The sequence below is a fragment of the Pseudoduganella sp. HUAS MS19 genome, from assembly GCF_053615455.1.
On sequence record NZ_CM132133.1, the window covers coordinates 229,055 to 284,105 of the forward strand.

56 protein-coding genes and 1 tRNA gene (2 of these 57 cut by a window edge) are annotated in these 55,051 nt (G+C 63.0%); 33 read left to right on the forward strand and 24 right to left on the reverse strand.

Annotation, left to right across the window (positions count from 1 at the left end; translation table 11 throughout):
- On the forward strand, nucleotides 1-206 hold the final stretch of the coding sequence (locus ACWBU6_RS00995; protein WP_452647035.1) for a UbiX family flavin prenyltransferase. Its footprint begins 376 nt before the window's first position; 206 of the gene's 582 nt are visible here — the last part of the coding sequence; the start codon falls outside the window, past its left edge; it ends in the stop codon at nucleotides 204-206.
- A gap of 209 nt (nucleotides 207-415) precedes the next feature.
- On the opposite strand, the gene ACWBU6_RS01000 is transcribed toward ACWBU6_RS00995, so the two are convergent.
- Together ACWBU6_RS01000 and ACWBU6_RS01005 are read right to left on the reverse strand one after the other, a co-directional pair.
- Nucleotides 416-631: a hypothetical protein gene (locus ACWBU6_RS01000; protein WP_452647036.1), complete on the reverse strand. Its 216-nt coding sequence runs from the start codon at nucleotides 629-631 to the stop codon at nucleotides 416-418.
- A gap of 484 nt (nucleotides 632-1,115) precedes the next feature.
- On the reverse strand, nucleotides 1,116-2,162 hold the full coding sequence (locus tag ACWBU6_RS01005) for an MBL fold metallo-hydrolase (RefSeq protein ID WP_452647037.1): 1,047 nt from the start codon (nucleotides 2,160-2,162) through the stop codon (nucleotides 1,116-1,118).
- A gap of 48 nt (nucleotides 2,163-2,210) precedes the next feature.
- Between ACWBU6_RS01005 and ACWBU6_RS01010 the strand changes: the two genes are divergently transcribed.
- The 10 genes from ACWBU6_RS01010 to ACWBU6_RS01055 all read left to right on the forward strand — a co-directional run bounded on the left by ACWBU6_RS01010 (nucleotide 2,211) and on the right by ACWBU6_RS01055 (nucleotide 11,695).
- A complete protein-coding gene (locus ACWBU6_RS01010; protein WP_452647038.1) occupies nucleotides 2,211-2,612 on the forward strand; it encodes a MerR family transcriptional regulator in 402 nt (133 codons plus the stop codon).
- 66 nt (nucleotides 2,613-2,678) lie between these two features.
- Nucleotides 2,679-3,863 carry an isovaleryl-CoA dehydrogenase gene (locus ACWBU6_RS01015; protein ID WP_452647039.1) on the forward strand — a complete coding sequence of 395 codons (1,185 nt, stop codon included), beginning with the start codon at nucleotides 2,679-2,681 and terminating at the stop codon, nucleotides 3,861-3,863.
- 23 nt (nucleotides 3,864-3,886) lie between these two features.
- Entirely contained in the window at nucleotides 3,887-5,710 is a 1,824-nt protein-coding gene (gene aceK, locus ACWBU6_RS01020) for a bifunctional isocitrate dehydrogenase kinase/phosphatase (protein WP_452647040.1), read from the forward strand.
- Nucleotides 5,703-6,902, forward strand: coding sequence for an acetyl-CoA C-acyltransferase (locus tag ACWBU6_RS01025; protein WP_452647041.1), 1,200 nt, complete (start codon nucleotides 5,703-5,705; stop codon nucleotides 6,900-6,902). The genes aceK and ACWBU6_RS01025 overlap by 8 nt, the downstream gene beginning before the upstream one ends.
- A gap of 5 nt (nucleotides 6,903-6,907) precedes the next feature.
- Nucleotides 6,908-7,576 (forward strand): SDR family oxidoreductase, encoded by a 669-nt coding sequence (locus tag ACWBU6_RS01030; RefSeq protein WP_452647042.1) that lies wholly within the window; start codon nucleotides 6,908-6,910, stop codon nucleotides 7,574-7,576.
- 72 nt (nucleotides 7,577-7,648) lie between these two features.
- Nucleotides 7,649-8,776 carry an acyl-CoA dehydrogenase family protein gene (locus ACWBU6_RS01035; RefSeq protein WP_452647043.1) on the forward strand — a complete coding sequence of 376 codons (1,128 nt, stop codon included), beginning with the start codon at nucleotides 7,649-7,651 and terminating at the stop codon, nucleotides 8,774-8,776.
- Nucleotides 8,777-8,996: 220 nt separating this feature from the next.
- Nucleotides 8,997-9,380 carry a hypothetical protein gene (locus ACWBU6_RS01040; protein WP_452647044.1) on the forward strand — a complete coding sequence of 128 codons (384 nt, stop codon included), beginning with the start codon at nucleotides 8,997-8,999 and terminating at the stop codon, nucleotides 9,378-9,380.
- A gap of 2 nt (nucleotides 9,381-9,382) precedes the next feature.
- On the forward strand, nucleotides 9,383-10,393 hold the full coding sequence (locus ACWBU6_RS01045) for a DUF6402 family protein (RefSeq protein WP_452647045.1): 1,011 nt from the start codon (nucleotides 9,383-9,385) through the stop codon (nucleotides 10,391-10,393).
- Nucleotides 10,393-10,902, forward strand: a complete 510-nt coding sequence (locus ACWBU6_RS01050; protein ID WP_452647046.1) for a hypothetical protein — start codon at nucleotides 10,393-10,395, stop codon at nucleotides 10,900-10,902. Before ACWBU6_RS01045 ends, ACWBU6_RS01050 begins: the two co-directional genes overlap by 1 nt.
- Nucleotides 10,903-11,014: 112 nt before the next feature.
- Complete coding sequence (locus ACWBU6_RS01055; RefSeq protein WP_452647047.1) at nucleotides 11,015-11,695, forward strand: response regulator; 681 nt, start codon at nucleotides 11,015-11,017, stop codon at nucleotides 11,693-11,695.
- 6 nt (nucleotides 11,696-11,701) lie between these two features.
- On the opposite strand, the gene ACWBU6_RS01060 is transcribed toward ACWBU6_RS01055, so the two are convergent.
- Both ACWBU6_RS01060 and ACWBU6_RS01065 read right to left on the reverse strand, forming a co-directional pair.
- Nucleotides 11,702-12,397, reverse strand: coding sequence for a hypothetical protein (locus ACWBU6_RS01060; RefSeq protein WP_452647048.1), 696 nt, complete (start codon nucleotides 12,395-12,397; stop codon nucleotides 11,702-11,704).
- Nucleotides 12,397-13,272 (reverse strand): MipA/OmpV family protein, encoded by an 876-nt coding sequence (locus ACWBU6_RS01065; protein ID WP_452647049.1) that lies wholly within the window; start codon nucleotides 13,270-13,272, stop codon nucleotides 12,397-12,399. Before ACWBU6_RS01065 ends, ACWBU6_RS01060 begins: the two co-directional genes overlap by 1 nt.
- Nucleotides 13,273-13,496: 224 nt before the next feature.
- Here ACWBU6_RS01065 and ACWBU6_RS01070 point away from each other — a divergent pair, with 224 nt between their 5' ends.
- Nucleotides 13,497-14,801, forward strand: a complete 1,305-nt coding sequence (locus tag ACWBU6_RS01070; protein WP_452647050.1) for an ATP-binding protein — start codon at nucleotides 13,497-13,499, stop codon at nucleotides 14,799-14,801.
- Here the strand turns inward: ACWBU6_RS01070 and ACWBU6_RS01075 are convergent.
- From ACWBU6_RS01075 to ACWBU6_RS01090, 4 genes are all read right to left on the reverse strand, one after another.
- Nucleotides 14,798-15,709: a YihY/virulence factor BrkB family protein gene (locus tag ACWBU6_RS01075; RefSeq protein ID WP_452647051.1), complete on the reverse strand. Its 912-nt coding sequence runs from the start codon at nucleotides 15,707-15,709 to the stop codon at nucleotides 14,798-14,800. The two genes, ACWBU6_RS01070 and ACWBU6_RS01075, sit on opposite strands and share 4 nt — an antisense overlap.
- 117 nt (nucleotides 15,710-15,826) lie before the next feature.
- Entirely contained in the window at nucleotides 15,827-16,789 is a 963-nt protein-coding gene (locus tag ACWBU6_RS01080; RefSeq protein ID WP_452647052.1) for a S66 peptidase family protein, read from the reverse strand.
- Between the two features lie 106 nt (nucleotides 16,790-16,895).
- Complete coding sequence (locus ACWBU6_RS01085; RefSeq protein ID WP_452647053.1) at nucleotides 16,896-19,652, reverse strand: TonB-dependent receptor; 2,757 nt, start codon at nucleotides 19,650-19,652, stop codon at nucleotides 16,896-16,898.
- A 99-nt stretch (nucleotides 19,653-19,751) separates the two neighbouring features.
- Nucleotides 19,752-21,410 (reverse strand): ABC transporter substrate-binding protein, encoded by a 1,659-nt coding sequence (locus ACWBU6_RS01090; RefSeq protein ID WP_452647054.1) that lies wholly within the window; start codon nucleotides 21,408-21,410, stop codon nucleotides 19,752-19,754.
- Nucleotides 21,411-21,543: 133 nt separating this feature from the next.
- Here ACWBU6_RS01090 and ACWBU6_RS01095 point away from each other — a divergent pair, with 133 nt between their 5' ends.
- The 3 genes from ACWBU6_RS01095 to ACWBU6_RS01105 are packed head-to-tail and all read left to right on the forward strand — an operon-like array spanning nucleotide 21,544 to nucleotide 24,822.
- Entirely contained in the window at nucleotides 21,544-22,782 is a 1,239-nt protein-coding gene (locus ACWBU6_RS01095; protein WP_452647055.1) for a nucleoside recognition domain-containing protein, read from the forward strand.
- A 10-nt stretch (nucleotides 22,783-22,792) separates the two neighbouring features.
- On the forward strand, nucleotides 22,793-24,307 hold the full coding sequence (dacB, locus tag ACWBU6_RS01100; protein WP_452647056.1) for a D-alanyl-D-alanine carboxypeptidase/D-alanyl-D-alanine endopeptidase: 1,515 nt from the start codon (nucleotides 22,793-22,795) through the stop codon (nucleotides 24,305-24,307).
- Entirely contained in the window at nucleotides 24,307-24,822 is a 516-nt protein-coding gene (locus ACWBU6_RS01105; protein ID WP_452647057.1) for a DUF2939 domain-containing protein, read from the forward strand. Before dacB ends, ACWBU6_RS01105 begins: the two co-directional genes overlap by 1 nt.
- On the opposite strand, the gene ACWBU6_RS01110 is transcribed toward ACWBU6_RS01105, so the two are convergent.
- From ACWBU6_RS01110 to ACWBU6_RS01150, 9 genes are all read right to left on the reverse strand, one after another.
- Nucleotides 24,817-25,284, reverse strand: a complete 468-nt coding sequence (locus ACWBU6_RS01110; RefSeq protein ID WP_452647058.1) for a hypothetical protein — start codon at nucleotides 25,282-25,284, stop codon at nucleotides 24,817-24,819. The genes ACWBU6_RS01105 and ACWBU6_RS01110 overlap by 6 nt on opposite strands.
- Nucleotides 25,285-25,297: 13 nt before the next feature.
- A complete protein-coding gene (locus ACWBU6_RS01115) occupies nucleotides 25,298-25,909 on the reverse strand; it encodes a M15 family metallopeptidase (protein ID WP_452647059.1) in 612 nt (203 codons plus the stop codon).
- A complete protein-coding gene (locus ACWBU6_RS01120) occupies nucleotides 25,906-26,811 on the reverse strand; it encodes a LysR family transcriptional regulator (RefSeq protein ID WP_452647060.1) in 906 nt (301 codons plus the stop codon). Before ACWBU6_RS01120 ends, ACWBU6_RS01115 begins: the two co-directional genes overlap by 4 nt.
- A gap of 88 nt (nucleotides 26,812-26,899) precedes the next feature.
- On the reverse strand, nucleotides 26,900-27,691 hold the full coding sequence (locus tag ACWBU6_RS01125) for an N-acetylmuramoyl-L-alanine amidase (RefSeq protein WP_452647061.1): 792 nt from the start codon (nucleotides 27,689-27,691) through the stop codon (nucleotides 26,900-26,902).
- 7 nt (nucleotides 27,692-27,698) lie between these two features.
- The gene (locus ACWBU6_RS01130; RefSeq protein WP_452647062.1) at nucleotides 27,699-28,616 is read right to left on the reverse strand and encodes an N-acetylglucosamine kinase; all 918 of its coding nucleotides are present in this window, start codon (nucleotides 28,614-28,616) and stop codon (nucleotides 27,699-27,701) included.
- A 70-nt stretch (nucleotides 28,617-28,686) separates the two neighbouring features.
- Nucleotides 28,687-30,351, reverse strand: a complete 1,665-nt coding sequence (locus ACWBU6_RS01135) for a glycoside hydrolase family 10 protein (RefSeq protein WP_452647063.1) — start codon at nucleotides 30,349-30,351, stop codon at nucleotides 28,687-28,689.
- Nucleotides 30,352-30,387: 36 nt separating this feature from the next.
- Complete coding sequence (locus tag ACWBU6_RS01140) at nucleotides 30,388-31,653, reverse strand: MFS transporter (RefSeq protein WP_452647064.1); 1,266 nt, start codon at nucleotides 31,651-31,653, stop codon at nucleotides 30,388-30,390.
- 40 nt (nucleotides 31,654-31,693) lie between these two features.
- Nucleotides 31,694-32,575 carry an N-acetylmuramic acid 6-phosphate etherase gene (gene murQ, locus ACWBU6_RS01145; RefSeq protein WP_452647065.1) on the reverse strand — a complete coding sequence of 294 codons (882 nt, stop codon included), beginning with the start codon at nucleotides 32,573-32,575 and terminating at the stop codon, nucleotides 31,694-31,696.
- A gap of 67 nt (nucleotides 32,576-32,642) precedes the next feature.
- Nucleotides 32,643-33,383, reverse strand: a complete 741-nt coding sequence (locus ACWBU6_RS01150; RefSeq protein WP_452647066.1) for a GntR family transcriptional regulator — start codon at nucleotides 33,381-33,383, stop codon at nucleotides 32,643-32,645.
- A 161-nt stretch (nucleotides 33,384-33,544) separates the two neighbouring features.
- Here ACWBU6_RS01150 and ACWBU6_RS01155 point away from each other — a divergent pair, with 161 nt between their 5' ends.
- Together ACWBU6_RS01155 and ACWBU6_RS01160 are read left to right on the forward strand one after the other, a co-directional pair.
- A complete protein-coding gene (locus tag ACWBU6_RS01155; protein ID WP_452647067.1) occupies nucleotides 33,545-34,840 on the forward strand; it encodes a serine hydrolase domain-containing protein in 1,296 nt (431 codons plus the stop codon).
- A gap of 74 nt (nucleotides 34,841-34,914) precedes the next feature.
- The gene (locus ACWBU6_RS01160; RefSeq protein ID WP_452647068.1) at nucleotides 34,915-36,168 is read left to right on the forward strand and encodes a D-amino acid dehydrogenase; all 1,254 of its coding nucleotides are present in this window, start codon (nucleotides 34,915-34,917) and stop codon (nucleotides 36,166-36,168) included.
- Here ACWBU6_RS01160 and ACWBU6_RS01165 read toward each other — a convergent pair.
- From ACWBU6_RS01165 to ACWBU6_RS01175, 3 genes are read right to left on the reverse strand one after another with little or no spacing between them, the layout of a single operon-like run.
- Complete coding sequence (locus tag ACWBU6_RS01165) at nucleotides 36,156-36,614, reverse strand: DUF6714 family protein (protein ID WP_452647069.1); 459 nt, start codon at nucleotides 36,612-36,614, stop codon at nucleotides 36,156-36,158. The two genes, ACWBU6_RS01160 and ACWBU6_RS01165, sit on opposite strands and share 13 nt — an antisense overlap.
- Nucleotides 36,604-37,149: an RNA 2'-phosphotransferase gene (locus ACWBU6_RS01170; RefSeq protein WP_452647070.1), complete on the reverse strand. Its 546-nt coding sequence runs from the start codon at nucleotides 37,147-37,149 to the stop codon at nucleotides 36,604-36,606. Before ACWBU6_RS01170 ends, ACWBU6_RS01165 begins: the two co-directional genes overlap by 11 nt.
- Before the next feature lie 38 nt (nucleotides 37,150-37,187).
- Nucleotides 37,188-37,595: a PEP-CTERM sorting domain-containing protein gene (locus ACWBU6_RS01175; protein WP_452647071.1), complete on the reverse strand. Its 408-nt coding sequence runs from the start codon at nucleotides 37,593-37,595 to the stop codon at nucleotides 37,188-37,190.
- A gap of 204 nt (nucleotides 37,596-37,799) precedes the next feature.
- Between ACWBU6_RS01175 and ACWBU6_RS01180 the strand changes: the two genes are divergently transcribed.
- From ACWBU6_RS01180 to ACWBU6_RS01225, 10 genes are read left to right on the forward strand one after another with little or no spacing between them, the layout of a single operon-like run.
- Entirely contained in the window at nucleotides 37,800-38,228 is a 429-nt protein-coding gene (locus tag ACWBU6_RS01180) for a YchJ family protein (RefSeq protein WP_452649638.1), read from the forward strand.
- A complete protein-coding gene (locus ACWBU6_RS01185; RefSeq protein ID WP_452649639.1) occupies nucleotides 38,225-39,853 on the forward strand; it encodes a carboxyl transferase domain-containing protein in 1,629 nt (542 codons plus the stop codon). Before ACWBU6_RS01180 ends, ACWBU6_RS01185 begins: the two co-directional genes overlap by 4 nt.
- Before the next feature lie 13 nt (nucleotides 39,854-39,866).
- Nucleotides 39,867-40,652 (forward strand): enoyl-CoA hydratase/isomerase family protein, encoded by a 786-nt coding sequence (locus tag ACWBU6_RS01190; RefSeq protein WP_452647072.1) that lies wholly within the window; start codon nucleotides 39,867-39,869, stop codon nucleotides 40,650-40,652.
- A 12-nt stretch (nucleotides 40,653-40,664) separates the two neighbouring features.
- The gene (bioA, locus tag ACWBU6_RS01195) at nucleotides 40,665-41,993 is read left to right on the forward strand and encodes an adenosylmethionine--8-amino-7-oxononanoate transaminase (protein WP_452647073.1); all 1,329 of its coding nucleotides are present in this window, start codon (nucleotides 40,665-40,667) and stop codon (nucleotides 41,991-41,993) included.
- Nucleotides 41,994-41,995: 2 nt separating this feature from the next.
- Nucleotides 41,996-43,180 carry an 8-amino-7-oxononanoate synthase gene (gene bioF / locus ACWBU6_RS01200; RefSeq protein WP_452647074.1) on the forward strand — a complete coding sequence of 395 codons (1,185 nt, stop codon included), beginning with the start codon at nucleotides 41,996-41,998 and terminating at the stop codon, nucleotides 43,178-43,180.
- A 1-nt stretch (nucleotide 43,181) separates the two neighbouring features.
- Nucleotides 43,182-43,949 carry a dethiobiotin synthase gene (gene bioD, locus ACWBU6_RS01205; protein WP_452647075.1) on the forward strand — a complete coding sequence of 256 codons (768 nt, stop codon included), beginning with the start codon at nucleotides 43,182-43,184 and terminating at the stop codon, nucleotides 43,947-43,949.
- 12 nt (nucleotides 43,950-43,961) lie between these two features.
- Nucleotides 43,962-45,002, forward strand: coding sequence for a biotin synthase BioB (gene bioB / locus ACWBU6_RS01210; RefSeq protein WP_452647076.1), 1,041 nt, complete (start codon nucleotides 43,962-43,964; stop codon nucleotides 45,000-45,002).
- A gap of 30 nt (nucleotides 45,003-45,032) precedes the next feature.
- Complete coding sequence (locus ACWBU6_RS01215; RefSeq protein ID WP_452647077.1) at nucleotides 45,033-47,063, forward strand: acetyl/propionyl/methylcrotonyl-CoA carboxylase subunit alpha; 2,031 nt, start codon at nucleotides 45,033-45,035, stop codon at nucleotides 47,061-47,063.
- 11 nt (nucleotides 47,064-47,074) lie between these two features.
- On the forward strand, nucleotides 47,075-48,007 hold the full coding sequence (locus ACWBU6_RS01220) for a 2-hydroxyacid dehydrogenase (protein WP_452647078.1): 933 nt from the start codon (nucleotides 47,075-47,077) through the stop codon (nucleotides 48,005-48,007).
- Nucleotide 48,008: 1 nt separating this feature from the next.
- The gene (locus ACWBU6_RS01225; RefSeq protein ID WP_452647079.1) at nucleotides 48,009-48,917 is read left to right on the forward strand and encodes a hydroxymethylglutaryl-CoA lyase; all 909 of its coding nucleotides are present in this window, start codon (nucleotides 48,009-48,011) and stop codon (nucleotides 48,915-48,917) included.
- Here ACWBU6_RS01225 and ACWBU6_RS01230 read toward each other — a convergent pair whose 3' ends face one another.
- A complete protein-coding gene (locus ACWBU6_RS01230) occupies nucleotides 48,918-49,619 on the reverse strand; it encodes a CPCC family cysteine-rich protein (protein ID WP_452647080.1) in 702 nt (233 codons plus the stop codon).
- A gap of 62 nt (nucleotides 49,620-49,681) precedes the next feature.
- Nucleotides 49,682-49,758: transfer RNA gene (locus tag ACWBU6_RS01235), tRNA-Pro, on the reverse strand.
- Nucleotides 49,759-49,887: 129 nt separating this feature from the next.
- Here ACWBU6_RS01235 and ACWBU6_RS01240 point away from each other — a divergent pair.
- Nucleotides 49,888-50,373, forward strand: a complete 486-nt coding sequence (locus ACWBU6_RS01240) for a hypothetical protein (RefSeq protein ID WP_452647081.1) — start codon at nucleotides 49,888-49,890, stop codon at nucleotides 50,371-50,373.
- Nucleotides 50,374-50,428: 55 nt separating this feature from the next.
- On the opposite strand, the gene rsmI is transcribed toward ACWBU6_RS01240, so the two are convergent.
- Nucleotides 50,429-51,331, reverse strand: coding sequence for a 16S rRNA (cytidine(1402)-2'-O)-methyltransferase (gene rsmI / locus ACWBU6_RS01245; RefSeq protein ID WP_452647082.1), 903 nt, complete (start codon nucleotides 51,329-51,331; stop codon nucleotides 50,429-50,431).
- Nucleotides 51,332-51,455: 124 nt separating this feature from the next.
- On the opposite strand from rsmI, the gene ACWBU6_RS01250 reads away from it, so the two are divergent.
- The 5 genes from ACWBU6_RS01250 to ACWBU6_RS01270 are packed head-to-tail and all read left to right on the forward strand — an operon-like array spanning nucleotide 51,456 to nucleotide 54,811.
- Nucleotides 51,456-52,646 (forward strand): penicillin-binding protein activator, encoded by a 1,191-nt coding sequence (locus ACWBU6_RS01250; RefSeq protein WP_452647083.1) that lies wholly within the window; start codon nucleotides 51,456-51,458, stop codon nucleotides 52,644-52,646.
- A 9-nt stretch (nucleotides 52,647-52,655) separates the two neighbouring features.
- Nucleotides 52,656-53,012 (forward strand): YraN family protein, encoded by a 357-nt coding sequence (locus ACWBU6_RS01255; RefSeq protein ID WP_452647084.1) that lies wholly within the window; start codon nucleotides 52,656-52,658, stop codon nucleotides 53,010-53,012.
- Between the two features lie 58 nt (nucleotides 53,013-53,070).
- Nucleotides 53,071-53,667: a phosphoheptose isomerase gene (locus ACWBU6_RS01260; RefSeq protein ID WP_055939195.1), complete on the forward strand. Its 597-nt coding sequence runs from the start codon at nucleotides 53,071-53,073 to the stop codon at nucleotides 53,665-53,667.
- Complete coding sequence (locus ACWBU6_RS01265) at nucleotides 53,660-54,289, forward strand: BON domain-containing protein (protein ID WP_452647085.1); 630 nt, start codon at nucleotides 53,660-53,662, stop codon at nucleotides 54,287-54,289. Before ACWBU6_RS01260 ends, ACWBU6_RS01265 begins: the two co-directional genes overlap by 8 nt.
- A 9-nt stretch (nucleotides 54,290-54,298) precedes the next feature.
- On the forward strand, nucleotides 54,299-54,811 hold the full coding sequence (locus ACWBU6_RS01270; RefSeq protein WP_452647086.1) for a TlpA disulfide reductase family protein: 513 nt from the start codon (nucleotides 54,299-54,301) through the stop codon (nucleotides 54,809-54,811).
- 12 nt (nucleotides 54,812-54,823) lie between these two features.
- Here the strand turns inward: ACWBU6_RS01270 and ACWBU6_RS01275 are convergent, their stop codons facing one another.
- Nucleotides 54,824-55,051 carry the 3' portion of a PaaI family thioesterase gene (locus tag ACWBU6_RS01275; RefSeq protein ID WP_452647087.1) on the reverse strand. 189 nt of this gene lie beyond the right edge of the window, so only the last 228 of its 417 coding nucleotides appear in the window; the start codon falls outside the window, past its right edge; it ends in the stop codon at nucleotides 54,824-54,826.

Here is a 55,051-nt window from a genome sequence, read left to right on the forward strand (position 1 = left end):
TGCGCGAAACACCTTTCAATCTTGCGCACCTGCGCAATATGACCGCCGTCACCGAAATGGGCGGCATTATCTTCCCGCCATTGCCAGCTTTCTACCACCAGCCGGCAACCATTGATGAAATGGTGGACCACACCGTGGCGCGCGTCATCGACTTATTCGGCATATGTCACAATCTGGCCCCTCGCTGGAATGGCATGACCCCCTGAAAACATGCGCCTTCGCGGGCCAGTGTATCAAGTTTGTTACAAAGTGGTATGGTCGTTTGTGACATGGCAGGACGCCATGCCGGCAGTATCAAAAACATCATTCTGATACATCGGGAAGACGCGCCGGGAGCCGGCGCGCTAAGTGAAACCCTGAGCTAAATTTGCAAGCTTTTTGCCCTGTTTTGCGCAGGACAAATGGTGTCTTTCTGTTACTTTTGGTAGTTGACCCGCACCAGCATGCGAATAAATTCGCGCGCAATTTGCTTGTGGTGATCGTCCAGCCGTTGCAAATCAGCGATCAATTTCACGTCGGCCGACTCGAAGCGGGCCAGGTTGCTGCCGTTCGTGTCCCCATTATGGTGCTCGATTTCGGCACCGCCAAAGCGCAGCCATTCCGCAGGAACGCCCAGCCACTGCGCAATCATGCGCAGCTTTTCCTGGGTCGGAATTGCCTCGCCAACCAGCCATTTCCGGGCCGCGTGGACCGTAATCGGCCTGCCCTCAAACCTGATATTGAACTCCCTCGCCAGCCTGGTCGGGCTGTCCGGCGAGTAGTGGGCATTTTTTAAAGCCTGCTGGAGTCGCTGGCTAAAGCTTTCACGTTCGTTTGAAGAATTCATAGTTGCACTATTTCATGTCACAACATGAATGTCAGTCTCTAGAACCATCAGACCAATTGTGACAATTGTAGATAACAACAATTAACAATTAGCACTACAGACTGTTCGATTTCCCGCTCTGCTGGCCCGAATTTCTTTCGGCCAAACCGCATATAAGTAGCAGAATCTACTTGTCAGGACGACAAGCAATCGATTACAACTTTAGAAATAAAGTTGACTGGCGACTACAAACCTAGGGGGCTGTCTTTGTTGTCGACCGGTCGGCTGGTATTACAGACCGACGGTAACTTTATGCGCCTTTTATGAATTTGATGATGCCGTCATTTCCGGTAACCTGGCGCACGTTACCATCCCGCCACAGCTTGTGAAGATGCGCCAGCGCTTCCCCCAGCGCGAAGCTGAGCTGGTGGGCATCCAGCGGACGGCGGAACATGAGTGGTACTACCTCGGCCGCGGAGCGCGGCTGGCCGGCACAGGCGGCCAGCACCTCGGCCAGGCGCGCATCGTGGTGATCGCGCAGCTGCTGGATGCGGGTGTGCAGGCCGCGGAACGGGCGGCCATGCGAGGGCAGCACCAGCACGTCCTCCGGCAAGCCGGCGAAACGCTGCAGCGAGTCGAGGTATTGCTGCAAGGGGTTGGCTGCCGGCTCGACGGCAAACACCGAGATATTGGTGGAAATGCGCGGCAGGACCATATCGCCGGAAACCAGCACCTTGCGCTGCTCGCAGTACAAGGCGGCGTGCTCGGGGGAGTGGCCAAACCCGGTGATGACGCGCCAGCTGCAGCCGCCGGCGGTGAAGGACTGGCCATCCTGCAGGCGTACATAGGAGGCCGGCACCGACGGCACCAGCGACGGGTAGTAGCTCTTTCGCGAACGCATTTTCTCCAGCATGTCGGGATCGGCCAGGCCGTGGCGCTCGAAATGCGGTACCGCGGACGGGCCATCCACGCCCGGCAAGCCTGCCGACATCATGCGCGCAAAGGCGTATTCGCCGGTCGTCATCCAGAGCGGGATGCCAAAGCGCTGGCACAGCCAATCCGCCAGCCCGACATGGTCAGGATGACAGTGAGTGGCCACTACGCGCTGCAGCGGCTGGCCCGACAGCGGCCCGGCCAGCACGGCATTCCAGGCCTCCTTGCTGGCATCCAGCGCCACCCCGCAATCGACCGCGGTCCAGCCGCCGGCTTCGCGCAGCAGCCACAGGTTGATGTGGTCCAGGGCAAAGGGCAAGGGCAGCCGCATCCACGCCACGCCGGGCGCGACTTCGAGCACGCTGCCGCTGGCCGGCAGGGTGTCGCCAAATGGATAGTCAAGCTGGGATTCGAGCGGGTTCATGGCGTACAATAGATTGACGTTACGTAAACGGAAGATCCATTGTAAGCCATGCCGACCTACACCATCACCGAACTGGCCCGCGAGTTCGACATCACCCCGCGCGCCATCCGTTTCTATGAGGATCAGGGCCTGTTGAGCCCCTCGCGCGAAGGCGCCGGCGGCCGCAACCGCGTGTATACGCCACGCGACCGCACCCGTCTCAAGCTGACCCTGCGCGGCAAGCGCATCGGCCTGTCGCTGAGCGAGATCAAGAGCCTGGTCGACATGTACGAGTCGCCCAAGGACACCGAAGCCCAGATGAACCGCTTCCTGGGCGTATTGTCGCAGCACCGCGAGACGCTGGAACAACAGCGCGAAGACATTGAAATGTCGCTGCAAGAGATTGCCACCCATGAGGAAGAGTGCAAGCGCCTGCTGGCGGCTCTTGCCGAAAAGCAAACAGCTGGTTGACGTTTACGTTAACGTCACTCAAGCGTATCATTTGCGCTTCAATACCCAACACCAATAGAGGAAGACATGCTCCATCTCCCAGGCCTGACCTTTGATCACGGCGAAGACATCGCCGCCCTGCGCGAAGCGGTTCAGCAGTTCGCCGCCGCCGAAATCGCCCCGCGCGCTGCTGAAATCGACCGTACCGACCAGTTCCCGATGGACCTGTGGAAGAAGATGGGCGAACTGGGCTTGCTGGGCATTACGGTCGGCGAAGAATACGGCGGCTCCAACATGGGCTACCTGGCCCATATCATCGCGATGGAAGAGATTTCGCGCGCTTCGGCCTCGGTCGGCCTGTCCTACGGCGCCCACTCCAACCTGTGCGTCAACCAGATCAAACGCAACGGCACCGAAGAACAGAAGAAGAAATACCTGCCGAAGCTGATTTCGGGCGAGCACGTCGGTGCGCTGGCCATGTCCGAGCCGAACGCCGGTTCCGACGTGGTGTCGATGAAGCTGCGCGCCGACTGCAAGGGCGACCGCTGGGTGCTGAACGGCACCAAGATGTGGATCACCAACGGCCCGGACGCCGACACCCTGGTGGTGTACGCCAAGAACGACCTGGAAGCCGGCCCGCGCGGCATGACCGCCTTCCTGATCGAGAAGGGCTTCAAGGGCTTTTCGATCGCCCAGAAGCTGGACAAGCTGGGCATGCGCGGCTCGCACACCGGCGAGCTGGTCTTCGAAGACTGCGAAGTGCCGGCCGAGAACGTGCTGGGCGGCCTGGGCAAGGGCGTCAACGTGCTGATGTCCGGCCTGGACTTCGAGCGCACCGTGCTGTCCGGCGGCCCGCTGGGCATCATGTCGGCCTGTATGGATGCCGTGGTGCCATACATCCACGACCGCAAGCAGTTCGGCCAGCCGATCGGCGAATTCCAGCTGATGCAGGGCAAGCTGGCGGACATGTACTCCACCATGATGGCCTGCCGCGCCTACGTCTACGCCGTGGGCCAGGCCTGCGACCGCGCCACCTCGCCCGAGCAGGTACGGGCACTGCGCAAGGATGCCGCCGGCGCCATCCTGTACTCGGCCGAGAAGGCAACCTGGATGGCCGGCGAAGCGATCCAGACCCTGGGCGGCAACGGCTACATCAACGAGTACCCGGTCGGCCGCCTGTGGCGCGACGCCAAGCTGTACGAGATCGGCGCCGGCACCAGCGAGATCCGCCGCATGCTGATCGGCCGCGAACTGTTCGCCGAAACCAAGTAAGCGGGCACCGCCGCAAGGCCGCCATGATCCACGCCGCCTTCCCCAAGCTGCTGTCGTCGCAAATCGCGTTCGACATCGCGCGCACCATCCGCGAGGGGTTCGACAAGCACTACCGCCTGTTCCGGCAGGCGGCGCAGGCGGCCAAGCGGCATTTCGAGCAGGGCGACTGGGCGGTGGCCCAGGTCGCCGCGCGCGAACGGATCGACTTTTACGACAAGCGCGTGCAGGAATGCGTGCAGATGCTGGAGGACGAGTACGACCCGTCCGAGCTGACCGATGAAGTGTGGCGCGAACTCAAGCTGCATTACATCGGCATGCTGTCCGGCCACAAGCAGCCGGAGCTGGCGGAAACCTTCTTCAACTCCGTCTGCTGCAACATCCTGCACCGCTCATACTTCCACAACGAGTTCATTTTCGTGCGCCCGGTCGTCTCGACCGAGTACATCGACACTGAAGAAGTGGCGCCGACCTACCGCGTGTACTACCCGGGCAAGGATGGCCTGACTTTCACGCTCAAGCGCATCGTCACCAACTTCCAGCTGAATACTGCGTTCGCCAACCTGTCGCGCGACGTGGCGCTGGTGGAAGAGCGGCTGTCCGACCTGTTTGGCGAGCTGGAACCGAATGCGCAGATCCAGGTCCTTTCGAGCCTGTTTTTCCGCAACAAGGGCGCTTACATCGTCGGCCGCGCCATCAACGGCAGCCGCGAGCTGCCTTTTGTGGTCCCCATTCTTCACAATAAGAACAGGCAGCTGGTGCTGGATGCCGTGCTGACCGAGCAGCAGGACATCGTGCTGCTGTTCTCTTTCACGCGCGCCTACTTCCTGGTCGACATGGAAGTACCGTCGGCCTATGTGCAGTTCCTGCGCAACCTGCTGCCGCTCAAGCCGCGCAGCGAGATCTACACCATCCTCGGCCTGCAGAAGCAGGGCAAGAACGCCTTCTACCGCGACTACCTGCAGCACCTGAAGCACTCGTCCGACCTGTTCGCGATCGCACCCGGCATACGCGGCCTGGTGATGCTGGTGTTTGCGCTGCCGTCCTTCCCATATGTGTTCAAGGTGATCAAGGACTTTTACCCGCCGCCCAAGGAAACCACGCGGGAACAGATCAAGTCCAAATACCTCCTGGTGAAGCACCACGACCGCGTAGGCCGCATGGCCGACACGCTTGAGTACTCCAACGTCGCCTTCCCGCGCAACCGCTTCAGCGAAGAGCTGGTGATGGAACTGAAACACTTCGCCCCATCGCTGATCGAAGAAGAAGGCGACCAGCTGGTGATCAAGCACCTGTACATCGAGCGCCGCATGGTGCCGCTGAACATGTTCCTGTCGCACGCCGACGAAGTGGGCGACGAGGCCGCGCTGGAACACGGCATCCTCGAATACGGCAACGCCATCAAGGACCTGGTGGCGGCCAACATCTTCCCGGGCGACATGCTGTACAAGAATTTCGGCGTCACCCGTCACAAGCGTGTCGTTTTCTACGACTACGATGAAATTGAGTACATCACGGACTGCAACTTCCGTGTCATTCCGGCGCCGCGTAACGAGGAGGATGAAATGTCCGCCGAGCCGTGGTACCCGATCGGCAAGCACGACGTGTTTCCCGAGCAGTTCGACAAGTTCTTGCTCGGCAACGCGAAAATCCGAAAATACTTTATGAAGCACCACGCCGACCTGCTCTCGCCTCACTGGTGGGCCAGGAAAAAAGAGCTGATCGCCAGTGGTGTCATCGAGGACGTGTTCCCGTATCCCCAGCACGTCCGTTTCCGCAACCGAGACTCGCTGCCCGAGGCAGCGAAGCAAGCAACACCATCCCTTTTGGAGACCTTTGAAAATGAATGACCCAATCGTAATCGTCGGCGCCGCCCGTACCCCAATGGGCGCCTTCCAGAGCGACTTCGCCAGCCTGAGCGCCAATGACCTGGGCGCAGTGGCCATCAAAGCCGCCGTCGAACGCGCAGGCATCAAGCCGGAAGCCGTCGAACACGTCTACTTCGGCAACTGCCTGATGGCAGGCCAGGGCCAGGCGCCAGCACGCCAGGCATCGATCAAGGCCGGCCTGCCGGTTTCCGCCGGCGCCGTGACCCTGTCCAAGATGTGCGGTTCCGCCATGCAGGCAGCGATCTTCGCCTACGATGCACTGGCAGCCGGCAGCGCGGAAGTGATCGTGGCAGGCGGCATGGAATCCATGACCAATGCCCCTTACCTGATTCCCAAGGCACGCGGCGGCTACCGCATCGGCCACGGCATGATGTTCGACCACATGATGTACGACGGCCTGGAAGACGCCTACACCCGCGACGCCAAGACCGGCCAGGGCCGCTCCATGGGCACTTTCGCCGAGCAGTGCTCCGCCGCCTACAAGTTCAGCCGCGAAGCGCAGGACAACTTCGCCATCGAATCCGTCAAGCGTGCGCAGGCTGCGCAGGCATCCGGCGCCTTCAATTGGGAAATCGCCCCGGTAACCGTGTCCGGCCGCGCCGGCGACGTGGTGATCGACAAGGATGAAGGCCCGCTGAAAGCCAAGATCGAAAAGATCCCGGCGCTGAAGCCAGCCTTCGCCAAGGACGGCACCATCACCGCCGCATCGTCCTCCTCGATCAACGACGGCGCCGCTGCCCTGGTCATGATGCGCGAATCCACCGCCAAAAAGCTGGGCGCCACCGTGATCGCCAAGGTCACCGGCCACGCCACCAACTCCCTGGTGCCGGAACAGTTCACCACCGCCCCGGTGGGCGCGATCCAGAAGCTGCTGGCCAAGACCGGCTGGAAAGCCAGCGACGTTGACTTGTTCGAAATCAACGAAGCCTTCGCCGCCGTGCCAATGGCAGCGATGCACGACCTGGATATCCCGCACAGCAAGGTCAACGTGCACGGCGGCGCCTGCGCCCTGGGCCACCCGATCGGCGCCACCGGCGCGCGCATCATCACCACCCTGATCGGCGCACTGAAAGCCAAGGGCGGCAAGAAGGGCGTGGCGGCACTGTGCATCGGCGGCGGCGAAGCCACTGCCATGGGCATCGAGCTGGTGTAAGCACGATGGCGCTGGCACTCGTGATCGGCGCCTCGCGCGGCATCGGCCTGGAACTGGTTCGCCAGTACCTGGCCGATGGCTGGCGCGTAATCGCCACGGCCCGCAGGAAGGAAGATGTCGCCATGCTGGCCGGCATGGGTGCCGAAGCCCATAAGCTGGACGTCACGAACGTGGAAGCCGTGGCCGGCATGGGCTGGAAACTGGACGGCGAAGAGCTGGACGTCGCCATCCTGAACGCCGGCGTCTACGGACCGCGCACCGACGGCTTCCCGATGCAGGCGGACTTCGACGCCGTCATGCACATCAACGTACTGGGTGCGATGCGGCTGCTGCCGATCATCGCACCGCTGGTATGCGCCGGGCGCGGCAAGCTGGCCGTGATGTCCTCGCGCATGGGTTCCCTCAGCGAGCGCCAGGGTTCCGGCGGCTCGCTGTACCGCGCCAGCAAGGCGGCGCTGAACTCCGTGCTGGTCGACACCGCCCACCAGTTCGGCCCGCAAGGCGCCACTTGCGTCGCCCTGCACCCGGGCTGGGTGCGCACCGACATGGGCGGCGCCGGCGCCGCGCTGTCGGCCGAAGAAAGCGTGCGCGGACTGCGCCAGGTGCTGGCCGAACTGCCGGCATCCGAACAAGCCGTCTACCGAGACTACGACGGTTCACCGATAGGCTGGTAACAGCCGAGCCCGTGGCAACCCTGGGGTCAGACCCCACGGTTGCCACGGCCCCAGCCGTAGAGAAAGATAACAATGATCCTCAACGAACAACACGAAATGATCCGCGACGCGCTGCGTGCGTTTTCGCAGGAACGCCTGGCACCTCACGCAGCGCGCTGGGACAAGGAGCATCACTTCCCGAAAGACGAGCTCAAAGAGCTGGCCGCGCTGGGCGCCTTCGGCGTCGCCGTGCCGGAAGAACTGGGCGGCGCGGGCCTCGATTACGTTTCGCTGGCGCTGGTGCTGGAAGAAATCGCCGCCGGCGATGGCGGCACCTCCACCGTCATTTCCGTGAACAATTGCCCGGTGTGCAGCATCGGCATGATGTACGCAAACGAGCAGCAGAAGCAGCAATGGCTGCGTCCGCTGGCGCAAGGCGAGATGCTGGGCGCCTTCGCCCTGACCGAGCCACATACCGGCAGCGATGCCGCCGCCCTGCGCAGCACGGCCATCCGCGACGGCGATGACTACCTCATCAACGGCACCAAGCAGTTCATTACCTCCGGCAAACATGCCGACGTGGCAATCGTGTTTGCGGTGACCGACAAGGCCGCCGGCAAGAAGGGCATCAGCGCCTTCTGGGTGCCGACCAATACGCCGGGCTACATCGTGGCCGGCATCGAGCACAAAATGGGCCAGCACTCCTCCGACACGGCGCAGATCCTGTTCGAAAACTGCCGCGTACCGGCAGCGAACATGATCGGCGAAGCGGGCCAGGGCTACAAGATCGCCCTGTCCGGCCTGGAAGGCGGCCGCATCGGCATCGCTTCGCAATCGGTCGGCATGGCGCGCTCCGCATTTGAAGCAGCCCTGAAGTATGCGCGCGAACGCGAATCCTTCGGCAAGCCGATCTTCGAGCACCAGTCGGTACAGTTCAAGCTGTCGGAAATGGCGATGCAGCTGGAAGCCGCACGCCAGCTGATCTGGCATGCCGCATCGCTGAAGGACGCCGGCCAGCCATGCCTGAAAGAGGCGGCAATGGCCAAGCTGTTCGCCTCCGAGATGGCGGAACGCGTCTGCTCCGACGCGATCCAGATCCACGGTGGCTATGGCTACACGGCCGACTTCCCGGTAGAGCGCATCTACCGCGACGTGCGCGTGTGCCAGATCTACGAAGGCACCAGCGATATCCAGAAGCTGCTGATCGCCCGCGCGCTGTAAGGCGGCCCGAGCGAGCCAGCGGCGTCCTAGCACACGAACGAAAATCTGCTCCGTCAATGACAAGTTTCAATCGAGCTCATCCTGTTGATACTTTTGAAATAGAATCTCGGATTTCGGTGCTCTCAAGAAACAGATATGGCAATTCTCGGATGGATCAGACTGGGCGATAAGGCATCGTGCGGCGGCAGCGTGGTAGAAGGTGAGCAGACCAGCTTCAGTCATGGCAAGCCCTACACCTTCCACGGCGCCCGCGACGACTGGCGGATGCCCCCTGCTCTCTACCCTGAACGGTATTGATGGGGTAGAAAACCAGTCCGGACAGGAGTCCCATGCCGCGTTTGTGCCGGACGGCCAGGGCAACTGGCGCGGAATGAACCCGCCGCCTTGCCAGCATGAACAGGGCTACGACGAATATTTCGTGCTCCTGGATGAAAAGAGCGGCACGCCTGCCCGCAACCGCTATTACCGGATCACGCTCGCCACCGGGGCCGCCATTGAAGGCTACACCGATGCCGAGGGCCGCACCGAATATGCGGTCACGGACAAGAGCATGCCATTGAAGATCGAGATCGGTCACCAGCATGAAATTCAGGTTGGGGAATAGCCGTGTCGATCGCTGATATTGCAATCCAGTCCGTCGCCAACTCAAAGACCAGCCCCACGCAGAATAAGCAGGGCAAAGTGTGCTATGCCGATGTGTTCAGGCTGACGGACCTGCCAGCCATCATGGACAGCAAGCAGTGGCCGGTATCTGCCGCATTGATGCGCAAGTGGTTCTCATCTCCAGCACACACCATGAGCAGCGCGGAGAAGCAAGGCAAAACAGATGCGCGCGCTTACCCCGCCAACCTGGTCGATACCGGCACGGTCAAGATGAGCTGGGCGCTATCTTTTCCCCGTATCAAAAACCGCTACGAGCAAATCTTCGGTAGCACAGGCCTGTTCAGCTCCAAGCCAGCTGTTTATGAATCGGCTGCGGCACGGAAGGAATTGATCAAGAAGCTCATCAAGGCAGGCAAATTCGGCCTGAGCAGAGAGGCATACGGGGAACTCGGCGCTTCGGTGCTTGAGGTGAGCGATCTCTGGCAGTTTCAATTCCATAAGATCGGCGGCAGGGAATACAATGCCGCCACTTACGGCGAGGCAGCGGCGCGCGAACTATTCCAGAGCGATCCAGGACTGGATGATATGTGGGGCGCGCTGGCTGATACCCTGTTCAAAATAGCGGCAGCCGGTTTCGTAACGCCCAAGTTGAAAGAGTTTGATACTGGCCTCCAGTGTGGCTTCCAGGCAGAGTATTACGAAGTTTCGATTGATACGATCGGCGTCTACCTGCGCGACACCTATGATTTCAATGGCGACCAGTACCTGGGACACTGGAGCAAGTCTTCCGCCCCTTACATCCGCTTGTTTGCAATGGGTGCATCGCGCGGTTCTTGCCCTAACGATTACGTCGAAGTCAGCAACCAACACTTCCGTAGCCACCGTCAAGTGGCCAACAAAGGCGGAGATCTCCTCATTTTCAGCGACGTAGTGCAAACACGACTGAAAAAGCCATTCACCTTCCGGCCCCGAGGAATTACGACGTATTTCTGGCGAAAAGAATTGATAAAGTGATGAAATTGCTGAAGCGCCCCCTGTTCATACTGGCCATCGTGGCAGTCGTGGTCATCATCCTTCGATTAAACGTAAGCTGGATCCGGCCTGCTTATCCGCCGGGGGCGATCCTCACTAATCCCGCCGGGACTTGTGCCCTGGTTGAATATCAATTCAAAGGCGGCGAGCGATGGAACTGGCTCGATCCATATTCCTTGTTCGTCATGGCCGACGGCGATGCTTTCTACCTCGTCAAGAATATCGGCAGCGGAAAAGTGCTACGGGATTCGAGCGCGACAATTCCATCGATCCCCGCCATTTCCCTGGGCCTGGCGGGGATGGGCAATTCTGTCTTCTATTGGAGCCAGGATGGTACTGTCGCAGCATTTCCCGGCGGCGAAGGGCCATATCATGAATGGACCGGAATCGATGAATGCGCAGGAACCCAGCGCCAGCCGAATCTTTCCAGCCTCGACTGCGCAGCCGACAACAAAACAGCGGCCTGCACGGCGTTACGTGCAAGACTTTGAAACCTGGACCGAAAGACGATTCGTCACCGAATGTACTAAATTGTCCAATTTTGTTGAGGTCTGATCCAGACAGGCATAGCTCCGATAAAATGTCCGCCACAAGGAGATAGTCATGGTTCATGTGATGTTGGTAGAAGACGATGAGCGCCTGGCCGAACTGGTCACGGAGTACCTGGCAGGCTACGAGTTCAAGGTCGACGTAGTGCCGCGCGGCGACGAGGCGCTGCCGCGCTTCAAGGCGGCCAATCCCGACGTCGTGGTGCTGGACCTGATGCTGCCGGGCATGGATGGCATGAAGGTCAGCCAGCAAATCCGCGAAATCAGCGACGTGCCGATCCTGATCATGACCGCGCGCGAAGATTCCTACGACGAGGTGTCGCTACTGGAACAGGGTGCGGACGATTTCATCAACAAGCCGGTGCAGCCGCGCGTGCTGCTGGCGCGCCTGCGCGCCCTGCTGCGCCGCCGCCAGGGCAAGGCGGAAGTGGACCATCTGAGCTTCGGCCAGTTGAGCATTGCCACCAGCGACCGCTCGGTCACCTGGCGCGGCCAGCCCTGCCCGCTGTCGAATACGGAATACAAACTGCTGCTGGTACTGGCGGAATCGGCCGGCACGGTGCTCTCGCGCGATGCGCTGCTGAAGACCATGCGCGGCATTGAATTCGACGGCCTGGACCGCTCGATCGACAACTCGATCTCGAAACTGCGCCGCAAATTCGACGATACGGATGGGGAGAAGATCAAGACCGTCTGGGGCGAGGGTTACCTGTTCTCGCCGTCGGCCTGGAATTAAGTCCGCCTATTCGAACAGCGGGGCGATCGCCAGCGGGGTATTCTGGCTGACGACCTGGCCCTGCGCCGACCAGTCGGCAAAGCGGTAGGTGGCGGTGCGATAAGTGCCGAGCGTTTCGCCATCGAAGGCAGGTCCATCCACTACCGGCAGGGGCGCTTCCCGCAACCCATACTTCGCCTGCACCAACGCATCGGCGCGATTCCCGAACACAAAACGAACACCGCTGCATTTCTTCGAGCCGTACGAAGAATCGATGTAGCGCTGATAGGCCAGCGCCTGCTCGCAGGCCGTACGCAGGTCGGCCGACTCGTAAATGCCATCGTTGCGCGCAATGATCGTGACGCGCGGGGCAAAGCGGTAGCTGGCCATGCGCCGGTTCAGCGCCAGCACAGCGTTGTCGTCATAGGCCGCCTTCAGCAGGGGGAACACGGCACGGCCGGTGGCATCCAGCGGCAGGTTAAGCTGGGTGTTCTTGCCGGTCAGGGTCAGGTGCAGCCCCTCCAGCTGCGCCGCAGGATCGCGCGGGCTGACTTCGTAATGGATTTGCAGGAAATTCTTCGGCTTGCCGTATTTGGCGAACACCACCATCTGCTTGTAGGCGTCGCGATAGCTGACCCACTCCTCCTGCGCCTGGACGGCGCAGGTCACCAGCGCCAGGCAGACAGCCGGCAGCGTGGTGCGGAAGAAGGTCAAGGTCTTCATCAGAATCGGTAAGCCAGGGCGGTGGAAACGGAATAGTTGGTGGCGCGCTCGACCAGCGGGCTGTTTTTTGCATCGCCGACCAGGCGGTTGACGGTGGCGCCGGAAGTCAGCATCCAGCTCGGGCCCAGAGCCCAGTTCCAGCGCACGCCGGCACGCACGTCCTGCACGCCAGCGCCGGGACGGTAGGCGCCAGTGGTGCCGGAGCGCTCGGCTTCTTCCTCGGTCACGCCGAACCAGGTTGCGCTATGCGCGCGGTTGGTCACCGAAACGCCGGCCGAGAGCACGACCGTGTGGTGGGGCGCCACATCAACCATCATGTACTGCAAGGCGGTATGCAGGCGCGCGCCATCGCGGTCCCGGCCGCTGCCATAGGTCAGCGTGTTGGTCAGGCGCAGCTTGGGCGAAAGATAATAGTTGAAGAAACCGCCGGCCACGACGCGGCGCTTGATCACGTCCATATCGCGCAGCCGGTTGGAGTCGAACTCCTCGCTCTCATTGAATTCGCCAGGGCGAAAGCTGGTGTGGGCCATGCGCGCACCGGAGCCTTCGGACACGCCGCTGAAACTGAAGGAGACGCCGTCCCGGTCGCGGCGCGGCGACAGCGCCAGCATCGGGCCGAATTCCATCGATGGGGACTGCGACAGGTGCCAGCCAAGGGCGGTGCCGGATACGAAAATGCCATTGCTCCACTGGACCTGGAGCACCGGCAGGGCCAGGGTGCGGTTATCGCTCGCCCCGTCGTAACGGGGCACGGACTGCACGCCAATGCCGATATACATGTCCCGGCTGCCATCCGGCATCGGATTGGTGGCTGGCGTCTGCGCAGCTACCGTGCTGCAGGCGCTGGCAATGGCGAATAACAGGTACTGTCGCATATTGAAGGTCTACGTTTGGGAATGGCGGACATTGTAATTGCAATACCTTCCCAAGCCGCTAAAACGCTCAGCTCCCTATCTCAAATTCGTTGCGAATTCACCCAAGCGGTAGCGTAATCATATGAAAAACGACCGCCGGAATCCGCCGTGAGCTGTACGCTTTTTGTCGCAAATTTGTACGCCGGATTCGCTGCAGGTCCTTGTTTCTTATACAATACGCCTTGATGAATCGCCTGTTCTTCCGTTTTTTCATACTGGTGATGCTGTCCATCAGTGCGGCGGCATTCATCGTCTATTTCGCGATCAACCGGCTGTTCGGCGACCCCCTCGACTCGATTGCGCGGCGCCAGGCGGCGGCCCAGATTTTCCTCCTTGAGCAGTACATCGACCAGGCGCCGGCCGACCAATGGCTGGACCGCCTGAACAAGGTGCGCGAAGTGTCCGGCGTGCGCTTCGAGCTGGTGCCGCTGGGGGACGTGCGCAAGCAGTTATCCGGCATCGACGCGGCCGGCTTCGAGCGCGGCGACGTGGTGCTCGATATCGGGCGCAAGGCGTTTTACCGGCGCGTCGACCTGATTGGCGAGCGCTATATCGGCAGTAATGAAGAAGCGCTGATAGCGCAGGACCTGCCGATCGATATCGGCTTTGCGCTGTCGATGGAAGCGGTGCGCTACCTGATTGTGGCCCTGGTGCTGCTGATACCGATCGCGGTCTGGTCACGTGCTCACTGGCAGGGACTGCAGCAGCTTTCCGATGTGGCGGACCGGTTCGGTGGAGGCGAGCTGGGCGCACGGGCGCATATGGAGCCCAAGGACAGCATCTACCCGCTGGCGGAACGCATCAACCACATGGCCGACCGCATCGAACGCCTGCTCGATTCGCAGCGCAACCTGCTGCATTCGGTGGGACATGAGATACGCACCCCCATCGCACGGCTGGAGTTTGCGCTGGAGCTGCTGCGCGATGCGGCCGCAAACCCGGCGCTGGACAAGCGCATCAACGCCATGGAAGGCGACCTGCGCGAATTGAAAGAGCTGGTCAATGAGCTGCTTGGCATGACCCGCCTGGATGCCGAGGCGCACCTGGAGCGCCGGCCATTCGATCTCGGATCGGCGCTGGCCCATTGCCGCGAGACCCTGCCGCCCTGCGAAGGCATGCTGCTGGAGATGGAGCTTGGCAGCGCCCTGGGCCAGTTCAGCGGCGACCAGCGCCTGCTGGAACGGGCGGTCGGCAACCTGCTGCGCAATGCGCTCAAATACGGCACGCGCTCGGTGCGCCTGGGCGCGACGCGGATTGGCAACGCGGTGCAGGTGGTGGTCGAGGACGATGGTCCCGGCATCCCGCATGCCGAGCGCGAACGCATTTTCGAACCCTTCTACCGGCTGGACCGCAGCCGCGACCGCAATACCGGCGGCTTCGGCCTGGGCCTGTCGATTGCGCGCAAGGCAGTGCAACTGCATGGCGGCACCCTGGTGGCCGGCAGTTCCGCACTGGGCGGGGCGCGCTTCACGATAACCTTGCCCGGCTAGCAGGCGGTCTTGGTTTGCAGGCGGTGCGGCGCCTTGTTCTGCTCCCCGCGGCCCACCCGCTCGAACTCGGATATGACCTGGGCGCCAAACAGCAGCAGGGTAGCGCCGATCTCCAGGCTGAACATGACGACGATGGCGGTGGTCATCGAGCCGTACACCAGGTTCACCTGCGACAGCGTGGTGAAGTACCAGACCAGCACATGGCGCGCGACTTCCCACAGGGCCGTAGCGGTGGCGCCGCCGATCAGGGCATGCGACAGGGACAGGCGGCCGACCGGCATCACCAGGTAGATAGAACTCAGCATCAGCACCTCGCCAGCCAGGCCGAGCATGTAGAGCAGGACGCCTGACAGGCCGTGCAGCGACCATTCGTAGCCGAACAGTTGCACGCTTTCCTCGCCGATGACTTGCAGGCTCCCTGCCACCAGGGTCATCACCAACGCGCCGATGCCAAGGAACAGGATGTAACAGTAGGGCAGGATGGCCGATACCAGGTAATGGCGGCGGCGCACCATGGCGCGATGCAGGAAGATGAAGCACATGGCGTTTTCCAGCACCGAGAAGGCCAGCGAGCTAAAGAACAGCATCACCATTACCAGGGCCCAGCCCACCAGCTCACGATGGTCGAGGAAATGGCCGACCTCGGCCACCACGGCCTGAGACTGGCCGGGAATCAGCCACTCCAGATAGCGGCCGATAATCTGCAGCAATTCCTGCTGCGGAATGACGTGGGAAAGCGCGACCACCACCAGCATCAGCAGCGGAACGATGGACAGCAGCGAGTAATAGGCCACGGCGCCGGCCAGCAGCAGCCCCTGGTTGGCCCGAAAACCCCTCAGGCACTGGAGCGCGAAATCCAGGGGATGCGCCAGCACATAGGCCACCGCCTTGTGCTTGAGTATTCGCATCGCCCCATTCTACGCCGAAGTCGAAATGTCCACCTTGGGGTCAGGAACGGAAGTGGACATTTTAGTATGGAAAATGTCCACTTCCGTTCCTGACCCCAAGGTGGACATTCCAGTGCTTTAGGTAACTGCGGGCTCGAGCAGGGTGAGGGTCTGGCGTTCGGTGTCGAGGCGGGCGCGGACGCCCATCGGGATGGTGAACTGGTCGCGGATGTGGCCGAAACTGTATCCGGTGACGGCCGGCACTTTCAGGGGCTTGAGGTGCTGGTCGGTGGTTTCGTCCAGCGTCAGCGAGATGTCGCTGTCTTGCGGGCCGCAGTTCTCGCAAATGCCCAGCATGACGCCGGCGGCATTGCCGAACTTCCGGTTGAGGTGAAGCTGCATCATCATGCGGTCGATCCGGTAGGGCGCTTCGTTGACCTCTTCCAGGAACAGGATGCCGCCTGTGTAATTGCTGGCGTATTCGGTGCCGACCAGGGCACTGACCAGGCACAGGTTGCCGCCCGTTAGCGGGCCTTCACATACGCCGGGCACAACGGTGCGCAGCGCGTAGTGCGGTTCCGCCTCCGCCTTGCGGCTGTTTTCCAGCGCCATCGGGATGGTGTATTCGTCTTCCGGCTGCATCAGCACGTTCAGCAGGTGCGTCAGCGAATAGTCGGAAAAGGTCGACGATGCCAGCGGGCCGTGGAACGTCACCAGTCCGACCTTTTTCTGGATCGCCAGGTGCAGCGCGGTAATGTCGGAGTAGCCGATCAGGATCTTGGGATTGCGGCGGATCAGCCCATAGTCGAGGTGCTCCAGTAACTGGATGCAGCCGGAACCACCACGAATCGCCCAGATCGCCTTCACGTCGGGATCGGCGAACATGGCGTGCAAGTCTTCCAGCCGTTGCCCGGGGACTCCGCCATAGTTGCCAAACACCGCTTCCAGGTTGCGGCCCAGCTTGACCTGGAAGCCCAGCGATTCGATGTTCTTGATCGCCTTGGCAACCGCTTCGGCATCGGTGTGGCCGCCGGGGGCAAGCAGGGCTACGGTATCGCCTGTCTTCAGGCGTGGCGGCTTGACCAGGGCCGTTTTCTTCATGGTTGGCTTTCGGGAAACAGGACGGCCGCCTGCCGCCACCCCGGGGAGCGCGGCAGCGGCCAGGGCGGCCGCGACGATTCGGCCAAAACTGCGCCGGGTAATCACATCAGTAGAACTTGTACTTCAGGTTGAGCGCCAAGGAGCGGCCACGGCCGTCTGCCACGCGCGGGTCCCAGCCGGCGCCCACTACCTCATCCACATTGTGGGCGGTGAACGGCGGGTCGGTGTCGAACAGGTTGTGGATGCCGGCCGTGATGGTGGCGTTCTTCAAGCCCGTGTATGTAGCTGAGATGCCGAAGACGCTGTAGTGCTTGATCTTCGGGTCGAAACCGGCGGGTGGCGTGCCTTTACCGCCGTTTGGCAACTGGTCGGCGTAGTGCGACGCGAACTTGTTGTTGAACAGTACACTCCAGTCGCCGCGCGAGACCGTCAGGCCGGCATGATGCTTCCAGCGCAAATAGACGTCGCGGGTGGCGAACTGGCCGACTTGTTCGACGAACGGCTGGCCTTCGAACTCGGCGAATTTGAAGGACTGCATCCAGGTGCCGTCCAGGGTGGCGCTGGTCTTGTAGCCGCCTACTTTGCCATCATGGCGCAAGCCAATGTCGAGGCCGCGGGTTTTCAGTCCGGCAGCGTTAATCCAGCCCGCTTCCACATGGTCGATCACACCGGTCTGCGGATTGCGGATGATGTACTCGTTCAGGTACTGCCAGTTCCTCAGCACCACTTGCGGCGTGCGGTTGAGAATGCGGTCCGTGACGTTGATGGCCCAGTAGTCGAACGAGGCGGTAAAGCCGGCGAAGGGCGCCACCACCATGCCCAGCGTACCCTGCTTGGACGTTTCAGGCTTCAGGCGCGGATTGCCGCCGGAGTAGTAGTTCAGGCGCGGAATGGCGCAGAAAGCCGGGTCGCCCGGATGGCTGGCGCAGCCTTCCTGATCGATAACACCATTCGGCAACTCGCCCAGCAGGCGACCCGAGTAGAGCTGGGTGAAGCTCGGCGCCAGGAAGCCTTCCGAGGCGGAGCCGCGGAACATCAGGTTCTGCGATGGCTGCCAGCGGAACGACAGCTTCGGGTTGGTGGTGGAGCCGAAGACCGAATAATGGTCGCGGCGTACGGCCAGTTGCACTTCCAGGTCTTTGATCAACGGGACAATCATCTCGGCGTACACGGCCTTGACATTGCGGCTGACCCGGTTCTGGTTGGCATTGCCGGGCGCCAACAGGATTCTGGTAGCGTCCACGTCCTGCGCGAACTCATAACTCTCCTTGCGCAGGTCGACACCGGCCGCCATCATCACCGCCCCGGCAGGAACTTGGAAGACCTCGCCCGAGAGCGCGCCATCGAGCTGGGTCATGGTGGTTTTGCCGTGCTGCAGGCGGCCGCGGAACTTGGTCGATTCGATCAGGCGCATGGCTTCGTCGGTCTGGCTCTGGCCGGGCAGCAGCCATGGGTTGATCTTGCCGCTGCCGAGGGCCGAGTAGATCTGGCTGGTCCAGCCGTAGCCGTCGACCAGGTCGGTCTTGGTCGTGCTCTGCGCACGCGACAGGCCGACTTTGTAGTCGTATTTGCCGGCCAGCATGCCTTCCAGCCCGACCAGGCCACGCAGGTTTTCGGTGACGTTCTGCTGGGTCCGATTGCCCCATGGGGTCGAGCGCCATTTATAGATGATCGGCTTGGTCTTGTCGTACGTCGGGATGAACTGCGTCATGTCCAGGTAGTACGGCCCGTTGACCGGGTAGGCGGCGCCGTTGGCCAGGCTGGTCGAGATCTGCACCGGGGTCAATTCGGCAGTCGCCCTGGTGCGCGAGCCCAGCAACTCGGCATACAGCTTGTGCTCCGGACCCAGTTGGAAAGTCGCGCGCGATACGGCGTTGCTGCGCTCAACCGGGAAGCTGATCACATAATCGGCGCCGTAGTCGTAGGCGCAGGAATACCGGGTGCGGGCCGGCGCGGTGATGTCCTTCCACAGCTCGGTCTGGTATTGCGACATGCCGGGAATGCCGCCGCAATTGCCCTGGAAGCTCAGCGGGCTGGCTTGCAGGTAAGTGGTGCTGTCGCCGGGGACCATGAAGCCGGTGCCCAGTGCGGTGCCGGCGCCGGTCAGGAAATTGGCGTAGGGGGTACCGGTGGTGTCCGGCGACAGGCCGCGTTCCGGCTGGAAGCCATTGGCAAAATCGCGCTGCCGCGAGGACAGTTTGTCGTCAATGTCATGCGTCACGCTGGCCATCACGTTCCAGCCTTGCTCGGCCAGGCTGCCGACGCCGCCCAGCAGCGAATAGCGGCGCTGCATGCCGCCGCCCGCTTCGGTGGCGTTATAACTGACGCTCGCCTCGACGCCGGTGTAATCGGTGCGCAGGATGAAGTTGACCACGCCGCCAATGGCGTCGGTGCCGTAGATGGCGGACGCGCCATCCTTGAGGATTTCCACGCGCTGGATGGCGCCCAGCGGAATCGAGTTCAGGTCGACTGCCTTGCCGGAGGCGCCGTGGTTGCCGACGCGTCGTCCATTCAGCAGCACCAGGGTTGCGTTCGGGCCCAGGCCGCGCAGGGAAGCGAAGGAGGCGCCACCGGAGACGCGGTCGGCATCGGCGCCAAACACGTTATTGCCGGAAGTCATATTGTCAGCGCCCGTGCCGTTGGCGGAAATGCTGCGCAAGAGGTCTTGGGTATTGGTGATGCCGGCTTTCTGGATGGCGTCGAAGGTGATGACCTGTACCGGGAGGGCACCTTCGGCTGCCACCCGCTTGATGCTGGAACCCGTGATCTCCACACGCTGCATGGGCTGGGCATCTTGTTGTGCCAATGCCGGACTGACTACCCCGATCAGCGCAATCGTGTGCGCCAGCTTCTTAATCTTCACATGCCTCTCCCAGACAGTTTTCTTGCAGAGTAGCGCTATGAAAAACTTGTCATCCAATGAAAATTACTATTGTGTCTATAACCTAATGTAATGCCGTGGTCACATTGCTTTTGGTTCAATGTCCAGATAGCGCCAGTTGGTCAGCTCGACCGGGTGGCGGTTGTAGTTTTTAAGCCACGGTTGCTGGATATCGGCCGAAATCGGGTGGATCAGCAATACCCAAGGGTTATAGGCGTGGATTAACTGGTTCAACTCGCGGTACAGGACGTTGCGTTCCGGACCATCGCTGAGCTGGCGCGCTTTCTCGTAGCGGCTGTTGTAGCCGGGCAGGTTGAAGCGGGCGTAATTGGCACGGCCGCTGTTGGGCCCCCAGAGCAGCTGGAAGAAGTTGTCGCCGTCCGGGAAATCGGCAATCCAGTTGGTTTCGAACATCTGCACCTTGCCGACGCGGCTGGCCTTGATGATCTCGGTCTTCTTGTCGGTCTTGAAGCTGACCCGGATACCCAGGGCATTCAGGTTTTTGCGCCACAGCTCGTCACGCAGGCGGCCCACCATGGTCGGCTCGCTATGCATCACCAGCGCCAGCGGCTGGCCATTGGGCAGGGTGCGAAAACCGTCCTTGCCGAGCTTATAGCCAAAGCGGTCGAGCAAGGCCCTCGCCAGCCTCGGGTTGTAGCTGACCGGGCTGCGGTAGGCCGGGTCGTAGCCCAGCACGTTTGGCGGCAGCGGGCTCTGGGCAGGGATGGCCAAGCCTTTCTTCAGCAGCGAGATGTCCTCCGGGCTGTTATAACCCAGTGCGATGGCGCGGCGCAGGGCGACCTTTTCCTTGCTGTAGCCGCCGATCACCGGGTCGTCCATGTTCATCCACATGTAATAGGTCTGCAGCACCGGGAAGGGAGACAGCACCATGCCGCGCGCCGCCAGGTCCTTTTTCAGCACCGGCTTGGACGAGGTTGGGTCGAGCACCATGTCGCGCATCGATTCGGGCACCTGTTCGATGTAGTCAAACTCGCCGTTCAGGAAGCCCAGCACGCGGGACTGGTACTCCTCCATGATCTTGACTTCGACTTTGTCGACGATCGGCAATCGCTTGCCTTGCCAGACCTGGTGGTAGCCCTTGTTGGCGGCCAGAGTGATCTTGTCGCTGCGCTTCCATTCTTCGATGACGAAGGGGCCGCTGCCCACGGGATGGTTGCCGACCTGGCTGCCGTAGGCGCTGGTCACCTCTTTCGCCACCGCGCCGGTGGCCGGCAGGGCGAAATAGAACAGCAGGCTGGGGTCGGGCTCCTTCAGGGTCAGGCGCAGGGTGTATTTGTCCACGGCACGCAAGTCGGCCAGTTTGCCTTCGAACATGAAGGACCAGGGCGACTTGAGCGCGGGATCGAGTAGGCGCTCGATAGCGAATTGATAATCATCCGCCGTAACTTCGCGCTTCTTTCCCTTAAAGGCAGGATCGTCGCTGAAGAACATGCCTGGCTTCAGGTGAAAGGTCCAGACCTTGCCGCTGGCGTCGCTGGTCGGCATTTCGCGCAGGCTGCTGGGGACCAGCTTGACCGGGCGCGCCTCGTAGTCATAACGCAGCATCGGCTCGAACAGGTTTTCCAGGAGGCTCAGGCTGGCCAGGTCGGAGGCGACGGCGGGGTCGAGCCCGGTTTCGCCCGTCGACAGGAAGGCGTGCAGGACTTTGTCGGCAGCCAGCGCCGCCGGAGCGGCAGCGGCCAGGGTCAGGGCGGCGGCGAAAGCGCGAAGGTTTTTCATGCGGCGGAGCATATGCCAGTGTGTGGCGATACGCCAGCTTATAACTTTTTTATATGTGCGCAGCGCATACTTTCATCCGCTGGCCCTATACTTTCGCTGCAAAATCGGTCATCCCACTACAAGAAGTACGTCCATGTCCCTTAATTACATCTGGTCCGGGTTTTTCCTCGTAGGCTTCGCCGCCGCCATCATCCAATGGCTGTTCCTGGGCGATACGGAAATCTTCAAGAAGATCATCGACGGCACGTTCGAATCCGCCAAGATGGGCGTGATGGATATCGCGCTGCCGCTGGCCGGGGTCATGACCTTGTGGCTAGGGATCATGAACGTGGGCGAAAAGGCCGGGGCCATCGGCTGGCTGGCGAAAATCATCTCCCCATTCTTCTCGCGCATCTTCCCGGAGGTGCCGAAAGACCATCCGGCCACCGGCCACATGGTAATGAACTTTTCGGCCAACCTGCTGGGCCTCGACAACGCCGCCACCCCGTTCGGCCTGAAGGCGATGGAAAGCCTGCAGACCCTGAACCCGAACAAGGACACGGCCAGCAACGCCCAGATCATGTTCCTGGTGCTGCACACCTCCGGCCTGACCCTGATTCCGCTGGCGATCATGGCGCAGCGCGCCATTCTCGGCGCCGCCGATCCCTCCGATATTTTCATTCCCTGCCTGATCGCCACCTACGCCGCGACCATGACCGGCATCATCGCGGTCGGCATCCGCCAGCGCCTGAACCTGTTCGATCCCGTGCTGCTGGGTTGGATCGGCGGCATGACGGCGGCCATCGCGGCGCTGATTTGGTATTTCACCGCTTTCCTGACGCGCGAACAGATCGAAGTGGTGTCGAAAGTGGCATCGAACCTGATCCTGATTTCCATCATCGCCGCCTTCATCATCGGCGCCCTGATGAAGAAAGTGAACGTGTATGAAGCCTTCATTGAAGGCGCGAAAGGCGGGATCCAGACTTCGCTGACGGTGATTCCTTACCTGGTCGGCATGCTGGTGGCGATCAGCGTGCTGCGCAATGCGGGCGTGTTCGGGCTGGTGATGGATGGCTTCAATTGGCTCTTCAATGCATTGGGCCTGCGCACCGACTTCGTCCCTGCGCTGCCGACCGCGCTGATGAAGCCTTTCAGCGGTTCCGGCTCGCGCGCCATGATGATCGATGCGATGACAACCTACGGCCCGGATTCCTTCGTCGGCCGCCTGGCCTGCATCTTCCAGGGTTCGGCGGATACCACTTTCTACATCGTGGCGCTGTACTTCGGCTCGGTCGGCATCCGCAAGACACGCTACGCGATTTCCGCCGGCCTGATTGCGGATCTCGCGGGGGTCCTGACCGCGATTGCTGTAGCCTACGTCTTTTTCGGTTAAGGACTCAACGATGCGCCGTATGCTTCTCGCGACCCTGTTCGCTGCTTTCGGCACGGCTGCCTGCGCGGCGCTGCCGGAACCGATCGCCGTTCTCGCTGCGGAAAAGGGCATCCCGCAAACTGCCATCGGCGCAGTCGTACTGCGCGGCGACCAGGTGCTGGTTTCGCACGAAGCCGCGCGCACGTTCACCGCTGCTTCGACCATGAAGCTGTTCACCACCCTGGTGGGCCTGGAAGTGCTCGGCCCGCAGTTCCGCGGCCGCACGGAGTTGCGTACCGCCGGCAATGCGGTGGACGGTGTGCTGCACGGCGACCTGGTGCTGCGCGGCGGTGCCGACGGCGACTTCACCGCCGATGCCTTCACCCACATGCTGGAAAAGCTGCGCACCAGGGGCATCCGCCAGATCGACGGCAACCTGGTGCTGGACCGTCAGCTCTGGCAACCCGCCCGTGCCGATGCCGGCGCGCCGCCGTTCGATGAATCGCCCGAGGCCTACTACAACCTGATTCCCGATGCGCTGCTGCTCAACATGAACCTGCAGACGCTCGATATCAGCGCGGACGCGAGATCAATCAAGGCCAGCGTCCTGCCTGAGCTGGACAAAGTGCGCGTGCGTTCAGAGTTGACGCTGGTCGACCGCGACTGCGCCAGATGGGAGGACGGCTGGAAGATCCCAGAGTACGTACGCGAGGGCTCGCACCTGACCGTGGTGCTGAAAGGCACCTTCCCCCGCAACTGCAGCAAGACCAATGTGATCAACATACTGGACCGCACGGATTACGCCGAGCGGCTGTTCCGTGCGACGTGGGAGCGTCTTGGCGGCCAGTTCAACGGCCAGGCGTTCGAAGCCTCCGCCGAGCAGTCGCGCGCCTTCAGCAGCGGTGCATCAACGCTGCTGGCCGAGCATGTCAGCCGCTCGCTGCCCGAGATGATCCGCGACACGAACAAGCTCTCCGACAACGGTCTGGCGCGCACGATCTTCCTGAGCCTGGGCAGCCTGCAGGCCGACCCTGTGCAAGGCAGCCGTCCCCTGCCCGATGCGGCGCCGATGGAAGTCCCGGGCGGCGCGGAGGCAGCGCCAGCACCGATGAGCACCAACGCCCGCGCGGAAATGGTGATCCGCAACTGGCTGCGCGCCCGTGGCATCGACGATGCCGGCATGGTGTTCGAAAATGGCTCCGGCCTGTCGCGCATCGAGCGCTTCAGCCCCGAACAGATGGCTGGCTTGCTGAAAGCGGGGCAACAGTCGCTGTGGGCTCCGGAGTTTCTCACCAGCCTGCCCATTGCCGCCATTGACGGCACCATGAGGCGCCAGTTGAAGGATAGCCCCGCCGCCATGCGAGCACGCGTGAAGACAGGAAGCCTCAAGAATGTCACCGCAATCGCCGGCTACGTCCCGGACGCCAATGGCCAGCAATGCATTGTGGTCGTCATGGTCAACCATGACCGCGCCGGCAATGGTAATGGCCGCGCCATCGTAAACGGGATGATCGACTGGGTTGCACGCATCGGAGGACAGCAGTAATGGCACGGCAAAGTAAAGGCGTTTCTACCGCAATTCTGGGGATGGTCGTCGCGGTCGCGGCATATTGGTACTGGTCGCCGCTGCTCGTTGTTCGCCAGATGAAGGAAGCGGTACGCGTGCATGACGTGGAAGCTTTCAATAGCCACGTCGATTTCCCGGCGCTGCGCGAAAACATGAAGGATGGCATAGCCGGCAAGCCGAGCGACGATGTGTTCAGTGGCTTTGGGCGGCTGCTTGGCGGCGTTGTGGTGGACGCGCTGGTGCGACCGGAGGCGGTGATGTTTGTGCTGGAGCATGGCGACTTCGCGAAGAAGCGCGATGGGCGTCAGGAAGACCGCGGCGCGCGCGAGTCCGGGCGCGAAACCGGCGAAGAGCCGTCGTCCGGCGAGGCGAAGCCGAAGTGGGTGGCCGAGCGCGAAGGCGTCAACCGCTACATCGTCCGCAACGACAAGATCGCGCTGGTCTTTGTCCGCAATGGCTTTGCGGACTGGAAGCTGTCCGAGCTCCGCTTATGATGCACGCAGCACCTTGCGCGTCGCCCAAACGATCGGAAGGCCGAACAGGAAGATATGCGACATGAGGTCCATGCCCCATGAGAAGGCGTTGAACGTCACCGGACGCGGAAACGCCGACAGCGGCAGTACTACCAGCCGCATCGCGAGAAACACCAGCAGGCCGTAGCCGACCGCCGCCGGCAGCGGCTTGCGCGCCAGCGCAGGCATGCGGCAGGCCGCGAAGAAAAAGGTCGCCATCCACGCAAAACTCAGGGCGAAATGGCATGCCAGGCCGAATGCGGCGGCAGGTGCGCCGCCGGTGAAGGCCGCCTTTCCCAGCGCGCCGCTCGCCACCACTTGCAGCAGCCGTTCCGGCGGCATGCCGTGATAGCCGGCGAAGCCAATCGCAAACAGGATGTCCAGCAAACCGGCCAGCGCGCCGCCAGTCAGGATTGCTCGTGTGGCAGACCAGGGCTGCTGCATGGCGGGTGTCTCCTTATAAGACTTTCGTGTAATCACGGCGCACCAGTACGCGGTCGCCGCAGTCGAAATGCCACCATTCGCTGTTGATGCCTGCGAAGCCTGCCTGGAGCATCGCATCGCGCAGCAGCTGGCGGTTGGCGACCTGCGCGGCGCTCAGCTCGCCGCTGGCGAGGTGCCGCGCTTCGAGAACGGGATGGGACATTTCCGTCATGTCGTCGAAGTCCGTTCCCATGTCGAGCTCCTGTCCGGATGGATCGAGGATCGTGATGTCGACTGCCATGCCGAAGGAATGGATCGAGCCGCGTTCCGGCGGCGCCAGGTACATCTGCAAGCTGGTGCCGGCCAGTGCATCCCACAGCTGTTCCTGCACCCGGTGCGGGCGCAGGGCATCGAGCAGCAGCGGCGTGTGGCCGGGCGCCCTTCGTGCCATGTAGCCCACAACGCGCTCGATGGCGGCAGCCGCCTCGCGGTGCAGCCAGGCGCAGTCGAGCGGCGAATACAGGTCCCGGCCGACGAAGTTGTCCACACCGGCGTAACGCAGGTCTATAGCGATACCGGCGATGGTGTGCAGGTGGCGGAAATCCGGATTGCCGGGAACGTCTTCGCTGCGGATGGTGTGGCTCATTGCTGTCCTTGTTCGAGACAGGCACGCGCCATGCCGGCGATGGAACGGGCCAGTTGGCGGGCGCCGTGCGACAGCGGCGCGTGGCTGTTCGTCAGCAGGAATAGGTGGATCGGAATGGCCGGCGCCCATTGGCGCTTCTGGACTTTGGCCGGGTCGGCCGAAGCGGCCGTAAACGGGTCGACCACGGCCAGTCCAGCGCCGGCTTCCACCAGCGAGCGGGCAATCTGGTACGTCTGCACCGTGGTACGGAAGTTGGGCTGCATGCCCTGCGCCTCGCAGGCAGCCACGATCATCTCGCCCAGCGGATCGTTGTCGGCATGTCCGATCAGTTCACCGCTCAGGCCTTCCGCCGTCAGCGGCAAGCCGGCTTCGTCACAGCCCCAGGTGCCGGCCGGTGCGATCACCGTCATCACGCCTTGCGCGATCGGCTCGGCGACGATGCCGGGGTGGCGCGGGTCCTGCAGCGACAGCGCCATGTCCGCTTCGCCCAGGCGCAGCGTGTTGACGATCTCGGAGGTGTGGTGGGTGGCCAGTTCGCAGCGGGTGTCGGGGAATTCCTTGCGCCACTCGCGCATTGCCTGCGGCAGCACGCTGATGGCGATGGTCGGCGTCGACACCAGCCGCACGGTTTCGACGGCGCGGCCTTTCAGGCTGGCTGCCAGGCGACGGATGCCCTGCAGGTCGCGGTGCAGTTTCTCGGTTTCGGCAAACAGGCGGTGCGCTTCCGGCTTCGGGTACAGCTTGCCGCGCACGCGTTCGAACAGCGGCATGCCCAGTTGCAGTTCGGCGTGCTGCAGCACCTTGGTCACGGCCGGCTGCGAGATATGCAGCACCTGGGCCGCGCCGCTGATGGTGCCGACCTGCATGATGGCGTGGAAAACTTCGATGTGGCGCAGCCGCATGGTCCTGGTTCCTCTTCCTCGGCGCTGCAGTCCCTCGCCCGCAGCATGTTGGCAGGATAGGGGAAAGCCGGCGGCCGTGCAAACCGCCTTACTGTTTGGGCTTGGGCGCGGTCAGCACGTCGAGGATGGCGGCGGATTCGGCGTCCGGCACGCCGTCCCATTTGCTGTTGCGGTACTTGGCCTGGAAGGTCACCAGCACATTGTGGGTTTCCGGATCCAGCAGGCCGGTCTGCGGCGTGGCGTAGCCGTGCAGGGCCAGCTTTTGCTGGAACCAGGCGATGTCCGGCAGCTGGGCCTCGTATTGCGGGCGCGCGGCAGCCACGGCGTTGGCATCCGGCCAGGCGATCAGGCCTTCGTCGGCCAGGCGCTTCCACGGGAACAAGGGGCCCGGGTCCTGCTTGCGCTGCGGTGCGATGTCGGCGTGGCCGAGGAAGTTTTCCGGCGCGATCTGGTGGCGCTCCTTGATCTGCTTGAGCAGGGCAACCAGCTGGTCCATCTGGCGGTCGGTGAAGCCGTACCAGTGGCGGCCGTCGGGCATGTCCTTGAAGCCGGGGTTGACGATTTCGATGCCGATCGAGCTGTGGTTGAGCGCCGTGTAGTTTTTCCAGCTGCTCAGGCCGGCGTGCCAGGCGGCGCGGTTTTCGTCGACCAGGGCGTAGACCCGCGGCTCATTCTCGTCGGTTACGAGGTAGTGGGCACTCACCTCCTTTTCGGTCAGCAGTTTGATCGACAGCGGCAGGTCGGCCACGGTGTAGTGGAGCACCACAAAGCGCACGCGGCTGCTCTGCCCCTTGGACGTCAGCGAATGGTCGATGTTCGGCAGCGGAGCAGCGCAACCGGTGAGCAGGACGATCAGGGAAGCAAGCAGCAGTTTTTTCATAGTTTCCTTAGTTGCGGGGCCGGGCGGCCATCCTGGCAGCGGCATGATGCGGCCTGGCCGTGCGTTTTTGCAAATGGAAGCCGGGCGGCAAGTCGGCGCGCATGGCTTCGAATATCAGGGGGTGCAGTTCGGCGGCGCGCCCGGACAGGACAATGGGCCGCTCGCCAAAGCGCGTGACCAGCGCCAATGCCAGCCTGGCCAGTTCGCGCCCGGCCTGCAGCAGGATGTGGCGGGCAGCCGGGTCGGCGCCGGCGCTCATGGCAACGGCCAGCGCCAGCTTGCCGATGGCGCCGCGCTCCTGGGTGTACATGAAATTGCGCGAGAAGGTCCAGTCGCTGCCGCCAACATGATCGAACACCGCATGAGCCATCGGCGACTCTTCCCAGGCGCCGGGCTGCTCGTCCTCGCCGCGCCAGATGCGGCGCATTGCTTCGCGGGCGATCCAGAAACCGCCGCCGGCATCGTCCAGCATGACGCCGCGGCCGCCGGCCCGGTGGAATTCGCCCTGTTCGTCGATAAAGGCGGCAATCGAACCGGTGCCGGCGTACACCAGGTAGCCCTGGCCGGGCTCAAAAGCGTCCAGGTAGGCCACTTCGATATCGTTGCAGAGGGTAATGGCGTCCAGGCGCACGCCGAGCAGGCTGGACAGCCAGTCCAGCAGCACATTGCCGTCGCCGCCGAATCCGGTCAACCCGGCGCAGACGCGCAGCGGCTTGCCGGCTTCCAGCACCTCCTGCGCCAGTTGGCTGAAGGTCGCATGGACCAGTTCGCGCCCGGCCGGCTTGGCCATCATCAGGGCGGACAGTCCGGCGACCGTGCCTTCGGCCACGATCTCGCCTGCCGGGTCGGCCAGCGCCCAGCGTGTTTCCGTGCCGCCAGCATCGATTCCCAGCCCTAAGGTACGATCGGTGTCAGGTTTGCCCATGATCTGTCGAGTGTACGTTGAATCGCTGACATCTTTGCATGAAAGCGTGTTCGACACTCATTCCAAAAAGTTATAAGGCAGCGGAAACTCGTGGACTTTCGTTACCTAAGCAATCGACCGCCGACACCACCACGCTACGGGCGGGCACGCCGTTATCGTCGGTCAGCACCACCTCGCTGCGGCCGGCGGGAACGACATTGAAACGCCACTCCTCGCCGTAGCGCGCCCAGATCGCATGATGGGTGGCACGGCCGGCGTTGGCCAAGGCGACTGCCAGGCCGCTGGCATGGCGCTTGACCGACACCATCGGCGCCGGTGGCGCTTCGCTGCCCAGCCAGGGAGAGGCGGGCACCAGGGCCGGTCCCTGGTAGCTGGTGGCTTTCAAATGGTCGCTCACGCCTTTACGGTTTTGCATCAGGGCCGCGATGCTGAAATGGATGTGGCCATTGGCATTTCCGCGGCTGCGCATGACGCCGACCTGCTGCACGATTTCGTCTGCGCTGAAGGACTTGCTGCTGTCGTCGATGCGGCTGGTGTACAGGCCGGGCCAGATATGGCGGCCGCGCTTGTTCTGCCCCAGCCAGTAATCGAGCAGCACGGGGAAGGCTTGCGGCTGCTGGGCAATTGGCCAGTAAAGCTGCGGGGCCAGGTAATCGAGCCAGCCGTTCTGCAGCCACAGTTCGGCATCGGCGTACAGCTTGTCGTACTGGCTGAAGCCCTGGATGCCGGGCGGGCGCCGGTCGGGGCGGCCGATGCCGAAGGGACTGATGCCGAAGCGCACCCAGGATTTTTCCTTGTGAATACCGGTGTAAATCGTTTCGATCAACTGGTTGACGTTCTGGCGGCGCCAGCTGGCGCGGTCCAGGGTGCCGCCGCCCTGCAGGTAACGCTGGTAGGGCGCGCTGTCGGGGAAGTCCAGCTCGGGCTTGCTGCCGTTCGATGGCGCATCCAGCGCCGCCTCGCCGCCGTTGGCGCCGGGTGCTTCGATCGGGTAAGGGTAGAAATAGTCGTCGATGTGGACGCCGTCGATGTCGTAACGGCGCACCACGTCCAGGATCACCTCCAGCGTTTGCTGGGCGGCCGCTTCCTCGCCCGGGTCCATCCACTGGAATTTGCCGTACTGGCGCACCACCTGCGGCCTGGTGTTGGCGACATGTTCACGTGCGTTCGGCGTGCGGGCGGCGGAATGGCGGGCACGGTATGGGTTGAACCAGGCGTGCAGCTCCAGCCCGCGCGCATGCGCCTGCGTGATCCAGAACGCCAGCGGGTCCCAGGCCGGTTCAGGGGCCTTGCCCTGCTGGCCGGTCAGGAATTCGGACCACGGTTCAATCCGGGACGGGTAAATGGCATCGGCGCTGGGGCGCACCTGCAGCACGATGGCGTTCAGATGCAGCGACTTGGCGCGGTCGAGGATGGCGAGGGCTTCCGCCTGCTGGCGCGCCGGGGGCAGGTTGCTGCGGCTTGGCCAGTCGATATTGGCGACGGTCGACACCCAGGCGGCACGGAATTCGCGCGGTGCCGCAGGCGGCTGCTCGCCGGTAATGCGCTGCGGCACCGGTGCAGCAGCTGCGCCAGCGGCCGGCGGCGGCGGATTGCCGCCGCCGCCACCTGTGGGTGGCGCCGCAGCTTGGCCGGCGGCTGGCACGGTCGGCGTCGACGAACACGCCCCCATTAATGCGGCCACGCCGGCCGCGGCGGCGGCTATGGTGAGCCGCCTTTTCGCATTAAAAGCCAAAACCTTATCCTCACTTCAGCAGGAGACGTATTCTACCTATTCCCGGCCAAACTCCGGATCTATCTTGATCAGGGCGGTCATGATGAAGGCCGGTATGGTTGCCGTGCAGACATAAATAAAGAAGTGCTGGTAGCCTAGATATTCCTGGATCGCACCGCTGGCCATCTGCGGCAGCATCATGCCAAGTGCCATGAAGCCGGTGCAGATCGAGTAATGCGCCGTCTTATGCTCGCCCTGGCTGACCATGATCATGTACATCATGAACGAGGTGAAGCCGAGGCCATAGCCGAACTGCTCCACCGCCAGGCAAGCCGAGATCCAGGCGAAGTCCTGGGGCTGGGCCTGCGACAGGTAGACGAAAATGAGGTCGGGAATATGGATCGCAACCGCGAAAGGCCACAGGCAGCGCTTGAGGCCGAAGCGCCCGATCAGCCAGCCGCCCGCCAGGCCGCCGAGGATCAGGCCGATGATGCCGATCGTGCCATATGCGATCCCCACGTCCGCCGTGCTCATGCCAAGGCCGCCTTTTTCCAGCGGGTCCTTCAGGAAGGGCACCACCATCTTCAGCAACTGCGACTCGCCGAGGCGGAACAGCAGCAGGAACAGCAGGATGACGACAATGCCATCCTTGCGGAAGAAGGCAGCGAAGGTCGAGAAGAACTCCCGCATCGGCGCCGAGGAATGCTTGGCAGGCGCATCTTCCGCCGGCCTTGGCAGCACGAAGAAGTGGTAGATCGCCAGCGCCAGGAACACCGCCGCGGTCACACCGAAAGTGATCGCCCAGGCCATGTGCGGGTTGCCGTGATACTTGATGATTTCCCCCGCCAGGAACAGCAGGCCGCCATTGCAGGCCACGTTGGCCGCACGATAGAAAGTGCTGCGCACGCCGACGAACTCCGCCTGCTGCTTCTGGCGCAGGCCAAGCATGTAGAAGCCGTCCGCGGCGATATCGTGGGTGGCGGAGCTGAACGCCATCAGCCACATCACTCCCAGGCTAAGCTGGAAAAAATTCGATAGCGGCAGCGTGAACGCGACGGCGGCCAACGACACGCCCAGCACCATTTGCAGGATGGCGACCCATGAACGCTTGGTGCCGAACATTTCAATCAGGGGCGACCACAGCGGCTTGATCACCCACGGCAGATAAAGCCAGCCGGTGTAAAACGCCATTTCCGTGTTGGAGATGCCAAGGTCTTTGTACATGGCCGTGGACAAGGCCATGACCACAAAGTAGGGAATACCCTGGTTGAAATACAGTGTCGGGACCCAGCCCCAGGGGCTGCGTTGCTGCGCTCGATCCATTACGTCCTTTCTGATCGGCCGGAGACGAGCGCAGGGCGGATCAAATGGTAAGTGCGCCGCGCACGCTGCCCCTGGCCTGGTCCAGCAAGCCTGCCGCCTGTTGTACCGTGGTTTTCTTTAACAGGGCGACCACCGCCACCTTGACGTGGAAGCCGCACTGTTCCAGCGCTGTGCGGGCTGCCGCTTCATCGGCACCGGTGGCGTGCATGGTCAGCCGCACCGTGCGCGCGAACAGCTTCGCATTGGTCGGCTTCAAGTCTACCATCAAGTTTCCATAAACCTTGTTCAGGCGCACCATGATGGCGCTGGAAATCGTGTTCAGCACGATCTTTTGCGAAGTCCCCGCTTTCAGCCGCGTGCTGCCGGAGATAATCTCGTGGCCAGTGTCGAGGGTGATGCCGATTTCCGCTTCCTGCGTCACGGGCGAGCCGGGATTGTTGGCAATGCCGACGGTCAGGGCGCCCGAACTGCGCGCGGCCCGCACAGCACCCAGCACATAAGGCGTGGTACCGGATGCGGCCAGCGCCAGCACGACGTCATGCTGGCCCGGCTCCAAAGCCAGCAGATCGCGCGCGCCCTGTTCACGGTCATCTTCCGCTCCCTCCACCGCCCTGAACATGGCTTCCGTGCCGCCGGCGAGAATGGCAACGGCACGCTCGTACGGCCAGGAGAAGGTGGGATGGAGTTCGACGCTGTCGAGCACGCCGAGCCGGCCCGAAGTACCGGCGCCGATATACAGCAGGCGCCCGCCGGCTTCGATGCGGGGTACGGCGGCATCGACGGCCCGGGCGATAGCGGGGATAGCGGCGCGCACGGCTTGCACCGCATCGAGCTGGTCATCGGCAAAGGCAGCGACCAGCTGCTCGGTGGGATATTGGTCCAGCTCGCGATGCCGGGAACTGGGCGTTTCGGTCTTCAGCATAGATCGAGTGTAATGCCAAATCGCCGGGCCAGCCCATGACGGGACTTGCGGCAGCCATGCTCCCAGCTTATGCGGCCCGGCGCATTTCCGCCACGAAGTCGTAATGGTCGCTGCGGCAGTAGGAATGCGTGAGCTCGATCGCCTGGCCCGACTCAAGATAGGCGATGCGGGTAATAAACAATACGGCCTGGCCTTCCGGCACTTCAAGCTGGCGCGCCAGTTCAGCGGAAGCATTCATGGCGCGTATGTGCTGCAGCGCGCGGGCGGGTCCCTTGCCGACCGAGTCCAGGTATTGGTAAAGCGAATCGCCGATCAGCTCCGGATCGGGAACGATGGTTTGCGGCAGTACCGACACTTCATAGGCCATCACCACGTCATCGGCCAGGCGCAAGCGTTCCAGGCGCGCCACGCGGGTATTCGGCGACAAGCCCAGGCTAAGCTGTTCGTCGGCGCTGGCCGCGACAATCGCGCGCTTGAGCCAGCGCGAACCCGGCTTGTAGCCGCGCTGCGAGAGTTGTTCCGAGAAGCTGGTCAGGTTCGACAGCGGTTGTTCGATGCGCGGTGCGATGTAGTTGCCCGAACCGCGGCGGCGCACTACCAGGCCCTGGTCGACCAGCTGGTCGATGGCTTTGCGGGCGGTGACGCGCGAAACATTCAGCAATTCCGAGAGGGTCCGTTCGGAAGGAAGCGCCTGGTCAACCTGGTAGCGTCCGTTTCGAACATCGTCGCTCAACTTGCGGGCAATCTGCATGTACAGCGGCGAATTGTCTTGTTGATCTGGTTTGAATTCAACGCTGGTGAGGCTCATTACATTTCTCCTATAGCTGCTAGTGTAATAGCGAAAGAGAAATCACGCTGCTCTTTTCATTTAGGTTTAACGGCCGATACACCGGGGTTATAGGCAGATAATCAGTTTTCATTAGCAGGCCGAAAGGAGCGCACCGTATGCTGTTGGCAAACGGAGGATGCATGCAACAAAGGAGGCGCGCCTTGATCGGCGTCATACTGGCAGGCCGCATCGGCTGCGCGGCGGCCAGCAAGCTGGATGCGGAACTTGCGGCCATCGTCAGCGATGCGCAGCGGCCGCTCGCGGGCCTGTCGGTGCTGGCGATCCGCGACGGCAAGGTGGTTTATCAACAACAATTTGGCTTGCGCCGGCTTGATACGGCAGGCAGCGGCGACACCGCGCCGGTGACGCCGCAGACCATGTTCCGCATTGCATCCATCTCCAAAATGATGACCACCTTCGGCGCGATGATGCTGGTCGAAGAAGGCAAGCTCAGGCTCGATACCGACGTCAGCGAGTACCTGGGCTTTGCGCTGCGCAACCCAGCCTATCCCGCGCACGCGATCACGCTGCGCCATTTGCTGAGCCACACGTCGACGCTGCGCGATGACGGCGGTTACGCCTGGCCCGCCGGCACGGCCTTGCGCGAGGTGCTGGTCCCGGCAGGGAAGATGTGGGGGCGCGATGGCGAACCCGGCCAATATTTCGCCTACGCCAACCTGAACTGGGCGGTTATCGGGACCGTCATGGAGCGTGTCACGGGCGAGCGTTTCGACCGCCTGATGCAGCGCTTGCTGCTGGCGCCGATGGGACTGCGCGGCGGCTACAACCCTGCCGAATTCAGCCGCAAGGAAGTAGCCGATACCGCCACGCTGTACCGCCGCCGTGCGCGCGACAGCGAAACCTGGGACAGCAAAGGGCCCTGGATTGCCCAGGTCGACGATTTCGGCGTGACCGCGCCGCAGGCGCCGCCAGGCCTCGGCAACTATGCGGTCGGCACCAATGCCACGCCGTTCAGCCCGACCGGCGGCATGCGCATGTCGGCCGGCGACATGGGCAAGGTCATGCTCATGCTGATCAATAATGGCCGCCATCGCGGCCGGCAGATTCTCCAGCCGGCATCGCTGGCCCTGATGTTCGGCGAGCAATGGCGTTTTAATGGCAGCAATGGCGCTACCCTGAAAGGGCTCTACCATAGCTGGGGGCTGGGCGCGCAGCGCTTTGCCGACGTGCGGGGCAATATGGGCGGCATGCCGCAAGACGGCCGCTTTCGTGCGGTCGGCCATCTGGGTGAGGCTTATGGTCTGGTTTCGACCTTTGCCGTGGACCTGGAAAAGAAGCAGGGCATCGTCTCCCTGATCGGGGGCTTTGGCAGCGACCCGGATGCCGACCCCGGCCGGGATTCCGCGCACACTCGTGCGGAAGAAAAGATCCTTGATGCAATTTACCAACGCGCCATCCTGGGCCGCGGCGACTGAACTACAATATACCTAATTTGCCACATGGAAACATGACCCTTACGCTTTTGTTACCTGTGGAATCCGGAGACTGAATGACGAGAGCACGGCAAGTGGTGGTGGTTGGCGGCGGCGTAGTCGGCCTGGCGTCAGCGTGGTGGCTGCTGGAAGCAGGCTTCCGCGTGACGCTGCTCGAACGCGCCCCGACCGTTGCCAGTGCTGCAAGCTATCGCAACGGCGGCCAGCTTAGCTATCGCTACGTCTCCCCGCTGGCCGACGAGGGCGTCCCCAAAAAGGCCCTGCAATGGCTGTTCGAGCGCGACGGCCCATTCCGCTTCCGTCCCGAAGCCGATTACCGCCAGTGGCGCTGGATGGCCCAATTCGTGGCCAACTGCAAGGCGGAAGTGAATGCCCGCACGACTGCCAAGCTGCTGCAGCTTGGCGAGTTGAGCCGCCTGTCCCTGTCGCTGCTGGAACTGAGATTGCCGCTGTCGGAATTCAACTGGCGCAATGCCGGCAAGCTGGTGGTGTATCGCAGCGAAGGCGCCTTCAAGGCGGCGCTGGACAAGCCCGACAGCGATGAAAACCGCGCCGTGCTGTGGGGCCGGGATACGGCCCGCATCGAACCGGCGCTGGCGCAGATGGCGCCCAGGCTGGCCGGCGGCATTTTCAATCCCGGCGAAGCGGTGGCGGATTGCTATGCCTTCTGCCTGGCGCTGGAAAAGCGCATCCACGCCCACCCTCGCTTCGAGCGCTGCATGCACACGGCGGCGCGCACCATCTTCGTTGAACATGGCAAGGTAACGGCGATCGAGACCGACGCCGGCTGGCTGTCGGCCGACCATTACGTGCTGGCCGCCGGCATCCAGAGCCGCGACCTGGCCGCCACGGCCAACCTCGACCTGCCCATGTATCCCTTGAAGGGCTACAGCCTGACGGCGCCGATCCGCGATGAACATGTGGCGCCCAATATCAGCGTGACCGACTTTGAGCGCAAGACGCTGTATGCCCGGATCGGGAATGAGCTGCGCATTGCTGCCATGGTCGACATGGTGGGCGAAAGCACGCGCATCGACCGCCGCCGCATCGCCAGCCTGTCACGCCAGGCGCGCGAATCGATGCCGAATGCCGCCGACTACGACAAGGCAGAGGCATGGGCCGGCCTGCGTCCGGCCACCCCGAACAGCGCTCCGATCATCGGTCCCACCCCTTACCCCAACCTGTGGCTGAACGTCGGCCACGGGCCGCTGGGCTTCACCTTCGCCTGCGGCAGCGCCAGCCTGCTGGCAACCCTGATGCGCGGCAAGGAGCCGCCTTTTGAGCTCGACTGCCTGGGCTACAAGGCGTGACGCCAGAAGGCGCTGGTTTCCCTCATCGTTTGGTCCTCCGTTTGGCGTTCTTCCAGCGCAGCGCGTGAAGAGTTGAGATGATCGATGAGGTCTGCGATGGCGGTCCGCTGCAGCGGTGTGCAGTATGCCCGGAAATTTGATGCGGACGACAGGTGGATTTCCAGCGTGTCGCCATACCAGCCGTACTCCCAGGTTGGCGGCGCCATGGCCAGGCGCGCCAGCGCCGGCATATAGTAGGCCAGGCCAGCCGGCGAACAAAAGCTGATCGGCTGCCAGCAAATATTGCCGACATCTTCAATCGCCAGCGTCGAGCGATCGCGCTGGCGCAGGAGCTGGTCCTGTTCGGCACACTCCTCGCCAAGCGTATAGTCCGTAAAATGCTCCGGCCGCGGCGTCTCGCCGAAGGCGGCGTCGATCTGGCGCAGTAAATCCGCGTCAGCCTGCATCGTGCATCCGCAGGTATGCTGCCGGCACGGATTCGGTCAGCCAGACACCGTTTTCCGAACGGTAGAACAGGTGGCCATTGCGTGCCATCTGGCCGGATTCCACAGTCAGGACCGCAGGCTTTCCATGCCGGCTGCCTACTTTTTCAGCAGTTTCCAGGTCGGAAGAGAGGTGTACATGCTGGCGGGAACCCGCATGCAGGCCGCTCTCGCGGATCGAAGCCAGGAAACGCGTGGCGGTGCCGTGGTACAGGCGCTCCGGCGGGGATTGAGGTGGCAGGCCAAGCGCGATATCGAAGGAGTGGCCCTGGTTGGCCCGGATTTTCGTGCCATCCGCACTGATCGCGAACCGCTTCTTGTTGTTGTTTTCGACGATGGATTCGATCTGGGGCCGGCTCAGGTCAGTCCCGCGCGCGTGGGCAAGGGCAATCAGTTCGTCAATCGACGCCCATCCATTTTGGTCCAGTACGAGCCCGATTTGTTCTGGTTTGTGGCGCAAGACCAGGCTCAGGAACTTGCTTTTGCTTACTTCATTCATGCCGACATGTTAGCACCTGGCACTGTCGACTTTCTTTACTATGCAGCAGGGCGGAACTGTCGGCCGCGCAGGAGCAGGAGGGCCAAGCCCAGGCCCAGCAATGCGAACGTCCCCGGCTCAGGCACCGCCACCACCACGGGCGACTGGACCGGAGGCTCGATGAGCGGGGGCGTGCCGGTTTGCCCGGTTGGCGCCGGAGGCAACTGCGGGCCCGGCGCGCCGGCTGGCGGCTCTGCCGCAGGCAAGGGCGGCGGCAAGCCCCTGAAAGGCGGCGGCCTGCGATGGAAATAGGACGCCGGCGGCTGGCTGTAGTTCATGTAGCTGAAATGGATACTGTTGACGGTATAGGGCGACGGTGTCGATATGATGGGCTCCGCCAGCGCCGGCCCTGCTGCCAGGACAGCGCAGGCCAGCAGACAAGTCTTGACCACGGCATCAGCTTTCATTTTTGCGCTCCAGATCGGGTTGGCGACTATTTCAAGCTTGACGATGCATTAACCATACCTGCGGCTAAGTGCCTGATTCAGCAAGCTCCTCCCGCTCCGTCCAGGCCAGGCGTAAAGAATGGCGACGCGAGACTGCCGCGGGAGCGTTTGGCCGCGCCTGCCCCGAAAGTCACGCCGGCCGGCGATATGGCGGATAATGGCGGGATGTCCAAATCCAAGACCCCTGTCGGCTGCCCATGCGGCGGTCCTTCTTTTGAGGCTTGCTGCGGCCCTTTTATCGAAGGGAAAGCCCTGCCGCAGACGGCTGAGCAGCTGATGCGCTCGCGGTATGCCGCCTATACGCTGCGGAACGAGCCGTATTTATTGTCGACATGGCATGCAAGTACCCGCCCGGCCGAGCCAATTATTAACCCGGACGAAAAGCTCCAATGGCTGGGACTTGAGGTAAAATCTGCTTTACGTTTACGTCAACGTAAAGCAGAAGCCCGGCCGAACGAGGATTTTGTCGAGTTCGTCGCCCGCCTGCGCGTGAATGGCCGCGGCCAGCGCCTGCATGAGCTGAGCCGCTTCCTGCGCGAACCGGGCGAGGGCGGCCTGCGCTGGTTTTACGTCGACGGCGAATTTCCAGAATAAGAGAAGAGGAAGAGACAATGCCGCATATCGAAAGCAAACTCAATCCGCGCAGCGAGGACTTCAAAGCCAACGCCGACGCCATGCAAGCCCTGGTCGACGACCTGCGCGCCAAGGTCGCGAAAGCGGCGCAAGGCGGCGGCGAGGCGGCCTGCGCCAAGCATGTGGCACGCGGCAAGCTGCTGCCGCGCGACCGCGTACAGATGCTGCTCGATCCCGGCACGCCCTTCCTCGAATTCTCGCAACTGGCGGCTTTCGATATGTACGACAACGCCGCTCCGGCAGCGGGCGTGATCACCGGCATCGGCCGCGTCAACGGCCAGGAATGCGTGATCGTCTGTAACGACGCCACCGTGAAGGGCGGCACCTACTACCCGATGACGGTGAAAAAGCACCTGCGCGCGCAGGAGATCGCGGAGCAGAACAACCTGCCGTGCATCTACCTGGTGGATTCGGGCGGCGCCAACCTGCCGAACCAGGACGACGTGTTCCCTGACCGCGACCACTTCGGCCGCATCTTCTTCAACCAGGCCAATATGTCGGCCAAGGGCATCCCGCAGATCGCGGTGGTGATGGGTTCCTGCACCGCCGGCGGCGCTTACGTGCCGGCCATGTCGGACGAGTCGATCATCGTCAAGGAACAGGGCACCATCTTCCTCGGCGGCCCGCCGCTGGTGAAGGCGGCGACCGGCGAGGTGGTATCGGCTGAAGACCTGGGCGGCGGCGATGTGCACACCCGCCTGTCGGGCGTGGCCGACCACCTGGCCAAGGACGATATGCATGCGCTGTCGATGGCGCGCAGCATCGTCTCCAACCTGAACCGCCAGAAGCCGCAACAGGGCGTGCTGCGCGAAGCAGTGGAGCCGAAGTACGCGCCGGAAGAACTGTACGGCGTGATCCCGGTCGATACCCGCAAGCCTTTCGATATCCGCGAAGTGATCGCGCGCATTGTCGACGGTTCCGAGTTCGATGAATTCAAGGCGCGCTACGGCACCACCCTGGTGTGCGGCTTCGCCCATATCTACGGCATGAAGGTCGGCATCATCGCCAACAACGGCATCCTGTTCTCGGAGTCGGCGCTGAAAGGCACCCACTTCATCGAACTGTGCTGCCAGCGCAAGATCCCGCTGGTCTTCCTGCAGAACATCACCGGCTTCATGGTCGGCCGCAAGTATGAGAATGAAGGCATCGCCCGTAATGGCGCCAAGATGGTGACGGCTGTCGCCACCGCCTCCGTGCCGAAATTCACGGTGATCATCGGCGGCTCCTTCGGCGCCGGCAACTATGGCATGTGCGGCCGCGCCTATTCGCCGCGCATGTTGTGGATGTGGCCTAACGCGCGCATTTCCGTGATGGGCGGCGAGCAGGCGGCAGGCGTGCTGGCGACCGTCAAGCGCGACGGCATCGAAGCCAAAGGCGGCAGCTGGAGCGCCGAGGAGGAAGCGGCCTTCAAGCAGCCGATCAAAGAGCAGTACGAAGTGCAGGGCCATCCTTACTACGCCTCCGCGCGCCTGTGGGACGATGGCGTGATCGATCCGGCCGACACCCGCATGGTGCTGGGCCTGGGCCTGTCGGCCGCCCTCAACGCGCCGATCCCGGACACCAGGTTCGGCGTATTCCGCATGTAAGGAGGATGGCGAGATGACCTATGAAACCCTGACCATCGCCATCAACGGCAACATAGCCACCGTCACCCTGAACCGCCCGGACGTGCGCAATGCCTTCAACGAGCATTCGATCAACGACCTGACGCGCGCTTTCTCGGAGCTGGGCCGCAACGAAAACGTGCGCGCCATCGTGCTGGCCGGGAACGGCCCGGCCTTCTGCGCCGGCGGTGACCTGAACTGGATGAAGAAGATGGCCCATTACACCCACGAGGAGAATGAGGCCGACGCCATGCAGCTGGCGCAAATGCTGCGCACGATCTACCTGTGCCCGAAACCGACCATCGCGCGCGTGCATGGCGATTGCTATGCGGGCGGCATGGGTCTCGTTTCCGCCTGCGACATCATCGTCGCCGTGCCGGAAGCGAATTTCTGCCTGAGCGAAGTGAAACTGGGCCTGATCCCCGCGACCATTTCGCCCTATGTGATCAAGGCGATGGGTGAGCAGGCTTCGCGCCGCTATTTCCTCACCGCCGAACGTTTCAGCGCCGCCGAAGCCCACCGCATCGGCATGGTGCACGAACTGGTCGCCGCCGACGCACTGGACGCCAGGATGGCGGAAGTGCTGAAAGCGCTGGTGACCAACAGCCCGAACGCAGTGAAGGAAGCCAAAGTGCTGGTGCGCGACATCGCCGGCAAGCCGGTGAACGATGCGCTGCTGGCCGACACGGCCGAACGCATCGCCCACATCCGCGCTTCCGAGCAGGGCCGCGAAGGCGTGACTGCCTTCCTGGAGAAGCGCAAGCCGGGCTGGCTGAATTGAACGGAGCAGTTTTTGGAAGTGAACCAACAAAGCGATTGGGTAGCACGTAGCCTGAAGTCTGTCTGGCACCCGTGCACTCAGATGCAGCACCATGAAACGGTACCGCTGATTCCCGTCAGCCATGGCCGCGGCGTGTGGCTGTACGACCACCAAGGCAACCGCTACCTGGATGCGATCAGCTCCTGGTGGGTGAACCTGTTCGGCCATGCCAACCCGCGCATCAACGCCGCGCTGCGCCAACAGCTGGACATGCTGGAGCATGCGATGCTGGCCGGCTTCACCCACGAGCCGGTGATCCAGCTCAGCGAGCGCCTGGCGGCGCTGACCCAGCATCAGCTGGGCCACGCCTTCTACGCATCGGACGGCGCGTCGGCAGTCGAAATCGCCCTGAAGATGAGCTTCCATTCCTGGCGCAATATGGGCCGGGGCGACAAGCAGGAATTCGTCTGCCTGAAGGGCAGCTACCACGGCGAGACCATCGGCGCACTGGCCGTGACCGACGTGGCGCTGTTCAAGGACGCCTACGGCCCGCTGCTGCGCGCCGCACAGACCGTCATGTCGCCGGACGCGCGCCAGGCCGCCGAGGGCGAAACTGCCGCCGATGTGGCGCGCCGCGCCGCCGCCGATGTCGAGCGCCTGTTTACCGAACGCGCCGGCAAGATCGCCGCCATCATCATCGAACCGCTGGTGCAGTGCGCCACCGGCATGGCGATGCACGATCCGCTCTACCTGAAGCTGGTGCGCGGGCTATGCGACCAGCACGGCGTGCACCTGATCCTGGACGAAATCGCCGTCGGCTGCGGCCGCACCGGCACCTTCTTCGCCTGCGAACAGGCCGGCATCTGGCCGGACTTCCTGTGCCTGTCGAAGGGCATCAGCGGCGGCTACCTGCCGCTGTCCATCGTGCTGTCGCGCGACGAGATCTACCAGGCCTTCTACGACGCCGACGTGACGCGCGGCTTCCTGCACTCGCACTCGTACACGGGCAATCCGCTGGCTTGCCGCGCTGCACTGGCCACGCTGGACATCTTCCAGGAAGACCATGTGCTGGAAGCGAACAAGGCGCGCTCGCGCAAGCTGACCGAGGCGCTGGCGCCGCTGGCCGGGCACGCGCACACCGAAAACTTCCGCAACCGCGGCATGATCTGGGCCTTTGACGCCGTTGGCGCCACGCCGGGCTTCTCGCGCCGCTTCTTCACCGAGGGCACCCGGCAGGAATTGTTGCTGCGCCCGATCGGCAATACCGTCTACCTGATGCCGCCGTATATCCTCAGCGACGAGGAAATCGATGGCCTGGCAGCGCGCACGCTGTCGGTCTTTGAGAAAACGCGGGTGGGCTGACCATGGAACTGCTCGCGAAACTCGACCGGCAGCTGCAAGCGCTGCATGACCAGAACCTGATCCGCAAACGCCGCTCGGTGGAAACGGCGTGCGCGCCGCGCGTGCTGGTCGATGGCCGCGAGCTGCTGGCCTTCTGCAGCAATGACTACCTTGGCCTGGCTGCGCATCCGCGCCTGGCGGAAGCGCTGCAGCAGGGCGTTGAGCTGTACGGCACCGGCAGTGGCGCTTCGCACCTGATCAGCGGCCACAGCCGCGCGCACACCCTGCTGGAACAGCGCCTGGCCGAGTTCCTGTCGCCGCACCTGGCCGAGCCGCAGGCGCTGTACTTCTGCACCGGCTATATGGCCAACCTGGCCGTGCTGACGGGGCTGTCCGTTGGCGACAAGGATACCGAGATTTTCAGCGAAGCGCTGAATCATGCCTCCCTGATCGACGGCGCCCGTCTGGCGCGAACCAAGCTGTCCGTCTATCCCCATGCGGATGTGGCCGCACTGGGCCAGCTGCTGGCCGCCAGCACCGCCAGCAACAAGATCGTGGTGACCGATTCCGTGTTCAGCATGGACGGCGACCTGGCCGACCTGCCGGCGCTGCTGGCCCTGTGCGAACAGCACCATGCCTGGCTGGTGGTGGACGACGCCCACGGCTTCGGCACCCTGGGCGCAAGCGGCCGCGGCGCGCTGGAGCATTTCGCCATGCGCTCGCCGTACCTCGTCTATGTCGGCACGCTGGGCAAGGCTGCCGGCGTGGGCGGCGCCTTCGTGGCGGCGCACCGCACCGTGGTGGAAACCCTGGTCCAGCGCGCCCGTCCCTACATTTTCACCACTGCCGCGCCGCCGGCGCTGGCGCATGCACTGCAAGCCAGCCTGGATATCATCTGCGGCGAAGAGGGCCGCGAGCGCCGCGCCCACCTGCAGTCCCTGGTGGCACAATTGCAGGACAGCCTGCGCCTGAAGCGCTGGCAACTGCTGCCGTCGAAGACGGCGATCCAGCCAATCATCATTGGCGGGAACGAGGAAACCATGCGGCTGTCCGCCGCGCTGTACGAACAAGGCATCTGGGTAGGCGGCATCCGCCCGCCGACCGTGCCGGCCGGTACCGCGCGCCTGCGCATCACACTGTCCGCCGGCCACACAGGCGACGACGTGCGCCGCCTGGCAGACGCGATTAACGAACTTGAGAGGACCTGATATGGCGCTTGAAGACCCTGTCATCGCTCCTGCACCCCAAGCCGCTGCGGCCGCCGATGGCCTGCCGCCGCGCTTCGCCTGTTTCGTGGCAGGCACCGACACCGAGATCGGCAAGACCCTGACGTCTTCCGCCATGCTGTACTCCCTGGTGCGCAATGGAGCGCGCGCCTGCGGCATGAAACCCGTCGCGGCCGGTGCGGTGATGAAGAACGGCCAGTTGCACAACGACGATGCCGACCAGTTGATCGAGGCAAGCAATGTGCACTTGCCGCAGTCGCTGACCACCCCATTCATGCTGAGAGAGCCGGCTGCGCCGCACATCGCCGCCGCGCTGGAAGGCGTGGAGATCGACCCGGTGCCGATCCTGGCCGCCTACGTCGAAGTCGCCGCCGCCACCGATGCCATCGTGGTGGAAGGCGTGGGCGGCTTCCGTGTTCCGCTGACCGACGACTTCGACACCGCCGACCTGGCGCAGCAGCTTGCCTTGCCGGTAGTGCTGGTGGTGGGCCTGCGCCTGGGCTGCATCAACCACGCTTTGCTGACCGTGGAAGCGATCGAGTCGCGCGGCCTGAAGCTCGTTGGCTGGGTCGCCAACACCCTGGAATTTGAAATGAACTTCGCGGACGAGAATATCGCCGCCCTGACCGCGCGCATTCCCGCACCGCTGCTCGGCCGCATCCCGCGCCTGGCGAAACCGACTGCCGCCGCCGCTGCCGAATACCTGAACTTCACGTCCCTGCCGAACTGGCCGGGCCGCCGCACCAAGTAAGAGAGGAAGAACATGTCCCTGCAAGAACCTAAAGCCGTCCAACTGCACCGTCCAACCGCCGCCATCAAGCTGCCGGAAGCCGCTACCTGGCCGCTGGAAGACGTCATGGCGCTGTACCAGCTGCCATTCAATGAGTTGATGTTCCGCGCACAGGAAGCCCACCGCGCCCACTGGCCGGACGGCGATGTCGAGCTGGCGACCCTGCTCTCGATCAAGACCGGCGGCTGCGAAGAGGACTGCGGCTACTGCCCGCAAGCCGCGCGCTACGATACCGGTGTGCAAGCGAAGAAGATCCTGGACCTGGACACCGTGCTGGACGCCGCCAGGCAGGCGAAAGACAACGGCGCCACCCGTTTCTGCATGGGCGCCGCATGGCGCAGCCCGAAAGAGCGCGACATGGACAAAGTCGAAACCATGGTGCGTGAAGTGAAAGCCATGGGCCTGGAAACCTGCGCCACGCTGGGCATGCTGGAAGCCGCGCAGGCACAGCGCCTGAAAGATGCGGGCCTGGACTACTACAACCATAACCTGGATACCTCGCCAGACTTCTACGGCGACGTGATCTCCACCCGCCAGTACCAGGACCGCCTGGACACCCTGGGCCATGTGCGCAACGCCGGCCTGAAAGTGTGCTGCGGCGGCATCGTGGGCATGGGCGAGACGCGCGAACAGCGCGCCGGCCTGATCGCCCAGCTGGCCAATCTGAACCCTTATCCTGAATCGGTACCGGTCAACCACCTGGTGCAGGTGGAGGGCACGCCGCTGCACGGCCTGGACAAGCTGGACCCGCTGGAGTTCGTGCGCACCATCGCCGTGGCCCGCATCACCATGCCGAAAGCGCGCGTGCGCCTGTCCGCCGGCCGCCGCGAGCTGGGCGAAGCCGTGCAGGCCATGTGCTTCATGGCCGGCGCCAACTCGATCTTCTACGGCGACAAGCTGCTGACCACCGACAACCCGGAAGCCAACGACGACCGCGCCCTGCTGGCCAAACTGGGCCTGCCGACTCGCGGCGCAGTGCTGGACTCGGTACAAAAAGAAGCCTGCGGCTGCTAAGAAAAAATTCAAAAAAGAGTAGAGAGAGACATGTTCAAGAAAATCCTGATTGCCAACCGTGGCGAGATCGCTTGCCGCGTCGCTGCAACCGCACGCCGCCTGGGCATCAAGACCGTGGCCGTGTATTCGGAAGCGGACGCGAATGCCAAGCATGTCGCCGTATGCGACGAAGCGGTGAACATCGGCCCGGCCGCCGCCAAGGAGTCCTACCTGTGCGGCGACAAGCTGATCGCCGTCGCATTGGCCACCGGCGCGGAAGCGATCCACCCAGGCTATGGCTTCCTGTCCGAGAACGCCGAGTTCGCGGACGCCTGCGCCGAAGTGGGCCTGGCCTTCATTGGCCCGCCGGCTTCCGCCATGCGCGCAATGGGTTCCAAATCGGCTGCCAAGCAACTGATGGAGAAGGCCAATGTGCCGCTGGTGCCGGGCTACCACGGTGACAACCAGGATGCAGGCTTTCTGCAAGAACAAGCCGACCGTATCGGCTACCCTGTACTGCTGAAGGCATCGGCCGGCGGCGGCGGCAAGGGCATGCGCGTGGTCGAATCGGCCGAGGCGTTCAAGGATGCGCTGGCTTCCTGCAAGCGCGAAGCGATCAGTTCCTTCGGCGACGACAAGGTGCTGGCGGAGAAATACCTGCAGCGCCCACGCCATATCGAGATCCAGGTCTTCGCCGATACCCACGGTAACTGCATCTACCTGTTCGAACGCGACTGCTCCGTGCAGCGCCGCCACCAGAAGGTGCTGGAGGAGGCGCCAGCGCCTGGCATGAGCGCCGAGCGCCGCGCCGCGATGGGCGAAGCCGCCGTGGCCGCCGCGCGCGCCGTCGGCTACGTTGGCGCCGGCACGGTGGAATTCATCGCCAACCAGGACGGCAGCTTCTACTTCATGGAGATGAACACCCGCCTGCAGGTTGAACACCCGGTGACCGAGATGATCACCGGTACCGACCTGGTGGAGTGGCAGATCCGCGTCGCCGCCGGCGAATCCCTGCCGAAAAAGCAGGAAGAGCTGACCATCAATGGACACTCGATCGAGGCGCGTATCTACGCCGAGAACCCTGAGAAGGGCTTCCTGCCGTCGATCGGCACCCTGCGTCACCTGGAAACGCCGGCTTCGGTGAACTTTGAGCTGGGCGGCGTACCTGGCCATCCTGCGGCTGTGCGTATCGATTCCGGCGTGCGCGAGAACGATGCAATTTCCCCGTTCTACGATCCGATGATCGCCAAGCTGATCGTGTGGGGCGCAGACCGCAAGCAGGCGCTGGCGCGCATGGCGCAAGCGCTGTCGCAGTACCAGATCGTCGGCCTGGCAACCAATATCGCCTTCCTGAAACGCCTGGTGGAAGGCGACGCCTTCGCCAATGCCGACCTGGATACCGGCCTGATTGAACGCAACCACGACGCCCTGTTCCCGCCGGCACGCTCGGTCCCGGTGGCCGCCGTGGCACTGGCCGCGGTATCGCTGATCGAGGAAGAAAAGGACAAATCGGCCGCGCAGTCGGGCGCCAACAAGGGCGATCCATGGGGCCAGGCGCTGGGCTGGCGCATGAATTTCAACTATGCGCGCAAGCTGGCCTTCAGCGACGAGCATGGCAAGCAGTACACGCCGATGCTGACCTACCTGCCGCACGGCTGGCACTTCGAGATCAAGGGGCTGGAAGTCGAGCTGTCCCTGTTCAAGCAGGATGGCACGGACCTGAGCATCAAGCTGGGCGAAACCTCGGTGCACGGCACCGTGCGCCGCGATGGCGATGTGTTCCACGTCTTCACCGGCGGCGGCCACTTTGTGCTGGACTATAACGATCCGATGGCGCACGCCGGCGAATCCGAGGCCGAAGGAGGCCGCCTGACAGCGCCAATGCCGGGCAAGGTGGTCGCAGTGCTGGCCGCAAAGGGCAAGGAAGTGAAGAAGGGCGACGCGCTGGTCATCATGGAGGCGATGAAGATGGAACACACCATCTCCGCGCCGCATGACGGCGTGGTCGAAGAGATCCTGTACGCGGTAGGCGACCAGGTGGCAGACGGCGCGCCGCTGCTGGCCTTCAAGGCCGCGGCCTGAGGAGAAGCGCAATGCGCATCCTGCTTTATCGCGCGGATGGCAATACCGCGCCGTGGATCAAGGATTTCGCCGACTTCATGCCGGAGGCGGAGGTGGTGGTGTGGCGCGAAGGCGCCGACCTGCCGGCCTGCGATTACGCCGTGCTGTGGACACCGCCGCAGGCGATGCTGGCCGACCTGGCACGCGTGAAAGCGATCTTCCTGACCGGTGCCGGCGCCGATGCGATCATGAAGTACTCGCACGCGATTCCGCCCCATATCCCGATTGTGCGGCTGAATGACGCGGGCATGGGCATCCAGATGGCGGAGTACGTCACGCATGCCGTGCTGCGTTATTTCCGCCGGCTCGACGAGTATGAAACACAAGCCCGTGCCGGCGCCTGGCTGCAGTTGGAAGCGCGCGGGAAGGCCGACTTTTCGGTCGGCGTCATGGGCGTGGGAGCGCTTGGCTCGCATGTGATCGAAGCGCTCAGGCCTTTCGGCTTCCCGCTGCGGGCATGGAGCCGTTCGCCGAAGTCCCTGGCCGGCGTCGAATCCTTCCATGGCGAATCGGGGCTGGATGGTTTTCTCGGGTCGTCGCGCGTGGTGGTATGCATGCTGCCGTTGACGGAAGAAACCATCCACATCCTCAACCGCGCGAATATGATGAAAATGCCGCAGGGCTCATACATCATTAACGTTGGCCGTGGTGCGCATATTTCGGAGCCGGACCTGCTGCCGCTGATTAAGTCCGGCCAGATTGCCGGCGCCACGCTGGACGTGTTCCGCAACGAACCGCTGCCGGCGCAGCACCCGTTCTGGCAAGAGCCGCGCATTACGATCACGCCGCATATTTCCGCGCTGACGCTGCGCCGCGAAAGCGTGGAGCAGATGGTTGGCAAGATGCGCCAGCACGCGCGCGGGGAAGAAATCGCCGATGTCATCAATCGCACAAAGGGATACTGAAATGAGTTTGCCAAAGAAGGTCAAGATTGTCGAAGTGGGTCCGCGCGACGGCTTGCAGAATGAGAAGGGCGATGTTCCGGCCGAAGTGAAGATTGAGCTGGTTAACCGCCTGACGGAAGCGGGCTTCCCGAATATCGAAGCGGCGTCCTTCGTCTCGCCGAAGTGGGTGCCGCAGATGGCGACTTCGAAAGAAGTCATGGCAGGCATCATCCGCAAGCCCGGCGTGATCTATTCCGCGCTGACGCCGAATATGCAGGGCTTTGAAGCCGCGCTGGCCGCCGGCGCCGACGAAGTGGTGATTTTCGGCGCCGCCTCGGAAGCGTTCTCGCAAAAGAACATCAACTGCTCGATCGCGGAATCGATCGAGCGCTTCGTGCCGGTCGCCAAAGCGGCCAAGGAAGCGGGCCTGCGCCTGCGCGCCTCGGTCAGCACGGCGTTTGGCTGCCCGTACCAGGGCGACGTACCGCTGGATTCCGTGGCATACGTGGTTGGCCGCATGCGCGACCTGGGTTGCGACGAGATCGATATTGCCGACACCATCGGCGTGTCGACCCCGCGCAAGACGCAAGCCGTGATGGAGCGCGCTATCAGGGAATTCCGCGCCAACTCGCTGGCCGGCCACTTCCACGACACCTACGGCCAGGCGCTGGCGAATATCTACGCCTCGCTGGAGCTGGGGATCGAGATCTTTCATTCTTCGGTATCGGGCCTGGGGGGCTGTCCTTACGCAAAGGGCGCTACCGGCAACGTCGCTACTGAAGACGTGATCTACATGATGAATGGCCTCGGCATCGAGACCGGCGTGGACCTGGACAAGGTGGTCGACGCCGGCCAGTTCATTTCCAGCTTCCTGGGCCGCAAAGCCGCCAGCCGCGCAGGCAACGCCATTGCCGCCAAGCGTGCCGGCTGATTAGTTTTCGTCCGAGCGGCCGCGCAGCAGGAATACGGCTAGCAGCGTGGCCGCTGCGCGTTGCAGCGATTGCCAGTTGTGGGTTGCGAACAGCGTTTCCAATCGCGGCAGGGGAGGCGGAGCTCCATCCGCAATTTCACGCCACGTGCGGGCGAACTGCGCGATGCCGTTGCGTTCCTCTGCCGAGAAGACTGGTTCAGTGAAATGCTGCTTCCAGTCTGGCGTCACCCAGTCTTCCCATTGATTCAAGACTTCGTCGGCAGCCGACATGGCCGGGGCGGAGGCTTGCAGTTGCCGCTGCGCGTCGAAGGAACTGGCCAATTCCAGGTATTCGATGATGCGGTTGCGCACACGGCGCAGGCCAAGCGGTTGCTCGGGAACCGAGCTCCGCGGGGTGCGCAGCCAATAATACAAATCGTAGGTGGTGGCGCCGGGGGGCGGCTCGCTGTGCGGAAGGTCCGTCTTCTGTTGCCACAGCGGGAACCAGTGCGGGTCGCGTACATGTCCAGCGCCAGCTTGCGCGCCACCAAATTGCACGTAGCCTACCTGGGCTTCGGCCAGGCTGTGCACGTTTGCGCCGCTGGCCAGGAAGGGGGAGTAGAGTTGCGGCAGGTCGTCGTGCCAGTCACAGACCGGGCACGCGGCAAGTGAGCCGGGCGCGCCGGCGAAGGTGGCATATCCGCAGCAAGGGCAGGTGTACATGGCTCTGATCCTAATGCAGAAAAAAAAAGACCTGCACGAATGCAGGTCTTTTTTCTGAAACTTGGTCGGAGTACAAGGATTCGAACCTTGGACCCTCTGCTCCCAAAGCAGATGCGCTACCGGGCTGCGCTACACTCCGAAGAAGCAAGATAATACAAGCTGGGTTGGGGAACGTCAACCCCCAATTTAAATCTGGAGATTGTTGATGCCTTACCAAACGCCGCGATGGCGTATTGCAGCCGGGATCGTTATTTCTTTGCTACTGCACATGGCAGCGCTGGTTTTCGTGCGGCTGCCCGAGCCGCGCAAGGTGGCCGATGCGCGTACATGGCTGACGAAAGTGGAAATAAGGATAGTCGAGCCACCTCCGCCGCCGGAGCTGGCAAGCAGGCCAGCGCGCGTTGCGGCCGCCCCAGCGCGCCGCCCGCCGCGTCGATCGGCGCCGCGCAACAGCACCGCCAGGGATGAGAGCGAGGTGACAGTCCAGCGGGCCCGCGAATCGACGCTGGTATTGCGCCAGGCCGAACCGGGTCAAGCGCCGCAGTTTGACCGGGAAGCCGCGAAGCTAGCCGCCCGCGACATTGCCGGCGAACTGGACACGTCCCCGCCCAAGCTGCGCGCAACCCGCGAAGAAAAGCTGGCCCGGCAGATCCAGAACGCCGCCCGCCCCAATTGCAAGGACGGCATCCCCGGCGGCCTGCTGGCCCCGCTCTACCTCATGATGGATAAAAAGGACAGCGGCTGCAAATGGTAGAGCCCGTGTCACACTTGGGGTGTGACCCCATGGTGTGACACGGGCTGGGCCGTAGTTATTGCTTCAGCGCGAGGGCGCGGTCGTAGAGGGCGTTCTTCTTTTTGCCGGTGATCTGGGCGGCGAGGGCCGCGGCTTGTTTTACTGGCAATTCGGCGAGCAGGATCTGCAGGATGCGGTCGGTCTCGGCATCCTGCCCTTCGCCGGCTGGCGCGGCGCCTTCGACCAGCACCACGAACTCGCCTTTTTCGTGATTGGCGTCCGATTCCAGCCACGCTACGGCGTCGCCCAACGGGCAGCGGTGGATCTGCTCGAACAGCTTGGTTACTTCACGGGCGAATACTGCCTGGCGCCCAGCGCCGAAGGCATCGGCCAGCGCCTGGGCACATTCGATAATGCGGTGCGGGGCTTCGTAGAACACCAAGGTGGCTGGCGCGGCCACCAGCCCTTGCAGCACGGATTCGCGCTGTTTGGCTTTCGATGGCAGAAAGCCAATGAAATGGAACTGGTCATTGACCAGGCCACTGGCCGACAGCGCGGCGACAGCGGCCGACGCGCCCGGCAAGGGAATCACGCGCAGTCCGGCTGCGCGCACTGCGTCGACAATACGGGCGCCAGGGTCGGACACCGCGGGCGTGCCGGCATCCGACACCAGGGCAATGCGTTCTCCTGCCTGCAAGCGTGCGATCAGGCCTTGCGCCGCTTCGCGCTCGTTGTGCATGTGGGCAGCGATCAAGGGCTTGTGCAGGCCGAAGCGGTTCATGAGCTGGGCGGTGTTGCGCGTGTCTTCGCAAGCGACCGCGTCTACCAGCGACAGCACATGCAAAGCACGCAGGCTGATGTCGGTAACGTTGCCAATTGGTGTGGCCACCACGTATAAAGTTGCCGTAGGATAATTCTGGTGGGCGGTCTCGCCGAGGATTGGTAAACTGGCGAGAGGGCTGGATACTTGTGCTGTCATTGGGGGAAGGATGCTTTTCAAAAATATCAAAAAACTGATACTCGGCGTTGCCACGGCCATGTTGGCCAGCGCTTGTAGTACTCCGTGCGACGCGCCCGGGGGATTGTGCGCGCCAATTACTTCGGTGACAAGTGCACCGCCTGCCGTGGCCAAGGCGCCGCGGCCTAAACCTCCGGCGCCGCCTGAGCCGGAAGTGGTGGTTGAGACCTTCTCCGTGCCTTCGCCGGAAGATGCGGCGCGGCCGCCAAGCATCAGCCAGGTCATCCCTCAGCCCGCGCAACAAGCTGAGGGCAAACAGGCTTACCGCATCGCGTTGCTGCTGCCGCTGCGTTCTGAGGCGCTGGGCCGCGCTGCCGATGCGCTGCGCGCCGGCTTCATGGCGGCGCTGGAACGCGACAGCCATGGTTTTGAGGTCAATCTGGTGGAAACCGGCGATTCGACGCAGGACGTGCTGTCCGCCTATGTCACCGCCCAGGAGAAGAACGATATGGTGGTCGGGCCGCTGGCCCGTTCCGCCGTCACCGCCATTGCTTCCAGCCCGCTGGTGGAGAAGCCAACCATCGCGCTGAACCACCCCGAGCTGCGCGGCGATCCCCGCATCCCACCGCAATTGCTGGTAATCGGTCTGTCGATCGAGGACGAGGCGCGCCAGGTGGCCGAGTGGGGCGCACGCGAGAATCCTTCTGCCAAGGCGCTGATCATTTCGGGCAATTCGTCCTGGCAGAAGCGCATTGCCGGCGCCATGTCGTCCCAATTGCAGCGCCTCGGCCTGCGCCCGCGCAGCGTTGACCTGACGCCGCTCAACGGCTACCTGCAGGATGCGGAACTGGTGGCCCTGCGCTCGCGCCTGCAAGCCGAGCCGGCCGGCGTGCTGTTCGCGGCACTGGACCCCGACCAGGTGCGCCAGCTCAAGATCGCCTTGTCGGCGCCGCCGCTGGGCGATATTCCCCTGTACGGCACCTCTTCCCTGAACCCCGGCCGCACCATGTACCGCGCCGGCCCTGAACTGGACGGCGTGCGCCTGCTCGACCTGCCATGGCTGGTGCAGCGCGACCATCCGGCGGTGATGAGCTATCCGCAGCCGATTCCGCGCGACGAAGCGCGCATCAGCGCCGACATGGAGCGGGTGTATGCGCTCGGCATCGACGCCTTCCGCATCGCCCGCGAAATCGCGATCCAGCCGCAGCGCCGCTTCCAGCTCGATGGCGTAACCGGCCAGTTGACTGTCGATTTCGGCACCGGGCCGTCCTGGTTCGAGCGGCTGGAAGTACCGGCCGAGTACCGCAACGGCGTGCCGGTGCCGGTCACCCAGTAAGGAGATGCCATGCCCCGTACCGAACTGCAGGAGATCGGCCGGGGCGGTGAAGCGCGCGCCCTGGCTTTCCTGCAGGAGCAAGGGCTTACTTTGGTCGAGCAGAATTTCCTGTGCAAGACCGGGGAGCTGGACCTGGTCATGCGCGATGGCGGGCACCTGGTGTTCGTCGAGGTCAGGGAGCGCAATAATCCCCTTTACGGCGGTGCTGCCGCCAGCATTTCCCCCGCCAAGCAGCGCCGCATCCTGCGCGCCGCCAAATTCTACCTGCTGCGTTTTGCCAAAATGCCACCTTGCCGTATCGACGTGGTGGCCATTGACGGCGAGCGCATAAGTTGGCTGCGCAACGCTATCATTGATCAAATGTAAGCATTTTTAACAGCGCTTGTGAGGCCCGCCAAGCCACTGCACTATAATTACGCACACTATGACCAATCAACGCATCCTCTCGCACTTCCACGAAAGTGCCGAAATCAAGATCCAGTCCGCAACCGTCCTGGCGCAGCCTATCGCGCAAGCGGTGGACCTGATGTTCTCCGCCCTCTCGAACGGCAACAAGATCCTGGCTTGCGGTAACGGCGGCTCGGCGGCTGACGCCCAGCATTTTGCCGCGGAGCTGGTCGGCCGCTTCGAGCGTGAACGCTTCCCGCTGCCGGCTATTTCGCTGGCAACTGACACCTCCATCCTGACCGCTGTGGCCAATGACTACAGTTACCGCGAGATCTTCTCCAAGCAGGTGCAGGCATTCGGCCAGGCTGGCGACATCCTGCTGGCGATTTCCACTTCGGGCAATTCGGCCAATGTGATGGCTGCAATCGAGGCGGCGCTGGAACGCGAGATGCGCGTAGTGGCACTGACCGGCAAAGGCGGCGGCGCAATCGGCAAGATGCTGACCGACGCCGACGTGCATATCTGCGTGCCGGCAGACCGTACCGCCCGTATCCAGGAAGTCCACCTGGTGACCATCCATTGCATTTGCGACGGCATCGACGTCGCCCTGTTCGGAGGAGATGTAAATGAATAAAGCCCGTCCACTTTCGCTGGCCGTGATGGCCGCGGTCCTGGCGAGCACCACCCTGTCCGCTTGCGCCCCGATCCTGGTTGGCGGCGCGGTTGCAGGCACCCTGGCGGCGTCGGATCGCCGCACCCTGGGCGCGCAGACCGAGGACAAGTCGATCGTTGTGAAGGCAGAGGTGAAGATGCCTAACATCGCCGGCAAAAGCTCCCACGTCAACGTGAACAGTTTCAACCGCCGCGTGCTGCTGACCGGCGAGGTGCCGGACGACGAGACCAAGGCCAAGGTGGAACGCGAAGTGCGCGCTATCGACGGCGTGCTGAACGTGACCAACGAGCTGGAAGTGGGTTTCTCCTCCAGCTACACCTCGCGTTCCAACGATGCGCTGATCACGTCCAAGGTCAAACTGAGCCTGGCCGATGCCAAGGATATCTCGGCCAACTCCTTCAAGGTCGTAACCGAGAAGGGCGCCGTTTTCCTGATGGGCCGAGTAACCCAGCGTGAAGGCGCACAAGCTGCGGATATCGCGCGCGGCGTGGCCGGCGTCACCAAGGTCGTCAAAGTATTCGAGTACATCTCCGACGACGACGTCAAGCAATACCAGCCGTCCCAGCAAGCTTCTCAAGGCTAAAGAGATATCATGAGTACGGGCTCCAGGGCGTGGATCAAACCGGCGATTGCGCTTGCCGTCATCGCCGGCATCGGTTTCACGGCATACCAGTCGCTGAACAAGCACCAATCCGCCCCTGCGGTCACCTTCCTCGGCATCAAAGGGGAAAAGATCACGCCCGAGAGCCTGAAGGGCAAGGTCGTGATGGTCAATTTCTGGGCCACTTCGTGCACCACCTGCGTGGCCGAAATGCCGGAGATGGTCGAAACATACAATAAGTACAAAAGCCAGGGCCTCGAATTCATCGCCGTGGCGATGAAGTACGACGCGCCCAATTACGTGGTCAACTTCACCGAGACCCGCCAGTTGCCGTTCAAAGTGGCGCTGGACGTGACGGGCGACGCTGCCAAAGCCTATGGCGACGTCACCATGACGCCGACCACCTTCGTCATCGACAAGGACGGCAACATCATCAAGCGCTACGTGGGCAAGCCGGAATTCCCGGCGCTCCACGTGCTGCTCGAAAAAGCCCTTAAGGGCTGATCGCGCCGGCGCTTAGCCCTTCGGGTACAAAATCATCTGCGTGCAGCGGAACAAGGCGATGGCTTTGCCGGTCGCCTTGTTGGTCACCGTTGCGTCCCACACCTGCGTCGTGCGGCCGCCGTGCACCATGCGGGCGGCAACGGCGATCGTACCTTCGCGCGCCGTGCCGAGGTGGTTCGACTTCAACTCAATCGTGGTGAAATTCTGGGCTCCTTCCGGCAGGTTGGCGATGCAGCCGAA

Excerpts from the sequence above, each read along its gene's own strand:
- ACWBU6_RS01130 (WP_452647062.1), bottom strand. The coding sequence starts at position 28,616 with ATGGGCAAACCTGACACCGATCGTACCTTAGGGCTGGGAATCGATGCT.
- ACWBU6_RS01120 (WP_452647060.1), bottom strand. The coding sequence starts at position 26,811 with ATGCGGCTGCGCCACATCGAAGTTTTCCACGCCATCATGCAGGTCGGC.
- ACWBU6_RS01065 (WP_452647049.1), bottom strand. The coding sequence starts at position 13,272 with ATGCGACAGTACCTGTTATTCGCCATTGCCAGCGCCTGCAGCACGGTA.
- ACWBU6_RS01170 (WP_452647070.1), bottom strand. The coding sequence starts at position 37,149 with ATGAATGAAGTAAGCAAAAGCAAGTTCCTGAGCCTGGTCTTGCGCCAC.
- ACWBU6_RS01190 (WP_452647072.1), top strand. The coding sequence starts at position 39,867 with ATGACCTATGAAACCCTGACCATCGCCATCAACGGCAACATAGCCACC.
- ACWBU6_RS01015 (WP_452647039.1), top strand. The coding sequence starts at position 2,679 with ATGCTCCATCTCCCAGGCCTGACCTTTGATCACGGCGAAGACATCGCC.
- ACWBU6_RS01260 (WP_055939195.1), top strand. The coding sequence starts at position 53,071 with ATGACCAATCAACGCATCCTCTCGCACTTCCACGAAAGTGCCGAAATC.
- ACWBU6_RS01115 (WP_452647059.1), bottom strand. The coding sequence starts at position 25,909 with ATGAGCCACACCATCCGCAGCGAAGACGTTCCCGGCAATCCGGATTTC.
- ACWBU6_RS01075 (WP_452647051.1), bottom strand. The coding sequence starts at position 15,709 with ATGCGAATACTCAAGCACAAGGCGGTGGCCTATGTGCTGGCGCATCCC.
- ACWBU6_RS01060 (WP_452647048.1), bottom strand. The coding sequence starts at position 12,397 with ATGAAGACCTTGACCTTCTTCCGCACCACGCTGCCGGCTGTCTGCCTG.
- ACWBU6_RS01125 (WP_452647061.1), bottom strand. The coding sequence starts at position 27,691 with ATGAAAAAACTGCTGCTTGCTTCCCTGATCGTCCTGCTCACCGGTTGC.
- ACWBU6_RS01055 (WP_452647047.1), top strand. The coding sequence starts at position 11,015 with ATGGTTCATGTGATGTTGGTAGAAGACGATGAGCGCCTGGCCGAACTG.
- ACWBU6_RS01270 (WP_452647086.1), top strand. The coding sequence starts at position 54,299 with ATGAGTACGGGCTCCAGGGCGTGGATCAAACCGGCGATTGCGCTTGCC.
- ACWBU6_RS01240 (WP_452647081.1), top strand. The coding sequence starts at position 49,888 with ATGGCAGCGCTGGTTTTCGTGCGGCTGCCCGAGCCGCGCAAGGTGGCC.
- bioF (WP_452647074.1), top strand. The coding sequence starts at position 41,996 with ATGGAACTGCTCGCGAAACTCGACCGGCAGCTGCAAGCGCTGCATGAC.
- ACWBU6_RS01220 (WP_452647078.1), top strand. The coding sequence starts at position 47,075 with ATGCGCATCCTGCTTTATCGCGCGGATGGCAATACCGCGCCGTGGATC.
- murQ (WP_452647065.1), bottom strand. The coding sequence starts at position 32,575 with ATGCTGAAGACCGAAACGCCCAGTTCCCGGCATCGCGAGCTGGACCAA.
- ACWBU6_RS01225 (WP_452647079.1), top strand. The coding sequence starts at position 48,009 with ATGAGTTTGCCAAAGAAGGTCAAGATTGTCGAAGTGGGTCCGCGCGAC.
- ACWBU6_RS01165 (WP_452647069.1), bottom strand. The coding sequence starts at position 36,614 with ATGCAGGCTGACGCGGATTTACTGCGCCAGATCGACGCCGCCTTCGGC.
- ACWBU6_RS01230 (WP_452647080.1), bottom strand. The coding sequence starts at position 49,619 with ATGTACACCTGCCCTTGCTGCGGATATGCCACCTTCGCCGGCGCGCCC.
- dacB (WP_452647056.1), top strand. The coding sequence starts at position 22,793 with ATGCGCCGTATGCTTCTCGCGACCCTGTTCGCTGCTTTCGGCACGGCT.
- ACWBU6_RS01140 (WP_452647064.1), bottom strand. The coding sequence starts at position 31,653 with ATGGATCGAGCGCAGCAACGCAGCCCCTGGGGCTGGGTCCCGACACTG.
- ACWBU6_RS01095 (WP_452647055.1), top strand. The coding sequence starts at position 21,544 with ATGTCCCTTAATTACATCTGGTCCGGGTTTTTCCTCGTAGGCTTCGCC.
- ACWBU6_RS01040 (WP_452647044.1), top strand. The coding sequence starts at position 8,997 with ATGGCAAGCCCTACACCTTCCACGGCGCCCGCGACGACTGGCGGATGC.
- ACWBU6_RS01005 (WP_452647037.1), bottom strand. The coding sequence starts at position 2,162 with ATGAACCCGCTCGAATCCCAGCTTGACTATCCATTTGGCGACACCCTG.
- ACWBU6_RS01175 (WP_452647071.1), bottom strand. The coding sequence starts at position 37,595 with ATGAAAGCTGATGCCGTGGTCAAGACTTGTCTGCTGGCCTGCGCTGTC.
- bioD (WP_452647075.1), top strand. The coding sequence starts at position 43,182 with ATGGCGCTTGAAGACCCTGTCATCGCTCCTGCACCCCAAGCCGCTGCG.
- ACWBU6_RS01110 (WP_452647058.1), bottom strand. The coding sequence starts at position 25,284 with ATGCAGCAGCCCTGGTCTGCCACACGAGCAATCCTGACTGGCGGCGCG.
- ACWBU6_RS01180 (WP_452649638.1), top strand. The coding sequence starts at position 37,800 with ATGTCCAAATCCAAGACCCCTGTCGGCTGCCCATGCGGCGGTCCTTCT.
- ACWBU6_RS01105 (WP_452647057.1), top strand. The coding sequence starts at position 24,307 with ATGGCACGGCAAAGTAAAGGCGTTTCTACCGCAATTCTGGGGATGGTC.
- aceK (WP_452647040.1), top strand. The coding sequence starts at position 3,887 with ATGATCCACGCCGCCTTCCCCAAGCTGCTGTCGTCGCAAATCGCGTTC.
- ACWBU6_RS01000 (WP_452647036.1), bottom strand. The coding sequence starts at position 631 with ATGATTGCGCAGTGGCTGGGCGTTCCTGCGGAATGGCTGCGCTTTGGC.
- ACWBU6_RS01080 (WP_452647052.1), bottom strand. The coding sequence starts at position 16,789 with ATGAAGAAAACGGCCCTGGTCAAGCCGCCACGCCTGAAGACAGGCGAT.
- ACWBU6_RS01010 (WP_452647038.1), top strand. The coding sequence starts at position 2,211 with ATGCCGACCTACACCATCACCGAACTGGCCCGCGAGTTCGACATCACC.
- ACWBU6_RS01255 (WP_452647084.1), top strand. The coding sequence starts at position 52,656 with ATGCCCCGTACCGAACTGCAGGAGATCGGCCGGGGCGGTGAAGCGCGC.
- ACWBU6_RS01160 (WP_452647068.1), top strand. The coding sequence starts at position 34,915 with ATGACGAGAGCACGGCAAGTGGTGGTGGTTGGCGGCGGCGTAGTCGGC.
- bioB (WP_452647076.1), top strand. The coding sequence starts at position 43,962 with ATGTCCCTGCAAGAACCTAAAGCCGTCCAACTGCACCGTCCAACCGCC.
- ACWBU6_RS01025 (WP_452647041.1), top strand. The coding sequence starts at position 5,703 with ATGAATGACCCAATCGTAATCGTCGGCGCCGCCCGTACCCCAATGGGC.
- ACWBU6_RS01090 (WP_452647054.1), bottom strand. The coding sequence starts at position 21,410 with ATGAAAAACCTTCGCGCTTTCGCCGCCGCCCTGACCCTGGCCGCTGCC.
- ACWBU6_RS01215 (WP_452647077.1), top strand. The coding sequence starts at position 45,033 with ATGTTCAAGAAAATCCTGATTGCCAACCGTGGCGAGATCGCTTGCCGC.
- ACWBU6_RS01030 (WP_452647042.1), top strand. The coding sequence starts at position 6,908 with ATGGCGCTGGCACTCGTGATCGGCGCCTCGCGCGGCATCGGCCTGGAA.
- ACWBU6_RS01070 (WP_452647050.1), top strand. The coding sequence starts at position 13,497 with ATGAATCGCCTGTTCTTCCGTTTTTTCATACTGGTGATGCTGTCCATC.
- ACWBU6_RS01035 (WP_452647043.1), top strand. The coding sequence starts at position 7,649 with ATGATCCTCAACGAACAACACGAAATGATCCGCGACGCGCTGCGTGCG.
- ACWBU6_RS01050 (WP_452647046.1), top strand. The coding sequence starts at position 10,393 with ATGAAATTGCTGAAGCGCCCCCTGTTCATACTGGCCATCGTGGCAGTC.
- ACWBU6_RS01155 (WP_452647067.1), top strand. The coding sequence starts at position 33,545 with ATGCAACAAAGGAGGCGCGCCTTGATCGGCGTCATACTGGCAGGCCGC.
- rsmI (WP_452647082.1), bottom strand. The coding sequence starts at position 51,331 with ATGACAGCACAAGTATCCAGCCCTCTCGCCAGTTTACCAATCCTCGGC.
- ACWBU6_RS01150 (WP_452647066.1), bottom strand. The coding sequence starts at position 33,383 with ATGAGCCTCACCAGCGTTGAATTCAAACCAGATCAACAAGACAATTCG.
- ACWBU6_RS01265 (WP_452647085.1), top strand. The coding sequence starts at position 53,660 with ATGAATAAAGCCCGTCCACTTTCGCTGGCCGTGATGGCCGCGGTCCTG.